The following is a 57,671-nucleotide window of genomic DNA, read 5'->3' as shown; positions in this document are numbered from 1 at the left end:
TTGCAGTTCGTCTACATAGTACCTTGCCACGTCCTCCATACCGTCACAGTCGGGGTAGAAGTAAATCTCGTCCTTGTGTTCTGCGACACTCTCCACGTCCCCATAATAGGAAATGAAGTCATCCAGACTGTCCACGACTTCCTTTGGAAGTTCCTCTATCAGTTCGTACAGCTTGTTCAGCTCGTCGATGGAGCTGTATTCTGACACTTCACAGGGGAAGTTGTCGGTATCGTGAATGGCATATTCTTCATATTCGCCGTTCAGTCCGATACGCTCTGCGATTTCTTCATAATCGAGAGGGAACGAGAACCAGTCGCCGACTAAATATCCCTCGTTGTACTTGCCGAGGTTGGCAATGTAGACACGCATATCATCTGCCATAGGCTGACACCTCTTTTCTTACCACGGTATCTCAAAAATGCCGTGGTCTGTTTCGATAAAACGCCCGTTTTCATCAAGGGATTGTCCGTAGGCTTCAAAATCAAAGTATCGCATACAATCTTCTGACAGAGTGTTGAACGCTGGGTCATCAGCCAGCATATGACGGGCAACATCTGTCATGGAGTTACAGTTGGCATAGTGAACAATGTCATGCCTGTAATTATGCAGCTCGTCCAGATTGGAATAATACGCCATGAACGCAGGCAGTTCTTCTCTTACTTCTGCTGGCAGGTTTTCATACATGGAATACAGGTCATTGAGGGTATCAATGGTGGTTGCTTCCGTCACATCATCTGTAAAGGGCAGTTCCATTTCCACAATGCGGTAATCCTCGCTGTCAGCTTCCACGCCGAGCAGTTCTTCAAACTCTGTTTCATCAATCGGCAAATCAAACCAAGCGGAGGGAAGTTCGCCGTACGTTGGTGTTGTTGCTTCAATATAAACTCTTAATTCTTCCATTCGTTTTCACGTCCTTTCTTTTGGCTGGGATTTTTTCTTGTACCATTCCTTACCCCCTTTCATTCCCCCTAAGCCCAGCTCCACTAGGGGGAAAGGTGGGTTTTGCCTGTCTGCAAAACCATTTATCTTATGCACCGATAATCTTATTAAACAGGTTCAGAAGTACATCTTTCACGCCGCCGGCGTTGAATACCAGACCTACCGCAATCAAGGCTACCACCAGAAAGCCGATAAGTTTTGAAAACTCACGCTTGAAGCCTAAGTAAACACCGATAACGGCAATCGCCATCAATACAAGGCTCTGTGCGTTCGATAAAAACCAGTTGTATAAGTTCTGTCCAAAATTCATGTTTTAGTCCTCCTTCTTCATTTCTTCCATTTGTTCGTCAGCCATTTTGCCGACCTTTAAAATACACATGAGCGTGACACCCATGCCCATGCCAAGTGATACCAGCAATAAATCTTTCAATAATTCCAGCATTTCCTATTCCTCCTTTGACTGAAAAACGACTTCCTCACTGGAAGCCGTCTGCTGTCTGATAATCTGTTCATGTTTTTCTGTGAGTTTTGCCGCTTCCCGTATACTTTTCAGATAGTCCGTGCCGTTTCCAGCATCTATCTTTTCCAGCATTTCAAGGGTAGGGGCGACCTGCCTTGCAATCCATTTGAGCGTCCGCTCCAGCGTGTACGGCTCTGGCTTTGTCGTCAGCTTCAAACGCTCACGTCCTGTACCGATAAACCATGCCCAGCGGTCATTGAGCTTCCAGTCGCTGTGACGCTTGTGTTCCTCCCTGTCCACAAAGCGGAGATAGTTGTTGATGATGTCGAACGCCGTCCGCTCTGCATCATAATAGGTCAGCAGGTCACGCACTGCATAATAAGCACGCTCATTTTTCAGCCGGATTTCAAAGCGGTTCTTGATGGGCGTATCGGAAAGTGGAATCCCCAGCTTTGCATACTGTTCCTGTGCCTTTTCGTAGATACAGAAATAGATTTCTGATTTCAGCGAACCGATATACAGCGTGTGTCCCATTCCTGCCTTGTCCTGCTCGTCATGCTTTATCAGCGCACCCGAAGCATAGGACTTGTAGGAACGGAACAGGCTGACACATTCCTCATGGCTGCATTTTCTGATAAGCTCTGGAATATCAAGGATGCCTGCCTTGTCGTTGATGGCAAGGTCAAGACGCTTCATCACGCCGCCGTCCACCAGAGCGTCCATGAGGAAGTCATACCATGACCGTTCCTGTGCCAGCAGGTAGCTTTCCATCTGCCGACACCCTTTGCCTTTGAGTTCCAGCAGGACACCTTTTTCCTCGTCAGCAGAGGTCAGCACGAAGATGTCACCGATATAGTAATGCTCCGTGTAGCTGTAAAAGCCGAAGTCCTCATGCAGCAGGTAGCTCATGTTGAGCTTTAGGATATCCTGTATGACGTGCTTCACGTCCATTGTGGGAAACCGAATCCGCACATAGTCAAACAGCATGGTAAGCGGATTGTCTGGATTGAATTTTTCCAGTGCGTCGTCAAGCTGGCTCTTGATTTCCTCTGTCAGCCTGACCTTGCCGTTTTCGATACGGCTTACCTGTTCACGGCTCATTCCTGCCATGACCGCAAGCTTTGTCTGCGATATGCTGTAGGCAGAGCGTCTGTCCTTAAATGCCGTTATCCAGTCGTTTTCATTCAGTTGTTATCCCTCCATTCATGGAATGTGACATTTGACCGCCCATGTCACACTCACGGCAATTTGACGAAAACCCTTGTACTTAGCGGAGTTTCCGTTACTTTTTTGACTGTTTCCTGTTGTATTGTACCCCTCTGTTAGATACCGAGGGGCTGTACTGGTGCAGGGCAAGCCCTGCACCACAAAACGTCGCTCCTGCGGTCTTGTTCGCTTCGCTGACCGCCCTCTCCGTTTTGTGGCTGGGCTTACCTGTTCATGCCAACATATATCATCACATAATCAACCTCTGGGGAAAGACAGGCTTCCAGTACGTCTTTATCCAATTCATTCTGACGGATGTTGTCTTTTTCAAGAAAGGCTCTGTCCAGCAATTCAAACACATAATCTATCTGGGAGTTACACACCGATTGCTTTTTATTCAGTCGGATGTAAAACAGGTCTGGCAAAAAATGCTCTTCCTCAATCGCTTTTGAAAGGACATTATCAGCCTTTAAGTCAAATTGATTTTTGGGATTGCATTTGAATTGTCTGTATCGTGGCAGTACAAATTCATGGCAGTCTGAAAGAAAGCTGTCATAGCCAGCGCAGATGCATTTCATCCCCTTTCCTGTGTGTTCGTTTAAAACTTCAATTACTTTATCATTCATTTGTTGAATCCTCCTTTATCGGTTCTTTTGGTATATCTTGCCTTGTCATGGCAAGCGTGCCTATAGTCTGTAAAAAATCGTGTTCTTTGGGGACAAGGGGAGTATAAAACTCACTGATAACACTTGTACCAACGTCACAATAACCCCGCCCCCTGATACGCTTCTGGAAAAACTTCTTGCTTGTGTCGCTTCCAAACATCATGCCGTAGCCAAGCTCACTCATGCGTCCCAAGGCAACACGGAAGTTGAAATTGTCACGTATGCCGTCGCTGAAATACTTTGCGTCTGGACGCTGACAAGCCAAGATAAGAAAGTAGCCAGCCTGCCGTCCCAGCATGACGATTTTCTTTAGCTGGCTTAACACGGCAATGCTTTCCTTTGTGGTAAGACATTCCATGAACGCCACGTATTCGTCAAAGATAAGGAAGTGGGGAGCAAGCCCCAGATAGGCATAGTTCTGTCCCGTCTTGTAGTTCGGCATGAGCTTCATTGTTTCGGAACGTGCCACCATGCCGTCATAGAACGCATTGACGCACTCTGTCATATCTTCCTTTTGGTAGTAGACATTTGGCATGACAGCCCCCAAGTCCGCAAGGTCGGCGTTCTTTGGGTCAAGCACATAGAGAACGGCATTTGTCCGCAGCAGAGCTTCAATGATGGTAAGGATAAAATACGTCTTACCGCCACCAGTCCCACCACAGATAAGGGCGTGAGGGAGTGCGTCATATTCCCAGACAAGATTCTTCATCAAGCGCAAGCCCCCGTTTTCTGCTTGTACTTCCTCTATGGAAATGCGGTTTGCTATCATATCATAGAGCATGGTGTATTCCACGTAGCCGTCATATAGCAGCTTGTCGGTCAGCTCGCAATACAATCCGCTTTCCAGCTTATCTTCAAGGCTCAAAAGCTGGTCTTGATATTTCCCCAGCGTGATTTCACACTGGATATGGAGCAAGCCTTTCTCCATGCGGTAATACATTTTGGGAAAGTAGCTGATTTTCTCTTTTGTCCTGCTGGACGCTAAATCAGTGAAAAAGCTGTTTCCCTGTGTCGTTTCCGCTTCATACCAGCCGTTTTCCAGTATCATGCGTGCCAGCTTTTGGCGGTGTATGAGCTGTTTCAGTCGGTCATAGCAGAAGCGGTGATACAGAAAAGCGACCAGTATACAGATACCAGCCGCTATAATAATGGTTATGAAGTTGTATGGGGAGAGCGAGAACGCCAGCCTGTCATTGCGGATAGGACGAAACGTGTCCCAGTCGGTACGCATGAGCTGTCCCACGTTCAGAAGCAGTATGAGCGCCATGAACAGGGACAGGAGCGTTCCGGCACAGAAGCGGTACAGTAGTGACTTGTCACTGGCTCTGATACGCTTTCCCTTATATTTGTAAAAGGGCATAGTTCCTCCTTGTCAGCCTATTTCTTGCCTTGTGTCTGGTTGTTATGGTTCTGTGGGTTTCCTGCTGGCTGTCCCTGTGGGCTTCCGGTCTGACCGCCTTTGTTCTTCAACACAATGTCATCTGCCTTGATGAACCAGTCCACGTCTGCCCCCTGAAAGGTCGCATTTGCCACTGTGTCCGCAACAGGGTTGACAAGCTCCACCTCTGCGTTGTAGTCAAATTCCCTTAACGGTACAGTGGCAGGAATGGACACCTGTATCATGCATCCCTGTCCACGGCATTTAAGGTCGTAGGTGCGTTCCTTGATTTCATCGCTGACTGTGCCGTCCTCATTCTGGATATGCACCTCACGTCTAAGGGCAGAGAATTTCAACTGCCCAAATGTCTTTTCTTTTTCAATCACGATTCCGTTTGCTAATCTCATTTTTTCAGTCCTCCTTATTTGCTCTCCGGCAGCATATCATCTGCCAGTAAGATATAGTTTGTAAATCCTCTTGTGCCGATTTTGTAACCCTCTGCACTAATGCGTGGGTTAATCAGCTTCACTTTCTGTTCTGGCTGGAAATGCTTTTCCCCAGCTTCAGCAGGAAGCACCACGATAATGTCATCGGCTCTCTGCACATCACTGTAAAGGTTGTAGCTTCGGGACACTGCCGTTACACGTCCGTTGATCCGACGCTGTACAACCTCGCTTTCTCCTGCAAATTCTAAATTGCCGAATGTCTTTTCCATGTTCGGCACTACAAATTTTAATTCCATAATTATTTTCCTCTTTTCTTTCTATATGAATTTTTGTTTTGTTGTTTCTCTTTCTTCTGCGTGACACAGAGTACCAGTATGCCTGTATCTTATCAAGGGCAAGCGTTGTGCTTTCAGCACCCTTGACAAGCTCCATTCATACTGAAAGGCGGTCACTAAGCAGAAGTAAGGGTGTTACCAGCCATGTGTTGGCTGTTCCTTTTAATTAAAACGGTGGGGAACGTGTGGTGTTCATATCCTCACCACCTGCTATTCAGCTTTTTTCTTCTTGCGGTACTGAATGAAGCTGATACCTGCTAAAGATATTCCAGACATTCCAAGCAGTAGCAGTAATGCGGTAGCGTTGCTTGTATCACCAGTTTTCGGACTGTCTGTTTTAGTAACTGGTGTTTCTGGTATCTTTTTATTGACGGCTGTTATCTCAATGATTTCACCGTCTTTTGATACACTGAACGCATATACAGCTTCTTTGTCAAATTCATAGCCTTTCACCGTTTCCAGCTCTTTTAGGTAGTAGTCGCCATACAACAAATCACTCATGCTGTATGTGCCATCTTTACCAGTGATAAACTCTACCAGTGGTGTGCCATCTGCCTTATATAAGCCAAACTTGACACCAGCTAAAGGCTTCTTGTCCTCGTCTGTTTTTAACAGATTGAAACCACCATGAATGAGCTTGTTTTCCATTTTGATTTCTGCTGTTTCATCATGTTTAATAGTAACGGTCTGGCTCTCTGGTGTGATATAACCGACTGTCAAATCGTCTACAACCTCTGATACTTCATAAGTGCCTACTAACAGATTTTTGATACTGATTTTACCGTCTTTATCTGTCTTGTAGATTTCTTCAAAGGTTGTACCGATTTCCGTTGTACCAGATACCTTGAAGCTGATACCCTCAACCTTTTTGTCCTCACTTGTTTTTGTGATTTCAAGATTGCCACGCATGAGCTTATTCATAATAGGCTTGCCGTCATTCACATGGATAGGAATGTAAGGCACTTCCTGCCCCATATATTTAAAATCAAAGTCGTAAGCTGTATCAGTAAGCAGGTAGCCTTTTCCTGTTGCTATCTCTTTGATGGTGTAGCTTCCTGCTGGCAGGTCGGTACTGATGTTTCCGTTTCCTAATTCGTCAAGGCTGATTGCTTCAATGAATGAGCCTTTTTTGATACCGATATCACCGCCATGTGTAAGGATATCTTCACGAGCATACAACCCGAATATGATTTCTGATAATGGGTTATATTCTTGATTTCCTGCTGTTTCATACTCTTTGAATAAGGAAACCTTAGCTTTTTGGCGTGTATTTTCAAGACACATGGAAGTTGTCACAAGCTCTGTGTCTTGGTCTTGATAGGTCAATTCAAATGGGTGTGCCGTACCGTCTAACACAAAGCCATCTAATGTACTTTTTTCTACGGCTTGATACTTTCCTAAGTACAGTGCTTTTGAAGTCGCTTTGCCGTCTTTTCCTGTGGTAATGGTATCAACAATTTCACCCTGTTCATAACGGATTGTACCGTCCTGTGTGGTGATATCCTCAACCGCCACGATATCAAAGGTCACACCCTCTAAATTCTTTAACTCATAGATGGGCGAGAACATGATACCTAATTCCGTACCGATATTGTCACTTGCGACAAAACGCTCACCTTGCTTCTCGATTGTGACCGTTCCTTTGACTGGCTTGTTTCTGCTTGTGACTTCCAGCATGGTAGATGGGTCACTGGCAGATACGGTAAAAGGGATAGGCTCTTTTGATACTGTGTAGCCGTATGGTGCTTTGACTTCATACAATCCATAATCACCAGCAGGCAAGGACTGTGGAAGTACCAGCGTTCCATCTTCGGCAGTGGAAAATGTGTCAATGGTCGTTGGTTTCGGGTAGTTGTATTTCTGTGTTACCCAATTACCAGCACTGTCCTTGATTTTGAACTGTGTACCAGCAAGCGGAATGACCTTGCCAGTTTCAGCGTCTTTCTTGATGATTTTTACCTCTGTTTCATAGACGGTATTTTCTAGGATATACTTGTAAATCTTACCGTTGCTGTCAATCCTGATGTCGAAAGGCTCAATTTTTCTGTAACCCTCTGCACCTTTGCTTTCCTCGATACGATAGACACCATAGGGCAGTAAAGGTGTGATAGCGTAGCCGTCTGCGTCAGTCGTAATCTTGCAGGCTTCAACACCTGTACTTTTCAAGGTCAACGTAAACTCGATACCCTCTAAAGGCTGTTTGATACCGCCGTCCTCACTGTTTCCAGTCAGTGGCTTGTCTGCAAACTTTGTGACTGCGACTTGACCTTTGATAACTCTATCGGTGATACCTGTGTCAGCTCGTCCGATTTCCACAGTCTGCCCCTCAAAGTCACCAGTGACAGTGATAGGCTGATTATTCAAGGTGTAGCCTGTTGGCGGTACGACTTCATAAATCTTGTATGTACCTAAGACCAGCAATTTACTTGTGGCAGTCTTGCCGTCAGCTTTCATATGGTCTACAAGGTCGCCTTGACTGTTGTAGATGTCATATTCTGCACCGTCAAGGGTTGCGTCACCCTGTTGGTCGCTACCTGTTTCCTCATCCGACTTTGTGACATGGATATTGAACTTTTTGAGAACATTGCTAAAGTCTACCGCTGTGGTTTCCGCAGGCTTGACTGTTACCACCTGTGTATGTGGCTGAACGTATTTGTTCGGTGTATCTACTTCGGTAATGACATAATCACCAGCAACAAGGTTTTGTATAGGGATATTGCCGTCTTTATCTGTGGTGTAGATACGGTCAATGCCGTTTCCTGTAATCTGAAAACGCAATCCACTTACAATACCATCTTCGGACGTTTTCTTTAATTTGATATGTCCGATTTTTTCTGTATGTAGCTTGAAATATGCTGGTACAGCTTCACGAGAGCCACTCACATTTAATGAAGTGAAATTCTGCTGTGTAGGGTTGTACCAAAATTCGGGCGTACCAGAAATCAAAGACGGTAAAGCGTCTTTTGGCAAGTTCTTGTTGGCTTTCAATGTGATGGTGTCGAACTGCTTTTCAGTTGGTGCAGATAATACCAGCTTGTTACCATTACGCTGTACACTCACACCAGAAGCGGAAAAGTCAAAGTATTTCAATGCGTTTCTGCTGTCCTCTAGTGTCAAGTCAAATTTGCCTGTATTCATGTTGTATTTCATTTCATAATCTTTTGCACTGCCAGCACTGGAAGTCGTAAAGCTGGGGATAGTGTCATAGCTTTCCATGTTGGCACGAATTTGATTGTAGATACTGCGTGCGGTTGGATTGTCTTGCAGAAGATTGTCTGCAATTCTGCTTTCCCATGACGTACCATATTGACCGCCTGTAATGACCCACACCATTGCTTGTGTTGCCATAGCATTGTCAAGCCATGAGCCACCATACAGGTTGCCTGTATTTTCATTGTAGCCAAAGACCAAGGCACGCTGTAATAGCTTCTGTTCCTTGGCGTTGATATCTGGATGTGTATTCTGATGGTTGTACTGGTCGCCTGTATTGCATGGAATACTGAACTGCATACAGTAGACAATCTTTTCCATTCCACTTGCATTTACATTCATGTGGAACGTCCACCAGCTTTGCCAGCCAGATTTATAGTTGAATGGTGCAGGATAGCTGTTGTCAAACTCATAGCTGTATTGCGGGTGCTTTTCCAAGCGGACAACACTGTTTGATGAAGCGTGTACCTGCGTAGCTGGTAATGAGGTAAAGAGGGTTGCCAGTGTCAGCGTAGCAGTCAGCAACCGTTTAAATATTTTCTTCATGTAATGCTCCTTTCGTTTGGGTAATAAAATAGCCGTCCATTTCTGAACGGCTGAAAATAGAAAAGGAACGCTTCTTTTTAGGCGTTCCGTAGTCTATATGCTTTATTCAATTTTGATGTTTCAATACGGATGTGCTGTACCATATCTTTGCATATCACAGAATATCAGCGTATCAAGGCTCATTCGTCAGTAGTAAATAAGTAGTAAAATGAATGGTTGCAATCCTTTGATAGTGCGATAGATACAGTGTTTTAGGGGATAATCAAGATTTTACTGTTTTTTTATGTCACAAATGATCATCAAAATAAGCGAAATCATGCAAGGTAACAGCATGCCTAAAACTTTAAGTGAAAGTGGAAAACTAGTGTTGATCAATGCCTGTTCTCTAACAGTATGAAAAATAACAAAGATCATATAACAAATCATTATGGTAGGAAGGATATAAAAAATTAGTTTATGTACCTTTTTCTTATAGAAAAAGAATTGAAGCAAGCTTAAAAGAATGGATATACAAATGATTTGACCCAACATGTGAAAACTTCCTTTCGTCTTCTTTATTATAATTCTTTTTGATTTTGGATTCTACCGAATGATACCTGAATTCTATGTGAAATTATGAGTGTGAATAGCATCATGGCGTTTTCGAAGCACATTCATTATGGCCAAAATCGCCAGAAAAAAGAAAAAGTGTGGAAAGAGTTGAAAAGGGGCGAATGCTGTTGTTTTAGGGATTTCAAAAAGGATGACACTTAGTAAGGAAAGAAGCATACAGGTGATGAGGGTCAATCCTGTAAAATAACAGTCTTTTTTTAGGGATGCATGAAGAAAACGTTCTATTAAATAAAGAAAAGTAGAAAGCATGAGGATGATAAAAACATCATAGATAAGCTGAATCAAGGTATCTAAAAAATCAATGCGTTGGATGATAGACTCTTCAATTTGATTATTAATCATCATTGTGGAATACATATAAGATCGTATCAAAATGGCACATAAATAGCTACAGATACATAAGATCCAACTGATACAACAGATACGTGTTATTTTATTCGTTTCTTTCATATAGATCACCTTCTATTGATATAACGTTCTTAAGGTCTAAAAAGTTTCATTCATCTTTCATTTTTTGAAAATTTATGCCTACTATGCATTCATATGCCCAATAGATAGGAATTATTCATCACTTATGATAAGGTAGTGCATCTTATTCTCCTGTATTGTAGGATACCTGGTTTTCCTTTCTTTTCTAAGAGGGGTAAGGTAAACTGTAGGTGAAAAGGAAAGAGATAGAAAAGCTAGTAAATTTAATGGCTATGAGGGGTGATAACTATGAAGTTGAAATTGATCGCAACAAAAGAAAATAAGGAACTTATCAAAACCGCAATCAATAAAAATGAAATTGAATATAGCGATGATGCACCATTTGTTTTATATGAGTTACATCATGAGCATAATGTGTTATTGGTCAAAGATCAAGAGGAATACTTTCGTATTTCTGTGAATGATATCATTTATATCGAAGCAAGTAATAACATCGTTTATGTTCATACAAAAGAAGGACGATATCAAATAAAAGAAACCATGTATCAGCTAGAAGCAAGCTTATATGAAAAGGGATTTTTAAGAATTCATAAAGCTTTTATTGTCAATAAAAAAGATATCCGTCGCATTAAGACAAGTCTGAATATGAAGTTTGTGCTTCTTTTGAGTAATGAAGAACAAATCGAAGTATCACGAAGTTATTATTATCATTTCAAAGAAGAAATGGGATTCTAGGAGGTGAAGGAAATGGAAAACCGTATTCAGATCGTTTTGATAGCGTTATTGATTTGTGTGATCGTCGGTATTTTGTTATATAAGGTCTATAGACGATATTATGAGAAAAAGATCAATCAAGTATTAGAAGGAAAACGTGTGAAGGCAATGGAACCTGATAAACTCATGAAGTTATATCTATTGTTAAGTACCATTGTTTTGATCATTGTCGCAATCATTACACCTTCTGATTCACAACCTCAAGAATGTAATCTACTTGATCGAGTTTCTTTTGCGACGTTGACGAAAGAGGATAAAAAGAAAATGTATGAGGACATGTTACCGGAAAAAGTCGGTGAAGCCTATTCTTTAGAAATCAAAAAGATAGAAGAGAATGTAACGGTTTATTATGCAAATGATGGAAAACATTATGGATTTATCTTAGAGTATAAGCTGAATCGAGAACCTCAAAAAAATGAAGTTTTTCATATCAGTGAAGGAGGGGCATCCAGTGATGTGTCTATGAATTCCATAGATGACGGCACACTTTCTATCTTCTTTGAAGGTACATGGGAACAACATTGTGATGCTATATATATGGACATTACGATTACCAATTTCTGTGAAGGTGAGAACCTGTATCCGGTAGAACTTCATAAGAAGATAAAAATAGAGAATGGAGGTATCATCTTATGAAAAAAATAGTGATTGCGATTCTGCTTGTATTACTGATTGGTGCAACCTATATTTATATGAAGCCGGTTACCTTTGAACGAAACAGCGTATATCTGGTAATGAGTGAACCGCAAGAACAGTTGGGTAGAAGCTTTCATGTGGCGATTACCTATCATGGAATCAAAACGATCAGTGTTGAGGGAATTGATGATGTGAAAACAACGAAACAAGTAGAACCGGCTTATCATTTGAATCTTATCGATGAAGTAACAGAAGGGAGATTTCTACAGAAAAAGCATACGAAGACAATGTTATGGAATGTCACAAAACAAAATGCGTCAGAATTTTCTAAAGTGCGTTATAAGGAATTCGGACAAGAAAAAACAGTTGATGTCGGTATGCATCATTATGAACTCGTTACTACTCCTAGTGTGAAGCTGATATCATTAGATCGTATCGAACATAATGATAGAGTCTATCGTATCATTGTGGATGTAGAAGAGAAAAGCATCATAAAAGCCGAATTTACGAATCCAAAGATACCGGCAAGTATTACTAAGGAAACAAAAGATGGGAAAGATAGCTTTGTGATTCAGGTAGAACAATTACCTAAGGATATCGATCGTTTTGAAACATCTATACGTTTTACAGTGATGGAAGATGGATCAAAAACGGTGTTATATGGTGATGGTAGAATTTCAATCACAAAAGATAGCATAGGATTAGATGGTACATCTGCTAGTTATGTGTTATCTAATTAATTGTATGAAATAAAATAAATGCGTAAAAAAGCAATGGATAGAGCAATCTATGGTATTTGCGTTTTCGGTTTTTTGAAAGGATACTCGATTTTTTAGAGTTGTATGGAAGGATGTAAAGAAATCAATCAATAAAATGCAGGATTACCTGATTTCACATTGTAAAAGTAAGAAAAATAAAGTAAAATAAATGTGGTAACAAACTTGTATAGCATCAGAATATGGCTGACTAGCGTCTCTACCTGCTGACCGTAAATCAGCGGACTACAAGTAAATCTTTTCAAGTACATGAAAGGTTTACTTTAACTTTTCATGTTTTTATTTTGAGTAGGAAAGGAAGCGGACAATGAAAGTATTGGTAATTGGTAAAGGTGGGCGAGAACATGCCCTTGTTCATGCAGTAAGCAGAAGTGCAAGAGTACATAAAATCTATGCAGCTCCGGGAAATCCGGGAATGAAAGATCTGGCAGAATGCGTCGATATTTCTGACAGTGATGTAAATGGTTTGGTGGCTTTCGCAAAAGAAAAGGAAATCGATTTGACGATTGTAGGACCTGAAAGCTCTTTGAGTTTAGGTGTGGTTGATGCATTCCAAAAGGAAGGTTTGAAGATTTTCGGACCAACAAAAGATGCGGCACAAGTAGAGTCCAGCAAAGATTTCGCAAAAGCCATTATGGCGAAATACGGAATACCGACAGCAGCTTATCAAACATTTGACAATAAAGAGGATGCCATTCATTATGTAGAAAGTGAAGGAGCACCTATCGTTATCAAAGAAGATGGATTGAAAGCAGGAAAAGGGGTAACGGTAGCATATACCTTAAAAGAGGCTTTGGATGCTTTGGATATCGCTTTTGATATTCCCGGAAACAAAGTTGTCATTGAAGAATGTTTAGTGGGATTTGAATTTTCTCTTATTTGTTTTGTCTGTGATGATATCGTATTGCCAATGCAAGTTGCGCAAGATCATAAATGTGCATTTGATGGAGATATGGGACCGAATACCGGTGGTATGGGTGTTTACTCTCCAGTACGTAAGATTACACCTGAAATCATTGAGGATGCAATGCATTCTATTATGATACCAATGGCAAAAGCAATGGTAAAAGAAGGTCATCCATTTACCGGATTCCTTTATGGTGGTTTGATGTTAACGGAAAACGGAATCAAAACAATTGAATTTAATGCACGTTTCGGAGATCCTGAGGCAGAAGTTATCCTACCTAGATTAAAGAGTGATTTCTGTGATGTGGTAGAAAATATCATGAACCATGCGAAGACAGAATTAGAATGGGATGATCGTGTAACACTTGGTGTTGTTATGGCAAGTGATGGATATCCTGCTTCAAGCACAAAAGATGCTGTTATCAAAGGTTTAGATGATGTAGATTCTATGATCTTCCATATGGGAACTGCAGAAAAAGATGGAGAGCTTGTGACAGCAGGTGGTCGTGTTTTGATTGTCGTATCACAAGAAGATACTTTACAACAGGCGTATGATAAAGCGTATGCTGATGTAGCAAAGGTTCAATGTGATCAATTGTTCTATCGTCATGATATCGGAAAGAAAGATATGTAGGAGGAATAAGAATATGTTTAAGACAGACTTAGAGATTGCACAAGAATGCAAAATGGAACATATCAAAGATGTTGCCGCAAAAATTGGTGTAGAAGAAAAAGATCTTGAATATTATGGAAACTATAAAGCAAAAGTTTCTTTGGATCTGTTACATAGAAATGAAGATAAAGAAGATGGTAAGCTGATATTGGTTACAGCGATCAACCCAACGAAGGCAGGCGAAGGAAAATCAACAACAACCGTTGGTTTAGGAGATGCACTGAATCGTATCGGGAAGAAAACGATGATTGCATTACGAGAACCAAGCCTCGGTCCGGTCTTCGGTTTAAAGGGTGGAGCTGCAGGTGGTGGCTATGCACAAGTTGTTCCAATGGAGGATATCAATTTGCATTTTACAGGGGACATGCATGCTATTACAACTGCAAATAATTTAATTAGTGCATGTTTAGACAATCATATTCATCAAGGAAATGAATTGGATATCGATATAACACATGTAACATGGAAACGTTGTATGGATATGAACGATAGAACCTTACGTAGAATAGAAATCGGACAAGGTCCAAAGGCAAATGGTGTAGAACGTGAAGATGGCTTTAATATTACAGTAGCAAGTGAAGTAATGGCAGTGTTATGTCTATCTACATCTTTGATGGATCTGAAAGAACGTTTGGGTAATATGCTAGTGGCATACAATACCAAAAATGAACCGATCTATGTCAAAGATTTAGGCATTGAAGGTGCATTGGCTATGGTGATGAAGGATGCAATCAAACCAAACATGGTACAGACCCTGGAGCATAATCCGGTTTTGATCCATGGTGGTCCTTTTGCGAATATCGCACATGGATGTAACTCTATTTTAGCAACTAAGACATGTTTGAAATTAGCAGATTATACTGTAACAGAAGCGGGTTTTGGGGCTGATCTAGGAGCAGAAAAATTCTTGGATATCAAATGTCGTTTTGGTGGATTAACACCAAATGCTGTTGTGATCGTGGCTACCATTCGTGCATTGAAGCAACATGGTAATGTGGCATTAGAAGATCTAAAAGAAGAAAATGTAGAAGCAATGCTAGCCGGATGTGAAAATTTAGCGAAACATATCGATACCATCAAACAATTCGGTTTACCTTATATCGTTGCGATCAATGAGTTTGCGACAGATACTCCTGCAGAAGTGGAAGCATTACAGAACTGGTGTAAGGAACATGGACATCCAATGAGCCTATCTCAAGTATGGGCAAAAGGTGGAGAAGGTGCCATTGATCTTGCGCAACAGCTTGTAGAGCTTTGTGATCAGCCAAATCACTATGCTCCTTTATATGATGTGGAAGAAACCATTGAAGAAAAGATCACAGCCATTGCGACAAAAGTTTATGGTGCAGCACAAGTAGAATTTACACCGGAAGCAAAAGAACAAATTGAGCTTTACAATCATTTAGGTTGGAATCACATGCCAATTTGTATGGCAAAAACGCAGATGTCTTTATCTGATGATGCTAAGGTATATGGTGCGCCAAAAGGCTTTACGATCACAGTACGTGAACTTAGACCAAGTCTTGGTGCTGGTTTCCTTGTCGCATTGACCGGAAAGATCTTGACCATGCCGGGTCTTCCTAAAACACCAGCCGCAAATCAAATGGATATCAATGAAGAAGGACATATCGTAGGTTTATTCTAATTCCTATAAGGACCACACATTGTTGTGGTCTTTTTTTCTACTTCAATGTTTCTGATAAAAAGATTTTTATAACTGATGGAACTTCTGGATCATTCTTTTAAGTGTAAAATGGGATAAAAACGGCTATTATTTATTCTGTAACGGAATAAATAATGCTGATTATCGAATTGATACCGTTTACATTTTAATTTAGAATACAAGTAGGAGGTAAGGAAATGGTAATAGATGCAAATATGTATTGGCTTCCAGAATCCATCTTTCAAGAAGAGGAAGCAGAAAAATTCTTGGCAGAAGTTCCTAAAGCATATGGTATGAATGCTCGCTTCATAAAAAATGAAGATTCAGGTATTCATCAAATCGCTATAGAGAAACCTACATCATACCACAACTTAAATTATATTCAAGGTGAATACATCTTAGAAAAACAACTTGCGGATATGGATGAAGCAAAGGTTGAAAAAGCAATTATGAAAATTCCGGGATGTCATGAGTGGATGAGCTTACACACATGTAAAAAATTTAATGACGGTATGTATGCGCATGCCAAAAAAAGTAAAGGGAGATGCATCCCAATGGCCGTAGTGCCACCTTATGCATCAAAAGCATGTTTTGAAGAATTAAATCGTTGTAAAGAAATGGGGTTTAAAGGTGTACAACTATGTGCACATTATGGTGATTACTATTTAGATGATGATCTCTTCAAAGAATTCTTTGAGAAGCTGAACGAAGAGAAAACAACTGTATACATCCACCATACACCGGTACCTGTACAATATGATAGTTTGTATGAGTACAATAATCTACGCCGTTCTTATGGTCGATGTGTTGACCAAACAACAGCGATTTGTAGAGAACTATTCAGTGGCTTTTTTGATAAATATCCAAATTTAACTTTTGTACATTCCATGCTTGGAGGAGGATTCTTTGCGTTAGAACATATGCTTTTTCCTCACAAAGAAAAAGAAGCCAGTGTGAATCGATTTGAATCTGCTGATGATATCAAAACGCAATTCAAAAAACATATTTATTTTGAAATGTCACATGCACAACCTTGGGGAAAACATCAGTTAGAATGTGCGATTGCCGTATTGGGGGCAGATCACATTATATTTGGATCAAGTTATCCGGTAAAAAAAGAATGGTTGACACAGGGTACAGCATTTGTGGAAAGTCTGGCAATTACAAGAGAAGAAAAAGATATGATTTTATATCAAAATGCATTACGAATCTACAATATTGAAGATAAATAACGTATATTTCGTATATAATGAACAAGTGAAGAGGTGAACAAAATGAAGGAAGGCATATATGCAGGTTTTGGAAAGGCAAAGATCCGGTTGCCTAAGGAATTATTTCCGATTGAAAAATTCCATGGTGTACAGGATGATCTACATGTACGTGTTGCCTATATTCATGGCAATATAGCATATGTTATCGTATCGATTGAATTAACATCACTTCGTGAGTATGAAATGAAAGTACTAAAGAAAATCATACAAACTTATCTCGGTGTAGAAGCACAATATGTTCTGCTATGTGTCACACATACCTTCTCTGCACCTCATCTTCGTTCTTTAGAAGCTTTACAAAAAGATGCAAATTTATATAAAAAAAATGAAATGTTGGCTCATGCAATAGAAGAAGCACTTCAACAAGCATGCGAGCAGGTAAAGAAAACCGTTCAACAAGTTCAAATAGGTTATGGAACAGGATATTGTGATTGTAATGTAAACCGTGATATGCCCACACCATTTGGTTATTGGCTGGGTAAAAATGAGGCAGGTATTTCAGATAAACAGGTTCCTGTCTTACAATTCACTTCACTAGATGGAATTACCCTTGCTTATCTATATAGCTATGATGCGCAACCATCTATTATGGAACATGGCGATGAATTTGTAAGTGGAGATTTGTATGGAGCTTCTTCCTCTTATATTGAACAACATAGTCAGGCGATAGCGTTATATTGTCTAGGAGCAGCAGGAGATCAGATGCCAAAAGAAAAAGCTTGTGCCATGGTGGTAGAAAATGGTCAGCTTATAGAAAAAAAAGATGCTGAAAAGGGCCGTAGGTATCTAAAACTTTATGGAGAACAATTAGGAAAAAGCGTTCTACAAACGAAGATAACAAAAGATTCGGCTTCTATGATGTATGATTCTCTCATCACTTTATCATGTAGAGGACAACAGCGAATAGAAGATATTCATTCTATGCAGCCGGTTTTGACTTATACATATATAGAAACAAAACAGCATACTACATCATTTGTTTGCATATGTTTTCACGATATTGCAATCGTGGCTATGAAACCGGAACTGTGCAGTTCTACAGCTATGCAAATAAAACAGGCGTCACCTTTTGCGCTTACCTTTGTCATAACGATGGTCGATGGTGGAGATAAATATATGCCAGATGCTACATCCTATGATAACTTCACTTATGAAGCGAGAAATTCACATTATTATAAAGGTTCTGCAGAACAAGCAAGAGATGAAATTATTCATCAATTATACAACATGAAAGATCGAATAGAAAGAAGGGAAAAAAGATGAAGATAGGACACGCACGACACTGTATTACACCACAAAATGAATTTTACTTGATTGGGTATCGTAGTGATAACCGCTATGAACCGGCTACCGGTGTTCATGATGATATTTATTGTAATGCTTTATTGTTTGAACAAGAGGATAAAGAAGTATTTGTTTTCTCAGCGGATGTACTTGAATTTGAAGAAGAAATGGCAGAAGATGTCAAAACTATGTTACATGATCAATTTGGTATTGAACGAGATCTTATCTTATTGTGTGCTACCCATGATCACTCTTCTATCGTTTCCTACCATAAAGGTTGGTATACGAAAAAATTCGATCAAGCATATTATGATTTTTTCCTTGAAACAATAGTAAAAAGTTATATGGAATGCAAAGAGAATAAACAAGAAGCAACCATGAAATATGGAAAAGAAACGATTGTCGGATATTATGGTAATCGCAATCATCCAGGAGAATTAGCAGACAATGAAGTCATCGTCGTGAAGTTCTATGACTTACAAGGAAATGCTTTTGCAGGTTTGATCAATTGGGCAGTACATTCTACTGTTATCAGTGCAGAAAACACGCAATTAACAAGTGAATTAGCAGGAGAAGTAAGTAAACATCTTTATCCATCTTTTGGATTCTATCCAGCAATGATCGTAGGAGCCGCCGGTGATTGTAGTAATCGTAATGAGCGACAAGGAAATGATTTCGCAGAGTTAGCACGGGTTTCCAATGCGCTTGCTCAGGAAATTGCCGCCATACCGGTAGAAACATCAACATCATTTAAAGATATACGATATCTTACAATATTTCATACGATACATCATCATATGGAATTTGTACATACACAAATAAATGAGCAGATACAAAACTTGAAACAAACCATTGCGAAACAAGAGGATGAACAGACACGCAATCAAATCAAAAAAAGAATACATAATCTGGAGAAAGAATTAGAAGTTACACAATTTCATTTAGATGCGAAATGTAGTGTAATCGATATGGGGGCAATGCAATTCTTCGTTTTCCCTGGAGAACTAGGATCTGCATTTGGAATTGCCTTAAAACAAGCATGTGCAAATCTTGGACTGATCTTTGGCTATACCAACGGGTATTATGAGTACTTTATGCCAAAAGAAGAATATGGATTATCCTTTGAAACAATTGGTTGTAAGGTACCAAAAGGAGAAGCGGAGAAATTAATAGAAAAATTGAAACAAGCATCAAGATTATTATCAAATTCATAAAGGATACGTAAATTATCTACGTAGCCAAGGAGGATGTATGAAACAAGAAGCATATTTAGTTGCTCCTGTAGATGGTACATGTGTAGATTTATCCAAGGTACCGGATGACATGTTTTCAGATAAGATTATGGGAGATGGAGTGGCTTTTCAATACCAGGGGGATACCTTATATGCTCCCTGTAATGCAACGATACAGGTGGTAGCGCAAACCAAACATGCCATCGGAATGATAAGCGATGAAGGTTTGGAAATATTATTACATGTAGGTGTAGAAACGGTAAATCTAAATGGCAAAGGATTCCAGACACTTGTAGAGGAAGGACAACATGTAGAAGTTGGGACACCACTTTTGAAGATCGATCGTACTTTCATGGAAAAAGAACAAATCGACTTAATTACTCCCATGATCATGACTAATCAAGCATCCTTTACCTATACGATAGAGGGACTTGGCAAAGCAGTAAAACATGGAGAAAGTAACATCATACGATACAAAGATGCAAACAAACAGAAAGAAGGGACTATCATGAAATATCAAACTTTATGTGAAGATATCATTCAACATATCGGAGGAAAAGATAATGTTATTAGCGTTACCCACTGTGTTACTCGTTTACGTTTTAAATTGAAAAATGAAGAAAAAGCAAATACCGAAGTATTGAGTAAGATGAAAGGTGTTATGAAAATCATCCAGACAGGAGGCCAATATCAAGTTGTTATTGGTACCCACGTGGAAGATGTGTATCGTGAATTAATCCAAATCGGTGGTTTCAAAAGTGAGCAACCACTAACGATCAATGAGGATGCAGATACGAAAAAGCAAGGATTACTATCACGTTTCTTAATTTTGATGAGTGGAATCTTCCAACCAATCTTAAGTATCTTAATGGCAAGTGGTATGATCAAAGCCTTATTGAAACTTGTAGTATTGGCTGGTTGGTTAAGTGATACCAGTGGAACCTATACCATCTTAAATTCCATGGGTGATGCACTATTCTATTTCTTTCCTATAGCAGTTGGTTATTCTGCTTCTAGGAAGTTCGGTATCAAAGAAATATATGGAATTACGTTAGGTGCTGTTTTATCTTATCCAGCAATTTCAGCGTTATCCTCACAGGATGTCTTATATACCGTATTCCAAGGAACTTTGTTTGAATCAAATGTATATGCTGAATTCTTAGGTATTCCTGTCTTATTACCAGGAGCAGGATATGCAGGTTCAGTGATTCCAATCATATTAATCGTATTTGTTGCAGCGAAAATATACAAAGCTTTAAATACACATTTACCAGCTATGATTCGTTCCTTCTTCGTGCCTTTCCTAACATTAATGATCACCGTACCTTTAGCATTTGTCATAATCGGACCAATTGCTATGTTCATACAAGGTCTATTAAGTGAAGCAATCCAACTTATCATCAACTTAAATGCAGGTATAGCAGGATTAGTGATCGGTTCTTTGTGGTCTGTTCTTGTAATGTTTGGATTACATATGCCTATCATTATGATGTTTAATGTAAATATCGCAACTTATGGTTATGATATTATCAATCCATTGATTTTCTCAGGTGCTTTAGCAAGTATGGGTGCGGTCTTAGGTGTGATCATACGTACCAAATCTGTACAAGAAAAAAATATTGCTGTACCAGCCTTATTCTCAACATTCTTTGGTGTAAATGAACCAGCTCTATATGGTGTATTGATCCCAAGAAAGAAAATTATGTTCTCATGTTTCCTTGCTGCCGGTATAGGATCTATGATTGCCGGTTTCTGCGGTGCAAAATTATATGCATTTGGAGCTTCAGGTCCGTTAGGTCTACCATGCTTTATCAATCCAAATGGTATTGATATGGGATTTATCGGTTTATGTATTGGAGCTGTTGTAAGTTTTATATTAGCATTAGCAGCTGCCCTTTTCATCGGAGATAAGAAAGATGAAAATGCAATAAAATTAGGAGAAGAGTAAATACAATGTTAAAAACAGGTGGTGATGAAGGTTAACCACCTGTTTTGTTTTAAGGAATGGAAGCAGATATGGTATAATACTAATGTATAAAAGCAGAAGGGAATGTGGTTTATGGAATTGAATTATATTCGTGAATTTGTTGTTTTAGCAGAAGTAGGGAACTTTCTGGAAGCATCAGAATCACTTTTTATTTCACAGTCCTCTTTATCTAAACATATCAAAGTATTAGAGCATGAGCTTGGTGTTACCTTATTTGATAGAACCACACGAAAAGTTCACCTAAATGAATACGGGCGCACATTTCTAACATATGCAAAAGAAATCGCACGTGTACAATATGAATATAAAACAGCCTTGATCAATAAGCAAGAAGATATCTATCAGACCATTACGCTTGGCTCCATTCCGGTAATGGCACCTTATCGTATTACAGATATCATCATCAAATTCAAACAAGAAAATAAGAAGTTCTCGGTTAATTTAATTGAAGGAGATTCTTTTGATTTAAAAATGATGCTGCGCCAAGATAAATGCGAGTTAGCCTTTATACGGGAAAGCAAAAGTGATGATGATGAATTTACTAAGATTGCTTTTACCAATGATACATTGTCTGTTGTTTTACCAGCTTATCATCCACTTGCGAAAGAAAAGAAAATACGAATTGAACAATTACGTGGCGAGGATTTTCTGTTATTGCAACCTAATACTATGTTATATCATATTTGTCTTGATGAATGTCAAAAAGCAGGCTTCATACCTAATATTGCTTTTACGGGACAAAGAGCTGAAAATATAGTTGATTTGATTGAGAAAGGCATGGGAATATCCTTGTTAATGAGAAAACCAATCGAATATTTATCAAGCGATAAAATTAAAATTGTTGATATTGAGCCAGCTATTACAACAGATATCAAACTGTATTATAAAAAAGAGAAAGAACTAACCATTGCCGCAAAACATTTTATTGAGTGTGTGCAGTTACAAAAGATGAAAACTGATCGTACGCAATAAATAGGTTTTATTCTAATTGTCTTCGTAGTGTGCTAATGTAGAAAAAAGCAAAGGGCCTTAGCTATTGCATTTGTTGAATGAAAGATTAGATAAAACACTGATTTTTTATGATATTTCTGCTTTACAAACTCTTTCTTGGACTACTTTATGTGATATTTCAAATATAGATTGCTTTTCCTTTATGAGCTGAGTATAATAGTATGGTAATTAAAAAATAAGGGAAAGTTTGATTGAGAGAAATCTTTATTGAGGTAGAAAATGATGAAATTTTTTAAAAAGCCCGGTGAGAAAAAAATACTGATTTATAGTCCGGTTAGAGGGAAACTTAAGGATTTATCAGAAATAGATGATGATAGTTTCCGTAGTGAAAAACTGGGAAAAACGGTTGCTATCGAACCATTGGAAAATACGATATATGCTCCTGTAAATGGTGTCATCAAAGGAATCTTTCCAACCTGTCAGTCAATTGCTATCAAAGCCGATAGCGGTGCGGATATTCTGTTACATATCGGTGTGAATACACATTTGTTAAATGGAACCGGATTTATTAGTCATATTCATAAGGATGACAAGATCACAATAGGAAAACGTATGCTTGAAATTGATCGAGAGATGATGCTTTCTAATCATTTTGATCCTACGATTTTATTAATTGTGACAAATACACCTGAGTTTGCTTCCATTAAATTATTAAAAGAGGATTCTGTACTTGTAAAAGATGAATTGTTACTTGCAATAAAGAAAGATATATAAGAATTGAGTTTTCTATAGGAGAACTCTTTTTAATATAAAAGACCATGCTTAGCATGATCTATTTCCAATACTTCTTTTTATCTTCATCAGTAATTGTACGAATAACTTTACAAGGATTTCCAGCTGCAATGACACCGGAAGGAATATCCTTATTTATAACACTACCTGCACCGATGACTGTATGATCGCCAATCGTAACACCTGCAAGGACGACAACATTTCCACCAATCCAAACATTATTTCCTACCGTAATCGGATAAGCATATTCCAATCCTTGATTTCTTTGTTCGACATCTAAAGGATGACCGGCACAATAGAAGCCACAATTCGGTGCGACAAAGACATCATGTCCGAAAGTAACCTTAGCGCAATCAAGGATCACGCCATTGTAGTTCATATAAAAATTATCGCCAACCTCGATGTTATAGCCATAATCACAATGAAACGGTTGTTCGATATGAATGCTACCCTCAACTTTACCAAAAATCTCTTTTAGAAGTTTTTTTCTTTTTTCCTTTTCACAAGGGTGTAACTGATTATATTCGTAACATTTCTCTAAACATGTTCCACGTTCTTCTTTTAAATGTTTGTCATAGTTTGCGTCATATAATAAACCAGCAGCTGCTTTTTCTTTTTCTGTCATCATAAGATCCTCTTCTTTCTTTAAAAATTATAATATGTACGGACATAAATGTCAATGCGGTTTTGTGGAATAGAAAAAAATAGACTTTTTAAATTCTAAAAGATCATCTTTTGTCTTCTGACATTTCGGTATCAGAGGCGAATTTCAAAATAGGGTAGTCATGATAATTTAATACGATGGTTGGTGTTATCAAATTAATGTATCTTTTATACAATCCTAACAAAGGTTCCCTGTGATTGTACCAAATAGAAGTACAATTCCAAATATGCCATTTGATGCTATAGTAGATGTACTAGCTTATATTGGTAAGAATGAACTTGAAATTATTGATCAAATCTACTTCCTTTGTTGCAAAATTGTTGAACGTTTCATTTAAGAAAGTTATGAAAAAGTTCTTCAAGCAATTACATTGAAAAAACTGCACCAAGTGAAAAAGTAACTAAAGAAGTTCTTGATGAAATGATTAAAGCTAACAAAGGTTTTGATCAGAATTAAAAATAAAAAAGTTCATTTTGATATTCGAAATGAACTTTTTTGTCTAAAGATAAAATAAAGATTTTCTTTTATTTAGTCATTATGAATGCAATATAGTCTAAAGAAAAAAATATAAATGCAAGAAAAATACCAATTAAACAAGCATTCTTAATTAAATAATGGTGAGCTTTTCTTTTCTCGCACCACAGTATTATAAAACCAATAATAGGAAAAAGATAGCTTATGATCAAAGTGAAAATCACAATTACTTTTTCTTTGATTGAGCTGTATCGAAAATCAGTCAATGATTGCAATTTCTTCACCTTCTTTGATGTCTTGGTTCCATTTCTTCATTACCTTAGGGACATGGCCATTCGTACATACTACCATGGTTGTTACATCGAAACCGTTTTCCTTTATTTTTTGAATGTTTACTTCAGCGATACGATCACCTTGATGGATGGTATCACCTTGTTGAACAAATATGTGGAACCCATCACCTTGAAGTTTAACAGTATCTATTCCAATATGAATGATAAGCTCAATATCATCATTTACGATACCCAATGCGTGACCTGTAGGAAAAACAACGGTAACAGTTCCAGAAATTGGTGATAAAAACGTATTTCCTGTTGGTTCAATGGCAAATCCTTCTCCCATTGCTTTACTAGCAAATGCATTATCATTTACCAAGGAAAGGTCAATGACCTTTCCTTTTACAGGTGATACAATTTTATTTCTCTTTGTTTGTTTGAATAAGTTCCACATAAGATGACTCCTTTACTTTAGTTCTGGCCAATATTCTTGATTGGCGTCTATCATTTCATCTAGTATTATTTTTGCTTGTGTTGAGGATTTCATCGTTTTATTTAAGGTAAACGCCTGTAAAACTTTCATATAAGAGTTCTCAATAGCTCCCTCTACTAGGCATTTTTCACAAGCGTATTGTTGTTCAATCATTCCTTTATGGAATGTTGGAATGTGACCAACTGAAATTTTTTCTATACCTCTTGGAGAAACATAACATGGAATTTCAACCATAGCATCATCAGGTAGATTGGCAATAGCACCTTCATTTTTCACGATAAGCAAATAGCGACCACCATTTTCTCTACATAATGACTCAGCTAAATCAACAATGAAAGTTCCATGTGCACCAACTACAAACATATTATCATCATAAGTTCCAGTTTCTTTATAACGACGAATTGCGTCGAATAATGTTTTTTCACGTCCATCCATTACTTCATTGGCTCTAGTATAAGAAGGATTAGCATCCTCTACAATGTCTTGACTTAATAAGTAATATTGTAAATATGTATTTGGAAGATAATCAGAAAATCTTTCCATAATTGGTTTCATATTTCCATATGTATGAATCCAAGAAGGTTCCCAATGTTGCTCATCTGGTGTCTCACATAAATAGCCATGTGCAATTGCATGCTGTCTCAATTCTTCAAATCTATTTACTCCATTCACCCAAATATCTGTAAACCACCCAAAGTGATTTAATCCAAAATAGTTAGCTTTAATTTCGTGAGGTTCGCAATGAAGTATGTCAGCAAAACCGTTGACTATTGCAACTGGCATATCACAAATATTGATAATTCTTGCATTTGGTCTTAATTTGTTTAAAGCAAGAGCTACAATAGCAGCAGGATTTGAATAATTTAAAATCCAATGATTAGGACTTGCATATTTTTCAACCATATCCAATATTTCAACCATAGGGTAAATTGTTCTTAATCCATATGCTAAACCTCCACACCCACATGTTTCTTGTCCAACAGCCCCATGACTTAAAGGAATTTTTTCATCTTGTTCACGCATAGCGTATTTACCAACTCTGATTTGTGCAAATATAAAGTCAGAATCTTTAAATGCAGTTTCTGGATCTGTTGTTGTGAAAAATTTACATTCTGGACAGTTTGCTTTCACAACCTCTTTTACAATAATTGCGACATCATTTTGTCTTTCTTCATCAATGTCATATGCACGAATTTCTTTTACCGGGAATGTTGATTTTTTTGATAATATAGCCTTTACTACTCCTGGGGTATAAGTGCTTCCCCCACCTACGATTGTAATTATTTTAGCTTCCATGTTATTCTCCTCCTAATATATATTGATTTGCTTCTAGGTAATCCTCTAAACTTTTTCTGAATTTATTTACATTAACTCCATAGATAATTTGAATTTCATTTCCTCTTTTAACAAGTCCTTTAGAACCTGTTTCTTTTAATAGATTTTCATTTACAAGCTCTAAGGAGTCTACAACGATACGTAATCTAGTAAAACAATTATCGATGTTTTTTATGTTTTGAATACCACCAACTGCTTCATAAATTTGTTTTCCTAAAGAATTTGATAATGATTTATCACTTGTTTGATCAGTTGAATTTTTTGATGCTTCATAATCTTTTTTTGTTACTAACTTTACATCTTCACTTTCATCTCTACCTGGAATTTTCACATCATATTTCAAAATAAACCATTTAAATACGAAGAAATAAACAGCCATTTGTACAAGACCTAATAAAATAAACCAAGGCCACCCAGTTTTAGCAACTCCTGCTGGAACATTATATAACAGTGTTTCAAAGATACCACCTGCAGAACAAACAGTAATTTGAAAGAAATATAATAGATAGAAAAAGATGCCAGTTAATACTGAATGAATGACGAATAAGATTGGACTTACAAATAAGAACGTAAATTCTAATGGTTCTGTTATAGCGGCAAGACAGCTTGTTAGTATTGCTGGAACATAAATCGCTCTCGCTTTATTTTTTAATTTCGGCTTTGCACAATATAACATCGCTAAGCCTGCTCCACTTAAACCAAAAACTTTAACTAAAGTAACATTGTTGAAAATTGTAGTTAAAGATAATCTTGCGGTATTCGGGTCTCCCAATTCGGCTAATGCAATTGCCCAAGCTCCAGAATATGTTTCTCCTGCAATTGTTGCTACTCCTCCTAAATCTGTATACCACAAAGCACTACCAATAAGGTGATGAAGTCCTGTAGGAATTAATAGACGTTCAAGGAATCCAAAAGTAAAGAATCCAATACCTCCTGATGTCGATATGAATGTAGCAACGTTAGTAATCATAGATTGAACAGGTGGCCATAAATAAGCGAAAGCAATTGCCATGATTAACATGATAGGAATCGAGATTAAGAATACAAATCTAGTACCACCATATACTGACAATACTTCACCAAGATCCTTGTCACAGTATTTATTATGTAAAGAACCAACAATAATACCGATGAGTATTCCAAGGAATACTCCCATATCTACTATTTGGAAACCTAACATCATATTTTGACCATTACCAGTCGATTCATGCAATGTTTCTGTAATCGTCAAAAATGAATTTTGCGCTGCACAGAAAATGAATAAACAAAGAAAGGCGACAAGTGCTGCATGTTCCTTCTTTTTCTTTGCTAAGCCGAATGCTACTCCAATTGCAAAAATAGGTCCAAGGTTATTAAATACAGACATAAGTCCGTTATACATAACTTTAAAGGTAATTTGAATTACGTCATTACCTAAAAAAGGTATAGAAGATACAATGTTTGGATTAATCATAAAGTTACAAATAACAAGTATTAATCCAACAGCAGGTAAATAAAGAACAGGTGCTACAATAGCTTTTGAGAACGATTGCATCGCTCCAATAAATTTCTCTTTCATAATTTCCTCCATTTCAAAAATAAAAGACCTAAAAACAACAGTGATAGAATGAAAATTCTAACCTGAGATTTTAGGTCTTGCCTGATCGAATCAGTAACAATCCTCTAATGTATTATCTTATAGATATGTATCATAAGATAAAGTAATTCTTTTTCTGAAAAATGATAGTTGAAGGTTTGAAAAATATAATCCTCAACAGCATGTACGCAACGAAGGATTTTTTTATTTTTCTTAGCAAGAAAAATTGCCATTTCTCTATCCTCAAAGCTTTCTTCTTCATGGGTGTCATTGAATATTCTTTGTGCCATAAATTTTAAATGTGTTGTTAAACGTACATAATCTAAACTTTCTTCATCAAAACATATATTCAAAGTATCACTAATTACTTGAATACATCCATCAATTAATTGCAAAGTTTCCATAGTGGAATGTGCGTTAGTATCGTTAGAACCATTAATAATATGCAAGGCAATATAGCCGGCCTCATCTTCTTGCAAATGAATATTAAGTTCTTGTTCAATCAAATCAATACTCCACAAGCCTATTTTAAATTCTTCCTTATATAGTGTTTTAATTTCTGTAAGAACTAAATTAGGGAGTTCAGTACCTGTTTCATAACGTTCAACAGCAAAGCATATATGATCTGTTAAAGCAACAATGGTTTGATCTTGAAAACTGATATCTAATCGTTTCATAGCTTCTTCCATAATCATTTGGGAAAGTTTGAAGTATTTTTCAGGTGTTCTCAAAAAAAGTTGATACATAGCATTCTTTTCTCCGCCTTCATAAAAGTAGCGTTTTTCTATTTTACTTTCATCTATCAAATCTCCTATTCTTTTTTGAAACCCAATACCTGAACCAGTTAAAATGAGATCATTTTTATCTTCAGAAATTGTGGCCACTGCGTTGTTATTGAAAATCTTAATAATTTTCATAAATACCTCCAATAAAATAATAAAGACCTAAGGATTACAAAAACTATAAAAATATAGTCTTGCATTCATTAGGTCTTGCCTGATCACATCAGTAACAATCCAAGTATTACAGACTCTATTTTAAACATTAATTTTAATTTGTCAATCATTTTCAGGCGAAAAAAACAAAAAATGGTAGCGTTTAACTAATATTTATCCATATGTATGAAACATCATTTCAAAATTTTGAAAATAACCATTCTAAATGAGATTTTGGTAAGGATTTCCTAAGGATTTCTAAAAAGCCAAGATTGTTTGAATTACATTTAAGTTTTTGTTATCCTTTAAGATAGAAACAGAGGGATTATATGAAAAAAATAACAAAAAAGAAAATGCTTATTTTTGTTATCGGAATCATTACAGGTATGTGTATATTAACAGGAATACAAAGATTTCAAACACAACCGAAGAAGGAAGAAACACAGGAACAGAAGCAAACATCTCAACAGAAAAAGAATGAAGATCAAGAAGAAACTACTTCTCAGTATCCAATATGGAATAAAGCAAACGTTTATGTTGGTGGAGATCAAGTTGTTTATCAAAACAAGATTTATAAAGCTAAATGGTGGACACAAGGAGAAACACCGGGAACAAGTGATGTATGGGAGGATACCTTAGCAACGGTAAATGATACACAAAATGAGAATAAGGAATCCACAAAGGAAATAAAACCTCATGTTGATACAGGGGATAAAAAGCTAGTTGGGTATTTCCCTTCTTGGAAACCTGGAAAAGCAGATATGATCCGATACGATCTCATGAGTGATGTGATTTATGCTTTCGCAATTCCTACTAAGGATGGAGATTTAAGGGCATTGGATGAGCCTGAAACAGCAAAGACAATCATAAAAAAAGCCCATGAGCAAAACGTGCGTGTATTGATTGCAATAGGTGGTTGGAGTTATCAAGATGTTCCATTAGAGGCAACTTTTATGGCTGCGACTGAAAACAAAGAAAAAATACATAAGTTTGCAGATGCTATCATCAAGCTTTGTGATGAATATGGATTTGATGGCGTGGATATGGATTGGGAACATCCACGTGTTGATGGAACGAGTGCGAAACAGTATGAGGAATTGATGTTATATTTAGCCGAAAAGCTTCATGCAAAAGATAAATTATTAACCAGTGCGGTGTTAAGTGGAGTAACTGCAGATGGCAATGTATATTATGATGCCGCAGCTCATAGCGATAAAGTATTGGATGTAGTCGATCGTATCCATGTCATGGCTTATGATGGAGGAGATGGAGAACGTCATTCAACGTATGAGTTTGCGATGAATTGTGGAACCTATTGGATCAAAACAAGAGGTGTAGACCCTAATAAAGTCATCCTCGGTGTACCGTTTTACGCAAGGCCAAGTTGGGCATCTTATGGAGATATTTTATCATCAGTGAAGAGTGCATCCGATAAAGACCATGTAAACTATCAAGGAATGGATGTTTATTATAATGGGATTTCCACGATGAAGAAAAAAGCACAATATGCGAAAGAAAATCTTGGAGGTATTATGGTGTGGGAACTGACACAAGATAGTAATGATGAAAAAACAAGTTTAATGAGTGCTATTAGTGAAGTATTAGAAAAATAATTTGATGATTTATATAAAAAGGAACGTTACTTACAGAGTTTGCGTTCTTTTTTTTATATAATTGCGTTTATGATCGTCTAAAACGATGTTGTTGTTGAGACAAAATTGCATTATAGAACTATTTGCGTTATCATAAGAGGTAAAAAAAGGAGGCAAATAGGGATGCTGAAAAGATTACATTTTTCAAAAGAAGCGGTTCATATGGAGATTAGAGAACACAAAAGTTCTTTTCTTGTATATATTACATTGCGTGCATTGGTTATATTAACCATGATCTTACAAATTTTAAATAAGAATTATGAAAATGTATTTTTATGTATATTAACTTTATTTTTGTTGATTATACCGAGTTTGATACAGGTGGAATTTAAAATAGAATTACCAACTACACTGGAAATTATTATATTGATGTTTATATTTTCTGCGGAGATATTAGGAGAAATTCAATCATTTTATATAATGATACCGGCATGGGATACGATTCTTCATACTCTGAATGGGTTCCTAGCGGCAGCAATAGGATTTTCTCTTGTGGATATTTTAAACAATGAAAAACGTTTGCAGTTTAAAATGTCACCATTATTTATGGCTTTGGTAGCATTTTGTTTTTCCATGACCATTGGGGTACTGTGGGAATTCTTTGAATTTGGTATGGATCATTTTATCGGTACGGATATGCAAAAGGATACCATTGTACAAAGTATTACCAGTGTGGCATTAGATCCAACAAACAGTAATCGTCCTATTACCATCAATGGAATTCAAGATGTCATCATCAATGGAGAAAGCTTGGGGTTGGGTGGATATCTTGATATTGGTTTGATCGATACCATGGAAGATTTATTCGTGAATTTTGTCGGTGCTGTTGTATTTTCTATCTTTGGATATTTCTATGTAAAGAAAAGAGGAAGTGGAAGTTTTGTGAAACGATTCATTCCGAAACCAAAGGAGCGTAAGAAAGATTATTTAAAGAATTTACAGGAAGAGGAAAAGAAAAAGCAATTGGAAAAAGATAACGCCAAGAACATTGGATCATGCAGATAGACAAAAAAAGATGAGAAAGCTTAGCATAGAAAAAAACGATTCACAGTGTGGAATCGTTTTTTAGTATCATTGAATATCCTATTAACGATGATATAATTTTTTCGTTTGATATTGATCTTCACAAGTAAGATTGACATTCAATTTTCTGAATGTATTAACATCTACTTGAGATAAAATAACGGTACTATGCGCTTCACAACATTTTAATTTATCCAATTGTTGTAACGCAAGATGTGAAACAGGGTTTGTTGTTGCGGAAATAGATAACGCAATTAAGACTTCGTCTGTATGTAATCTTGGATTATGATTTCCAAGAGAATTGATCTTTAATTTCTGAATTGGTTCAATGATGTTAGGGGATATCAAAGGTATTTCATCATTGATGTTTGCCAAAGCTTTTAAAGCATTTAAGAGTGCTGCACTGCCTGCGCCAAGCAATGAGCTTGTTTTTCCTGTGACGATTTGACCATCAGGTAGTTCAATAGCGAACGCTGGTGCATCTGTATCCTCTGCTTTTTGTAAAGCAGGAATGACACAACGACGATCTAATGGTGTTATATTCGCTTGAGACATAATGATCTCGATTTTTTTGATGGTATCATCAGATGTATGTCCGACTTTGTAATCCACCTTAGCTGCATAATAACGACGTAGTATTTCTTCACAGCTGGCTTTTCTTGCTGCTTCATCATTGAAAATACAATAGCCAACCATATTTACTCCCATGTCAGTTGGTGATTTATAAGGAGACTCACCGAGAATTCGTTCAAACATGGCATTCAATACAGGGAAGATTTCTACATCTCTATTATAATTGACCGTTGTTTCACCATAAGCCTCAAGGTGGAAAGGGTCAATCATATTGATGTCATTTAAATCAGCGGTTGCGGCCTCGTATGCCAAATTGACAGGATGTTTTAATGGTAAATTCCATATTGGAAAGGTTTCAAATTTTGCATAACCTGCTTTGATACCACGATTATGTTCATGATATAACTGGGAAAGACAAGTTGCCATTTTCCCGGATCCGGGACCTGGAGCTGTTACTACAACCAATGGCTTTGTTGTTTCTATATATTCATTTTTACCATAACCTTCTTCGGATACGATCAAAGGAATATTGTTTGGATATCCGGCAATGACATAATGCAAAAAAACCTTGATGCCTAAATGTTCAAGATGTGTTTTAAATGTATCTGCACTGGATTGGTTCGCATATTGCGTGATGACAACACTTCCTACATATAATCCTGTTCCACGGAAAGCATCGATCAAACGTAATACCTCGGCATCATATGTGATTCCGATATCACTACGTATTTTGTTTTTCGCAATATCATTTGCACTAACAGCAATAACAACCTCTACTTCATTTTTCAGATTCAATAGCATTTTTAGCTTAGAATCAGGAAGGAAGCCGGGTAATACTCTTGCGGCATGATGATCATCGAACAGCTTTCCACCAAACTCCAGGTATAGTTTATTGTCGAATTTATTGATTCTTTCTAAAATATGTTTTGATTGCAATTCAATATATAAGTCATTGTCAAAAGCCATTTCTTTCATCATTTCACTCCTTTTCAAAAAAACTCTCACTTTATGTATTATACCAAAAATATGAAGCATTTACTAACAGATTTCTTAATTTCAGATAGATTTATGAAGAAGATAACGAAAGCCTTGAAATGCAACCCCTTTACCGACAATGTAAAGAATCATTACGGTAATGAATGACATGTATAAAAGCCGCCAATAGGAAGTCTTTTTCTGATTTTTTTCAATTCTTAAGAAATCGTCATTTTCCTACTCTTTGTTTCCTTATCGTTTATGGGTATAATGTTATAGTGAAACGATGATATCACAGCACAAAGTCATTGGCATATAAGATATAGATAATTGTATCAATTCAAGGAATGGCTGCATATATAATAAGGTAAGAAAAAGCTGAACATGGTAATGTAAATTCGAATTCAGTGGGAATTGTTCAGAAAAAACAAAAAGGTGTAGAAAAAAATAGCTATCACTTCAAAAATGCTTTATAATAATAATGCACTTTTGTAGACTAACATGCAAATTCTAATGCGTGTATCAATAAAAACGGAATACGAAAAGGAGATTTTTCAATGGAAAATGTAATCAAAATTGAAGGTAAACATAAATTAAGTGGCAGTGTTCGCATAAGTGGATCAAAAAATGCTACTGTTGCGCTGATTCCAGCTGCAATCTTGGCCAATGGTCCTGTTACTGTCTGTGGAGTTCCCAATATCAGTGATGTAGAATCTTTGTCTATTTTATTACGTGAATTAGGGGTTATCGTAGATATAAAAAGTAGCGATCGCATCGTAATCGATCCTACAGATATGCAAAATAAACCAATGAACAGTGATGCTGTCAGTAAATTACGTGCTTCCTATTATTTTATGGGAGCTTTACTTGGTAAATATGGTCATGCGGAAATCAAGATGCCCGGAGGTTGTTATTTAGGGCCTCGTCCGATCGATCTACACCTAAAGGGTTTTGAAGCATTGGGGGCAACTGTGACTTATGATCATGGTTCTTATATCTTAGATGCGAAAGAGCTTGTCGGTACTAAGATCTTCTTAGATATTTCCAGTGTAGGGGCAACCATTAACATCATGATGGCGGCAGTACATGCCAAAGGAAGAACTACGATTGAAAATGCTGCGAAGGAACCGGAAATCATTGATGTCGCAACCTTATTGAATAAAATGGGTGCACATATTCGTGGTGTGGGTACCAATGTGATCACCATTGATGGTGTAGATGAGCTTGATGGATGTTTCCATGAAATTATTCCGGATCGTATCGAAGCCGCAACGTATATCGTTTTGGCAGCTGCAGCGGCTGATGATGTATGGATCGAAAATATCATTCCTCAACATTTGGAATCTTTATTGTCAAAGTTACAAGAAATCGGTATTAATATGGAAGTTGGAGTAGATAGCGTTCATGTAATGAAGCATGATGATCAAATCAAAGGTACGGATATCAAAACATTGCCATATCCTGGTTTTGCGACTGATATTCAACAGCCCTTAACTGCATTATTAACGCAAGCAAAAGGGCAATCTATTGTGACAGAAACTATTTATACTGAACGTTTTAAACATTGTTATGAGTTAAATAAGATGGGTGCTAATATCAATGTCATGATACCAAGCTCATTTGTGAATGGACCAACACCGTTATCCGGGGCAGAAGTACGTGCTACTGATCTTCGTTGTGGTGCTTGTTTGGTCATAGCGGGTTTGATTGCGGATGGTGTAACTACGATTCGTGATATTTACCATATTGATAGAGGCTATGAGGATTTAGATGGTAAATTGACTGCATTGGGAGCGAAAATTTGGAGAGAGACCATAGAATAAAATAGGCTATGAAATTATAAATATATAAAAAAATGCGAGGATTCGCATTTTTTTTGGTGTAGCTTTATCTAAAGTAAGATCGTATTATACGATCAATTCATCGTGATAAAGTGCATAATAAACCAGAATCAATTGATCAATGGTGTACATGACAGAAATCATGCCGAGATTGTTATCATAACTGCCATGGATATTTAAAAATAAATCATAGCGATCTTTATAGGCCGAGTGCTCATTTTGCGTAATCAATACCATGGTCGCATGGCTTTTATATAAATCAGGCACAAACCTAGATTGTACGTTACTGCTTCCTCTTGGAGAAATCAAAATAGCAAGATCATCTTCACTCACATGATGGATAGATTTTTTTTGTTGATTGATATCAGGACTTACATGTATAATTTTTTTAAACAACCCTAATCGTTCTTGAAGATACATAGCGATAAATTGATAACCTACATTACCGAAAATATAAATGTTTTCATGGTCATGGATCAACTCTGCAAGCTGAATTAATTGCTTTTTCTGAAGATGATCATTCATATCCTTGATAGATGATAAATATAGCTCTTTCATATAAGAAAGCCCATCATCTAAATGATCTTTGGCAAGTAAATAATGTTTATCATAATCGATTTCAAAGCCATAAGAGGTTTCCAAGGCCTCTTTAAAGGCATTAAAGTTTTTATAACCTAATTGACGACAAAATCTACTAAGTGTTGAGGTAGACACAAAGCAAAGATCTGCGATTTCGTAAATATTCAAGTTCTGTAACTCATCAATGTGTTTGATCAACTCTATCGCAAGATTACAATTGGTACTGCCTTGTTGAGATGTATTGATGGTAAGCATCAGCTTATGTAAGACCATATCCATAGCATATTCCTCCTTATTTACTAATATTGTAGCAACTAGTTTCAGAAATTGAAACTAATTTCTCATAATCTTATGAGTTTCTTGTTTAGAACGCTTACATCAATGAATTCACTGGTATACTGAATGTGTCGAAAGGAGGATAACAATGAAAATCAAAACGTTAGACACATTTCCTGAAACATTTTTATGGGGGGCAAGTACAAGTGCGTTTCAGGTAGAGGGAGCATCTACAGCAGATGGAAAAGGATTATCCACACAGGATGTTCGTCCGGTGACAAAGGGATTATCCGATACCAGTATTGCCGCAGATCATTATCATAGATATAAGGAAGACATTGCGTTGATGAAAGAAGCCGGTTTAAAATCTTATCGTTTCTCAATCGCATGGACAAGGATCTATCCTAATGGAGATGATGAAACACCAAATCAAAAGGGTATTGATTTCTATAATGATCTGATCAATGAATTGATAGCACAAGGCATTGAACCGATCGTAACATTATGGCACTTTGACTTACCACAACACTTAGAAGAAGCATATCAAGGCTGGCTGGGAAAAGAAACGATAGCGTTCTTTGCCAGATATGCGAAAACCGTATTTGAAGCTTTTGGTGATCGAGTGAAGTATTGGATCTCTATCAATGAACAAATGATGATGGTAATGAATAGTGCAATGCTATTGGGAAAAGGTGAAAAGATATCTCATAAGGAAAGTTTGAAATATAACCTTCAAGCTTGTATCCATATGTCTTTAGCCGAAAAGAAGGCATTTGCATTATGTCATGAAATTGTAAAAGATGGTATGATTGGTCCATCCAGTGCTTATCAGCTGTGTTATCCATTGACTTGTGATGCACAGGATGTAGAGGCAGCCATGGATGCAGAGGAATTTTTAAGCTATTTGGTATTAGATCTTAGTGTAAGAGGGGAAATACCTTCTACTGTGAAAGCTTATCTGAAACAACAGCAAGCATATCCACTCATCACAGAAGAAGAGGAAGCTTTATTGAAAAAGGAAAAACCGGATTTCATTGGTGTAAACTATTATGCTAGTGTAACCGTAAGAAAACCCGGTATCCCAGACCCTAAGGCAGATTTGGCATTCTTTAATACCGAAAATTATACGATCGTGAATAATCCTATTATGCCGACGACAACATGGCTAAGAGGGAGCTATGATCCACTTGGATTTAAATTGTCATTAAGGAAACTGAATGATCGATATCGTTTACCGTTGATGATTACAGAAAACGGATATCCACAATGTGAAGAGCCAATCAATGGAGAAATCAATGATATGGAAAGAATCCAATATGTAAAAGATCACTTACATGCGATCAAGGAAGCAATCAGTGAAGGTATTTGTGTGATTGGATACAATATCTGGTCTTTCATGGATCTGTTAAGTGGATCTCAAGGATATAAAAAGCGATATGGACTTGTTTATATCGATCATCAAGAAGGAAATACAGGTACGTTACAAAGAATCAAAAAACAATCATTTTACTGGTATCAAACACAAATAAAAGAAAAAGGAAGGAATTTATAATATGGAAAAAATACAAGGATGGCTGGAAAAAACATTAATTCCGGTTTCAACGAAATTATCAAGCAGTAAAACCATGAGCGCATTGAGCGGTGGTATGATGTCCGTCTTGCCGATCATGATGATTGGCGCAATCTTCTCTATTCTAACCAATTTGCCAATCGATGCATATAAAGCATTCATCGCTGATGTCGGTTTAGCTAACTTCTTCTCATTGGCTACTTCTATGACAACCGATTTGATTTCTATCTATATGACATTCTTTGTCGCAAAAAGCTTTGCGGATCAAAAGCATAAAGATCAATCTTCTACGATAGGTGTCTTAGCAGTAGCATGTTTCTTTATTCTATTACCTTTCGGTGTCAATGAAGGAGGCACAAAGTTCTTTGAATTTACTTATTTAGGTTCTATGGGAATGTTTGTTGGTATCGTAACCGGTATTCTAGTGTCTAAAATTTATGGTGTTGTATTGGATCGCAATATTACCATCAAATTACCGGATGGCGTTCCAGTCAATGTATCTAGATCATTTACAGGTATCATTCCGGCTGTTGTAGTTGCGGTTGTATTCTTGTTGATCAATTTCCTTTTAACCTTAACCCCATATGGAAATATCTTTGCTTGTCTATATTCTTTATTACAAGCACCTCTACAATCGCTTGCAGGTAACATGTTCTCTATGATCATCATTGTTGTACTTTGTCAATTATTATGGTTCTTTGGTATCCATGGATCTATGACAGTGCTTGGTGTTATCTTCCCATTATGGATCGCTATGTATGCGGAAAACAGTGCGTCTGTAGCTGCCGGTGGAGAAGTCTTAAATCCTATTAATATTACCTTCTTTGACTTTACGACCATTGGCGGATGTGGATGTACCTTGGGATTATCCATTCTACTATGTCTATTCTCAAAATCGAAACAAAACAAAACGTATGGTAAATTGTTCTTACCTTGTGGATTATTCAATATCAATGAACCTATGGTATTCTCTATGCCATTGATGTTAAATCCATTGTTCATCATTCCATTTATTTTAGCACCTGTATTGGCTGTTGTGATTGCTTGGTTGGCAATCGTAGTATTACAAATCGTACCGGCACCACTTGGTATTATGAATTTATCTTATGTTCCTGCATTATTCCGTGGTTTTATCAATTGCGGTTTCCAAGGTATCATATTAGAGCTTGTCATCATTTTAATGTCCATTGTTATCTACTATCCATTCTTTAAAATTGCAGATAAACAAGCACTTGCTAATGAAATAGAAACAAAATAAGTGTATAATAGAAATAGTTAAGAGCGTTTTGATCCTATAGGAAACGCTTTTCAAAAGGAGGAGAAGAATCATGAACTATTTGGTTTTTGATGTAGGTGGCAGTTCCATTAAGTTTGCAATTGTTAATGAAGAATACGAAATTTTGGAGAAAGGTAATGTCATTACACCTCTGAATTGTTTTAAACAGTTCAAAGAGGCTATACGTGCAATCTATATCCCGTATAGAGAAATCATTGACGGAGTCGCAATGTCATTGCCAGGAATGATCAACAAAAAGACACAGAAAGTCCAAATACCCGGATATCTTACTTATAATGAAGGAATGGATGTGCTGTCTGAGTTAAAGTCTGTGACAACAGATCGCTTTACCATTGAAAATGATGCGAAATGTGCAGCATTATGTGAAGCAACCATTGGAAATCTTAAGGATACAGAAGTAGGCGCTGTTTGTATCTTAGGAAGTGGTGTTGGTGGAGCAATCACCATGGGTGATCGTGTCTTGACCGGCGCTCATGGCTTTGCTGGAGAATTCAGCTATCTGAGTAGTGATTGGAAACAGAACGCAAAAGACTTTTCAGATAAATGGGGATTAACAGGTAGTGTATATACCTTAATTAAAAAGGTTGCTATGAAAAAAGGGTGCGATCCTGAAACAATGGATGGCGTACAAGTATTTGAATTATGTAATCAAGGTGATGAAGATGCTTTGATGATGTTATCTGAATATTGTGATATGATCGCTACCGGTCTTTATAATATTCAAGCAACCGTTGATCCTGACAAGATCGCAATCGGTGGTGGAATCAGTTATCAACCAATCCTTATGGAGTATTTACAGAAGTCTTTGGATAAGATTTATGAAGCAGTTCCTTTTGACATACCTAAGGTACAAATCGTAAATTGCAAGTACTACAATGATTCTAATATCTTAGGAGCTTTGGCAAATTTCTTTAAAACCTTTGCTTAATTTATGGCATTCATGGTGATTGACTATGAATGCTTTTTTTTACAAACTATAATGATATTTATGAAAAGGGCTTCGTATTCTATCTAATTCATGCTAAAATCTAAGTAGAAAGCTGGTGTCAAATGGAAGAATCGCAGTTGCCAAAGGAATCTGGATACTATGTATATCTGCTTCGCTGTGAAGATCAATCTTTATATTGTGGATGGACCACCGATTTAAAGAAAAGATATGAAAAGCATAAGGCCGGGAAAGGTGCAAAGTATACCAAGGCACATAAACCGATCGAGGTGTTTTATTTTGAAGAACATCCAGATGCCAGTAGCGCAAGAAAGCGTGAATATGAAATCAAACAGTTGAGTAGAAATGAAAAACTCAAGCTACAAGAAACACGCTCAGGGAGGTGGTATCATGTCACAAACAACGAAACGTGCTTTGGCGTCATCTTTGAAAAAACTACTGAAGGAAAAACCTTTAGATAAGATTACGATTGTGGATATCGTTGAGGATTGTGAAGTGAATCGACAAACCTTTTATTATCATTTTCAAGATATCTATGATTTAATCGAATGGATTTATACAAGCGAAGCACTAAAGGTTATTGGAGATAAAAAAACCTATGCAACATGGCAAGAGGGCTATCTTCATATCTTCGAATATGTTGAAAAAAACAAGGATTTTGTACTCAGTACCTATCATTCAGTATCCAGAGAACATTTAGAAAGTTTTTTGTATAAAGAAACTTATCAACTGCTATGGGATGTCGTAGAGGAGCTGGCAAAACAAAAATCGGTTAGAGCTGAAGACAAAGCTTTCATCGCAGATTTTTATAAATATGGATTTGTAGGATTGATCTTAGATTGGATCAGCAAAGGGATGAAAGAAGATCCCGTTCAGATCATCAATCGTTTAGACAGTGTCATTCATGGTGATATTGATAAAGCACTTCATGAGTTTGATGCGTTATCATAAGATAAAATGATGTTACTATAATAGGAAAGGACAGTGATATTATGAAATCCGGTTTAAAATCATATATGAAACTTCTATCTGTATTATTACTAATTCTTGTTTTCAGCATGTTATACCTTAAGCTTTCTAAGTATCAACCCAAAGTTGTTTATCATGAAATGAAGTCAGAGATATATAGTGATGTCCAATTAAAAGAAGCATCAGAATTAGCTGTTAGCAAGTTTAAAGAAAACCATGTGGTAATAGAAATCAGTTATGCGGGAGATGAGTATAGTGAAAAAAGTGCAAAAGAGGATGGATCCTATCCAGGAATGCTTTTTGAAGTCGTTGTAAAAAATAGAAAAGAAAAAGTCCCATATTATGGCTTTGTTGAAATGATGAATGGAGAATATCAGTTAAATCCACATTCAGTTGGACCAATACAAGCCTCGCTTGATTATGATAAGCTTTGATTCGTACATGCATTATAAAATGAACGGAACTTTAAGATATTGTAAAGTTATAGGAAAAGGATGGTGATCGGCATGTCTAAGGGCATCATAGGACAAAAAATTGTATGTGCCCATGCAAATCGAACATAACATATTATTTTGCATGGGAGGTAAAGACAAATGAAAGAAAATAAATATGATGATGAAGTGTTTTTTAAGAAGTATAGTGAGATGAATCGCTCAAAGGAAGGTCTGAATGGCGCAGGTGAATGGTCTGAACTACAGAAATTATTACCTGATTTTGAAGGAAAGCGTGTATTGGATTTAGGTTGTGGTTATGGATGGCATTGTCTTTATGCCGCAACTCATGGAGCCACAAGTGTATTAGGAATTGACATATCCGAAAAGATGCTTGCTACTGCACAGAAAATCAATCATCACGAACATATCCGTTATCAAAAGGAAGCAATGGAAGATCTTGTATTTAAGAAGGATTCCTTTGATGTAGTGATCAGCTCATTGGCATTTCATTATGTAAAAGATTTTGCTACACTCATAAAGCAAATGAGCACATGGATCGTTCCTAATGGTAGCTTTGTATTCTCAGTAGAACATCCGGTATTTACTGCATATGGAACACAGGATTGGTATTATGATGAAAATGGAAATATACTACACTTTCCAGTAGATAATTATTACTATGAAGGAAAAAGAGATGCCATTTTTCTAGGTGAAAAGGTGACCAAATACCATCGTACATTAACCACCTATTTGAATACCTTATTGGTCAATGATTTTGTAATTGAACATATCATAGAGCCTCAACCCCCAATTCATTTAATGGATCAACCAGGGATGAAAGATGAAATGAGACGTCCTATGATGCTTTTGGTTTCCGCTAGGAAGAAGGATATAGTATAGAAGCTTCATTTAAAGGGTAGATAGACAATCAATATCTATCCTTTTTTTATATTTCAACCATGATAGACCTTGGCTATCATACAGTAGGAAACTATAAATATACCGATGAGTGTCTTATTGTGAGCAGTATGTGTCAAAAAAATATATAAGAATTATCAAAATCAAATATTCAAATTATTGATTTTTAAAAAAAATACATTATAATATAGTTATAAGGATACGCACTATAGTTAATAAGGGGCAAGATTGATAATCTTATACACCATAAGATTATCTTAAAAAAACAAACAAGAAAAGAGGGAAATAATGAAAAATGCATTAAGAAAAGACTTATATATATTGCTACATAGAAAGTCATTTTTAATATTACTAATTATATTGACAGGTTTATTATCGTATATGTCTTTGAAAGATATTACTGCAGCATACAGCAGTGGGAAATCCTATCAACATTTTTTTATTATGATTACAGATTATTCAAAGCATTCATTTTTGCTGGCTCTTTTTTATGCTATTCCTTTAATTGCAGTATTTCCATTTGCGGATACATGGATGACTGAAACAGATATGTCGGATGTTCTATTTACAAGAATTAAAAAGAAGTACTATTTTCTATCTAAATATATCGTTAGCTTTTTATCAGGCTTTCTATTGTTATGCATACCATTGTTGATTGCTTTTTTTTCTGAGATATTAGCATTAGATTTTAATGACAATGCGATATCAATATTAAATTCATTTTTTGTTGATAACCAAGTGGAAGCTCTTTTACAAAATTATTCATTTTATGAATTTTATATTCAAAATCCATATCTTTTTATCATAGTTTTTATTTTTATGATTTCGATTTTCAGTGGATTATGTGCAATAACCTCTTTTTCAATTAGTTTATTAGTAAAACAGAAAGTGCTTACTTATATAGCGCTGTTTTTTGTATCTTTGATCTTGATCTTAATGTTTGGATATATGCCGGTTCCTTATTGCTATTATTTTATACAGAATATTATACAACCGGATACTATAGTAAGTGTAAAGAGTCATATCTATATTATTTGGCTCATTATATATGTCATAATAAATATTACATTTTATTATTTATATAAAAGGAGAGATCAATTTGAATAAGGATAAATTTATCAATTCTTCAAAAAGTAAGAATATCGTGTTTTTCTCAATTATGCTTTTAGTAGTTATATCTAGACTCATAATCGGAGTTGGAGGAGTCAATGTTGTTTGCTATTTTTTTGAAAGTATACAATTTATAATTCTTCCAGGGTTCATGTGTTATTTGCTTTATAGAATTAATTGTTATTATCAAAATATTTTCACTAGAATACGATATCAAGATGAAAAAGCATGGAGAGAAAGTTATTTGAAAGATTGCTTAAAACCAATTGTTATCGTGGTTACACTTTTTTATCTGAATATCATTATTTTTGGTTTTGAATCAGATGTTCGTTTCTTTATATATACAGTAATATTGTTTGTTTTTAGCATCTTAGTGTTTGTACCACTTATATATATCAATGTTTTTCTTTCTATGAGCTTTAGAAAGAAGAATACTATATATTGTCTTTTGGCAACATGGGGTATTTTTCTATATACACTTTTTAGAAATGTTCCTCAATTTTATTCTCCTGATAATGTCTTTTCAGGAGATAAGACTTTGATACTAGTTATGATATTTACTTTTGTGTTTGATGCTCTCGTTTACTTTATCTATAAATATAAAATAACAATAGAGAATTTGAATAAAATCAACTTAGTTTTTATCCTTTCGATGATGATATTCATCTTTCAAAATATGATATATCGAAACTATAATGTAAAATGTTCTTTTGGTTTTCCTGATATATATTTTATGTCAATCAATGATATTATCAGTCCTTTAATTATGTGGTTAATGCAAATTGCATTACTTGTTGGGATTATGTCTTACATCATGTTAACCAATTATCGATCTCATTTTCTGTTTTATGCAATAAGAATAAGAAATCGAACTAGTTGGTTTTTGAGTATATTAAAAAAAGGGGTTCTATATATTGCACTTGTTTTGATAATAAAATATGGTGTCGATATGTATTTCAATAGCCAAGAATTACCTATATATACTTATTTAACTGTTGGTATCCTATGGACTTCTGATATTGCATTATTGCTATTCTTAATTTATCAAGTTTTAAAAGAGGATAAATTATTTAGCTATAGTTTGATTGCATTTATATTATTGATTGTTATTTCTATAACTACAGGCGTTGGAGAATCCATTGTATTAATGAGATTATATGATGTTCGGATGATAGCATGTCTTGCCCTATTTGCGGGAATATTGGTTGTTGGAAATAGTTATGCATTAAAATATTTAGACTATTATTAAGGAGGAGTATTTATGGAAATCAAATTAGAAAATGTAGGTAAGACAATAAAAGGTCAATTAATTTTTCAAAATGTTAATGTTGAAATGAAATCAGGAAATATATATGGATTTGTAGGATATAACGGGTGTGGAAAAACGATGTTATTAAGAATTATCAGTAATCTGGTAAAGCCTACAGAGGGTGTAGTTATGCTAAATGAAAAGCCTCTTTTAACATTGAAAAGTATGCCTAAAATAGGCATTGTTTTAGAAAAACCAGAATTTTTTAATGAACTTACAGGATATGAAAATTTAGAAATGCTGTCTAAGATAAGAAATGAAATTCAAAAGGAAGACATTATGAATGCTATTAAAAAGGTGGGCCTTTTGACTCAAGATAATAAAAAAGTTGGAAAATATTCCCTTGGTATGCGACAACGTTTGGGTATTGCTCAAGCTATTATGGAAGAAAATGATATCCTTATTCTTGATGAAATAACAAGTGGTTTAGATGAAGACGGTGTAAAACTGATCTATGATATTTTGAAAAAAGAAAAAGAGAAAGGGAAAATAATTATCATAACCTCACATAATAAGATGGATATCGAAGAGCTGTGTGATGAAACTTTTAAGTTCAATAATGGTACGGTAACTGCACATGAAGACAATTAAAAAATTGATATGTATCTTTCTTCTTCTCGTGATAGGTGTATTTTTATACAGTTTTAATCTAGGAAAGAATTTACCGATAATAAAAGAGGCGAATTTAAAAGATGTTAAAAACATTGAAATGAATATCAATGATGCAGCTTTTGAGGGGAATGATGAGGGTACGGTAACCGTGAACAAAGTTTATGATTCTTCATTGGACACATATGAAAAGCTTTATCATAAAAGTAATCTTATTGCCTATATTACTTTACAGGACAGAGTACAAGAGAAAAATACGATTTGCAGTAAAGTAAAGGTTACGAAAATTATAAAAGGAGATAAAGAATTATTAGATCATGATATTTATATATATGAGCCATTTGGTTATAAGAATAAAGAAACAGTGAATCTTTATGGGGTTTATTTACCAATTAGAAAAGATCAAGTATATATGGTGTTTTTGAAAGAGGAGAAAAATCAAAAATACAATTTTGTTTCTTCACTTTATGGTAAATATAATCTTGAGGAAGATGATTATTTCACATTAAATGGGAATCAAATAACTACAGAAAATATGATATCAAATGATATGATAGATTTTAAGATCAATGAAATTGAAAAAAACAGTATACTAGACAATCTGAAGTCATCAGATTATGAGGAGCTTCAAAACAATAATATATCAAAAGGATTAGATCGATTAATAGAGCTAAAAGATAAAAGAGAAGAAATAAGAAAATCTATATCAAAATGATCTAAACTTCCAAATTTCGCATGAACTAATGCTTATCATATAAACTATCAATTTATACAGATAGAGCCTCGTGTCTAAAGTTTTGACAGGCTCTTTTGGATGTCTATGGTGAAGTGATGAAATTCGCATTATCCTATAGGTGTCAAATAAATGGAGGTAATTGATATGTATTATAGTAATGGTAATTATGAAGCTTTTGCTAGACCTTTAAAGCCTGAAGGTGTTGATCGTAAATCAGCGTATTTGGTAGGATCTGGTCTTGCGAGTTTATCCGCTGCATGTTTTCTTATTCGTGATGGACAGATGAAAGGAGAACATATTCATATTCTAGAAGAAATGAAGATTGCCGGTGGAGCTTGTGATGGTATCAAGGACCCAACCAAAGGTTTTATCATTCGTGGTGGAAGAGAAATGGAAAATCACTTTGAATGCTTATGGGATCTTTTCCGTTCTATTCCTTCCATTGAAACAGAAGGCGTATCTGTCTTAGATGAATATTATTGGTTGAATAAAGCCGATCCTAATTATTCCTTGATGAGGGCAACCGTCAATCGAGGAGAAGATGCACATACTGATGGAAAATTTGCGCTAAGTGATAAGGCAGCAATGGAAATTATGCATTTATTCTTCACAAAAGATGAAGATTTATATGATAAAACAATCGATGATGTATTTACCGAAGAGTTTTTCAAAAGTAATTTCTGGCTGTACTGGAGAACTATGTTTGCATTTGAACAATGGCACAGTGCATTAGAAATGAAACTTTATATTCAACGTTTTATTCATCATATTGGAGGACTTCCGGATTTTTCTGCTTTGAAGTTCACCAAATATAATCAATATGAATCTTTGATTCTTCCTATGATCAAATATTTAGAGGATCATCATGTACATTTCCAATATGATACTAAGGTCACAAATGTAATCTTTGATATTACAAAAGAGAAAAAAGTCGCAAAACAAATTATTTGTATCCATAATGGGAAAGAAGAAACCATTGATTTGATTGAAGATGATTTGGTATTTGTGACCAATGGAAGCTGTACTGAAAATTCAAGTCTTGGTGATCAAGATCAAGTTCCTGAATTTAATCGTGACGAAGGTGGATGTTGGAAATTATGGAGAAACATTGCTGCACAGGATGCTTGCTTTGGTCACCCAGATAAATTCTGTACAGATACAGATAAAACGTATTGGGAATCTGCGACCATAACGACCTTAGATGATAGGATTCCACCATATTTACAGAAGATATGTAAACGTGATCCATTTGCGGGAAAAGTAACCACAGGTGGTATCGTAACGGCAAAGGATTCTAATTGGTTATTAAGCTGGACAATCAATCGTCAACCTCATTTTAAAGATCAGCCAAAAGATCAATTGGTCGTATGGTTCTATGGTTTATTTGGTGATGTACCAGGGAATTATGTAAAAAAACCAATGAAGGAATGTACAGGGATCGAGATTACAGAAGAATGGCTTTATCATGTAGGTGTTCCAGAAGAAGAAATTCATGATATGGCAGTAAACTCTGCACGTTGCATTCCTTGTATGATGCCTTATATTACTGCCTTCTTTATGCCAAGAACCAAAGGAGATCGACCAAAGGTAGTACCTGATGGATGTGTGAACTTTGCCTTTATCGGTCAGTTTGCGGATACGTTAAGAGATACGGTATTTACTACAGAATATTCTGTAAGAACCGCTATGGAAGCTGTTTATACGTTACTTGATGTTGATCGAGGTGTACCTGAAGTATTTAATTCTTGTTATGATGTTCGAGTTTTATTAGATAGTACGTATAAAATGATGGATGGTAAGAAATTATCTGAAATCGAAGTACCATGGCTCATAAAATGGATAGAGAAAAAAGGTATGAAGAAGATTCAGGGAACCGTCATTGAAGAATTGTTAGAAACTTATCATTTAATATAGATCAAAGACCGCTAAGCGGTCTTTTGTTTTACACTTCTTTCTATGAATGGTAACGACTTTCTTTACGAATCAAACATAATCAGCAGTAAATGATATAATGGTTTATGTAAGTTAACGAAAGAAGGATTACGATGAACAAACATAAGATTATGATCCATCAAAATTGTGTCGGTTGTTCCCAATGCATCAAAGATTGTCCAACACACAATATAAAACTAACGAATGGCAAAGCACAAATGATTTCTCAGGATTGCATCTTCTGCGGACATTGTGAGGCTGTTTGTCCTAAATCAGCAATCATGATCAGTGGTTATGAAAGTGAGCCAATACATCAATCAACACTACCTGTTCTTGATCCTCATCAGATAGTAGAGGTCATTCGTTTCAGAAGAACGATTCGTCAATTCAAAAACCAAGACATTCCTGCATCTGTCATGAATCAAATACTTGAAGCCGGAAGATTAACGCATACAAGCAAGAATGCACAAGATGTATCTTTTGTTGTGTTAGATCAAAAAATACAAGAAATAGAAGCAATAGCTGTTCGTTTATTGCGCAGAATAAAACCAATGATCAATTGTTTTAGTGCTTTGGCAAGGCGCAATGAAATTACTGATGACTTCTTCTTTTTCCAAGCACGAAAGGTCATCATCATCTCGGCGAATGATGCAATCAATGCACATCTTGCGGCACAGAATATGGAATTTGTAGCGGAAGCAAATGGTCTGGGTGTTTTATTCAGTGGTTATTTCACAATGGTTTTAAAAATGTCCCATAAGTTAAGAAAAATGCTAGGTTTAAAAAGGAAACAGGTTGCTGTAACTTTAGTATTGGGTTATCCTAAAGTTACCTATCGACGTTCACCCAGACGTGAACCACTGAAAGTAAAAGTTTACTAGGAGGCTATGTTATGCAAGATAAAATAGATTGTTCTACTCGTCTTTTCATGATTACCGAAGGATTTAAAAACCATCGAAAAGCATTTACTGCAATCGGTGATGAAGTGCGTCAATTGATTATACTAGTGCTTTTGGAAAGTGATTTAAATGGGATACGAGTTGGTGAAATTGCGAAAAAAACACATTTAACAAGACCTTCGGTTTCACATCATTTACAGATCCTAAAAGAAGCCGGTATCGTCAATATGCGTAAAGAAGGAACGATGAATTTTTATTATATCAATGCGAATGAAACGCAGTGGAAAAGTCTTTTAAATTTAATGACACTGATTTATGAGGGTGTTCTACACATTGGTGATAACAAGAGAAAGGATGATAAAAGATGATTTTATATTTTTCAGGAACCGGTAATAGTGAGCATGCAGCACATCAAATAGCTCACAAAATAAATGATGACTGTTTCAATCTATTTCACAAGATACGCACTCAAGATACACAAGAACTAACTTCTCAAAGGCCATGGGTAATCGTTGTACCAACGTATGCATGGCGGATACCACGCATTGTTGAACAATGGTTACGTAAAACTACATTAAGTGGAAATCAGAAAGTTTATTTTGTGATGACATGCGGTGGTGCCATCGGAAATGCCCAAGCAAGCTTGCAGCGCTTATGTACTGATCTAGGATATGATTACCAAGGTTGTGCAGAGATCATGATGCCTGAAAATTATATTGCGCTTTATTCAGCACCAGATAAAAAAGAAGCACTAAAAATGATAGAAGTGGCAGATAGAAAACTAGCCAAAGTTGCGGAGTGGATCGATCATGGTAGTAGCATACCGATGCAACCGATCAGTCTCAAAAGCAAAATACAAAGCCGGGTGATCAATCCTTTATTTTACGCTTTATTGGTTAAGGCAGATAAGTTTTATGTAAAAGAGAATTGTGTGAGCTGTGGTCAATGTGAAAGTGTTTGTCCATTACACAACATAAAACTAGCGGATGGTAAACCAATATGGGGAAAGGATTGTACACATTGTATGGCTTGTATCTGTCGCTGCCCGGTTGAAGCTATTGAATATGGTAAGCATACGGTTGGCTTAAACCGGTATACATGTCCCAAAAACGAGTAATACAAACCAAGATGGTTTTCTTTTGTATGATTGTACGAAAGTTTCATCGGTTTGAATGATAGAATGATTGTATCTTCTTTTGAAATAGGTTACGATTACCCTGCAAGAAAAAGGAGGATGTTTTACGTGTTGGATGGTAAAGAAATCAAAGCAGTTATGTGCGATGTAGATGGTACGTTATTAACCAATCAAGGTGTTGTTTCACATAATACAGTGGAAGCGATAAAAAAATTAAGAGAAAAAGGAATTTTATTTGGTTTATGTACAGGTAGAGATGTACCAAGTGTTAAGGATCAACTCAAGGAATGGGGAATCGAAGGATTGGTAGATGCCATTGTGGGAAGCGGTGGATCAGAAGTTTATGATGGAACGCTTCAAGTGGATCGTTCCAATTATCCATTAGAAGGAAGATTTATCAAAGATATCATAAAACATTATGAGGATCTTGAGGTAAACTTTGCGATACCATATCAAGGATTGTTATTTGCGCCGAAAGAAGATGCATTGATTAAGATGTTATCGAAAGCAGATGGTATTCCATATCGTATCGTTGATTTTGACGAGTTTCTTGAAGAACCGAAACCTAAGGTGATGCTGGTATTTGAACCTGATTATATGGATACTGTATTAGAGCGTAGTAAAACATTCCATAATGAACATTATAAATCTGCGGGATTGATTACTGCGAGCGTGTTATATGAATATATGGATCCCAGAGTTTCTAAAACATTAGGATTAACAGAAATCATGGAATTGCATGGTTGGTCTATGGAAAACTTATGTACCTTTGGAGATGCCGATAATGACCATGATATGACACAAAATGCCGGAATTGGTGTGGTAATGGAAAATGGTAGTGAATTAACAAAAAGTGTTGCGGATTATATTACGGATGACAATGATCATGATGGAATTGCGACATTTATAACAACATATTTATTATAAACGATAGGCACTGTTTCTTTGATGAAAACGGTGCTTTTCTTATCTCTATATTAGATTATGATATAAAAGTGATAGGTTATGTTGACATTTCATGATTTACGCTACATACTATAAATAGATAAATCTATAACAAAGTAAAATATAAATCATATAATCATAGAATGATTTTATAATGATACCATGAGAGGAGGATGGGTCATGAAAAGAATAAAAAAGTTTTTATTATTAGCCGTTTGTTTTAGTTTGGTAGGATGTGTATCTAATAAGCAAAATGGTGATGAAGGACTCATAACGAAGTTGGTAGAAAATGATAAAATCAAAACAGGAGCGTTGGTAGAGGAAACCAAGAGTCCTGAAATGCCGATTGAAGTATGTAAAGAGCTTCCTAAATTCTCAAAAAAAGATAAGCCATGGAGTTCATGGGATCTAACGAATAAAGATATAAGTTCATTTGATTTATCAAACAACAACGATGTATTTGATTCCATGTTTGATTCCAATACAGTTTTTCCTAAAGAATTGCCAGAAGGATTTGATCCAATCGATCTTATGGAAAAGGGCAAGAATCCAGGATTAGGTATAAAAAAGCTTCATGAACAAGGTATTACAGGGAAAGGTGTAACGATTGCGATCATCGATCAACCATTACTTTTGACTCATGAGTCTATCAAAGATAATATGAAACTTTATGAATTAATCGATAGTCATAGTGGCATCGCTTCTATGAATGGAGTTGGAATGACTAGTATAGCTGTTGGGAAAGACAATGGTATAGCACCAGATGCGAAAGTATATTATATTTCCGTTTCCACTATGAAGATGAAAGATGGAAAAGTTTATTTAGATGATTCCTTTTTTATCGATGGAATAAAAAGAGTATTAGAGTATAATGAAGTTTTAGATGAAAATGATAAAATCAAGGTTATTTCTATTGGTTATCAGGTTACAGAAGATTCAGAAAACTATCAAGAAATCATTGAAACCATACAACAAGCAAAAGAAAAGGGCGTCTTTGTAATTACACCATATTTAGAAAAAGACTATGGTATCACATTATATGATTTAGATAGAGATATGAGCAAAGATCTGGATGATTATCGTAGTTATACGTTCGCTACAGGAATGCGTATGCATCCTTTTGATCAATCAGGTGAAAAGATCTTAAATATACCAACTAATCATGTGACTTATGCCGGATATTTATCAGACCATGATTATGTTTTCTCAGCGAATGGTGGTTCAGGAAGGATATATCCTTGGCTTACAGGAATGTATGCTTTATGTTTACAGGCAGATCCTGAATTAAGTGGAAAGGAATTTTTAAATCTTGCAATGGATACAGGATATCAATCAACGGTTCAATTTGATGGTAAAGAGTATACATTGTCCAAAATAATCAATCCTTCCGGTATGATCGAGGCATTGAAAGAAGCTGATTGATATAACTTTGATACGATTTTAGTAACATATCAAAAAACATCATTGATATAGATCGATGATGTTTTTCATAAACGCTTCATAGGATTTAGAGGCAACAAGGCATTCTAAGTTAGAATCATCACTACAGGTTCCTGCAAGAAAGGAGAATACATCGGAAAAGCTTGAGAAGTCACGCTGATTGATACAAAACATAAAAATAATTTTTACTGAGGAGGTACCCCAAGAAACAGGGCGTTTTAAAATAGCAATTTCTATTACAGTCTTTTTCGCATAATAATCAATGGGATGCGGAACTGCGAGCATTCCAAAGTTGGTAGAAGATATATTTTCACGATCAAATACCTTTTCTATAAATTCTTCACCGACAAAGCCTTTTGCGATTAGGCGATCGGCCATGGAGCGAATAGCATCTTCTTTATCGGAAAAGTTCGCATCTATCGTAAACAATCGTTTATCAATGAGCTTTTTCAATAAATCAATGGTTTTATCCTTTGCTTTTGATCGCTTAATGTGTTTGATCATAGTAGTGATACGCTCTTTATCTGTTTCGTTGAAGAAATTAGAGATAAAGACTGTATTATGGGTACAAGACAAAGGAATCGTAGATAATATGATATCGCATTTTGATGTATTGAAATCTACAGGATTTGTCACGATTGAGGATAACAACATATCATCATGGAAGTAGGTTTCTATTTTTTTGAACTGTTGATTGGCATAGGAATAATATTGTGGACATACAAGAACCGCTTTTAATTTATCTCTGGTGCTATTGATTTCCTCTATTCTGGCACCGATGTGTAATGCGATATAGGCTATTTCATCATCATACACTTCTACATGTTGCATTTTGTGAATGATATTGGAAATATGTACAGCAATGTCATAGATAAAAGGGGAAGTGGATTTGATATTGAACAGTAAAGGGTTATGAAGAGAAATTTGTTCTTTTAAACGAATGAGCATATTTTTAATATGAAGGGAAAAAGCAATGATAAATTCATTCGTGTTTAAATCAATATCATAGATACGATAGATTTCATCAATAATGTAATGTACAAGTGATAATATTTCATCACTGACAGAAAGTTTTGTACGATCGATACCTTCGATTTCTTTATTTCTGATGGCTCGAGTCATTAACAATAATGTAAATTGATAGCGATTGCTGGAAGTAAATTTGACATGGTATAAGGCTTCTAAACTTTCGCATACACCATCGATGATAGACACAAAATGATGGTTTAGATCAATGAATTCTTGACTCATATCTTCATGATGAAGGGTTTGTAGGGATTGTGATTGATCCATAGCAATTAAAATATGTAATAACAAATTGATCAATGAATATTCATCCATAAAGAAATGGACAGCATTCAGCTTTTGTAGAAGGATATCTCTGATTTTTTCTGCGTCATAATTTTGAAAGATATCGTTTAAGGTAGATAAACTGACCAAGGAATTTTCTGCTTCGCCATAAATTAGTTTGATCATAAGTGCTTTTTTATCCTTAATGGAGCCAACAATAAAGATATGATCATTTTTTGTTTTCATAGAAAGACCATACGTTTCAAGTGTTCTACGGATTTTTTTGATTTCATTTTGTAATGTGATTTCAGATATACATAAATCCTGAGCTAGTTGTTCTATGGCAATCGCCTGTTGGGAAACCAAAAGCTTTCTTAGTATATAAGATTTTCTTTCTTCAAAAGTCAAAGGAATCGTGTGATCTTCCTTTATTTCCATTTGTTTTACCACTTTGATCCCTTTTTGTCCTGTTTCCAAACAATCTTGAAATTCTTCTTTGATCTCCTTGAGATAATTTTGAATGGTTCTTTGAGTGACACTGAAATGGGATGCAATCTGTTTTGATGTGATAAGTTCTCCATTGGTATTGTTTAGATACTTAATGATATCTCTTTTTGTTACCATTCCTAGTGACCTCCTATTATAATATAAACTACATAATTCTTATGTTTTTTCATCTCTATTATACTAACACAGTCTAATGAAAAAAAGACTTGGAAATTCGTGGTACTATGAAATCACAGAACTATTTTTATCATAATTTCTCCGGCATAATGTAGCTGTAATCGGAAAGGAGGCAGACGATATGCCAAAATATAATATCTTATTATGCTGTGGCGCAGGGATGAGTTCTGGTTTTCTAGCACAACGGGCACAAAAGGCAGCAGACCAGAAGGCAGCAGATATGAACATTGATGCGAAAAGTCAAAGCGTTGTTGAAGATGTGATTGAAGAATATGAGCTGTTACTATTAGGTCCTCATTATGAATGTCATCTTGATGAATTTGAAGAAATCGCTGAGCCATATGACATTCCTGTCGCAGTCATACCACAAAGTATCTATGGCGCTCTTGATGGGGAAGGGCTTGTAGAGTTTGCATTAAAACAATTGGGTAAATAACATAATGAAAAAATAAGAGGAGTGAAAATTTATGAAAAAATTTATGAACTGGCTTCAAAATTCATTGACGCCAGCAGTACAAAGGTTTACGAACCGACCTTGGGTATCCGGGTTTTCCGCAGGTATCGTCAAATGTCTTCCATTTATCTTAACCGGCTGTGTCATTTTCTTCTATAATGTCATTCAGCCGTACTTTCCGAATTTCTTACCTGACTTGAGTAGTGTAACAATGTATACCTTCAATCTATTGGCGTTGTTAGTATCTTTTATGATGGTATATCAATTGATGGGTTCTTTAAAGCATCGTGGGTATCAAGTTGTAGGTGGTTTAACAGGGATTTGTGCGTATATCCTAACAATGAAAGGAACCGTAGTGGATGGTGTTTATTCTGTTACATGGAATCGATTTGGGCCAACCGGTATCGTTGTTTCTATTTGTGTTGGATTATATGTTGCATTTGTGTTTCATATGGTTGCGAAACTAAAGCTGTTTAAGAATAATAAAACGATTCCTGAGTTTGTACAGGAATGGATCAAAAATATTATTCCGATCTTTCTTACGATATTGACGATGAAAATTTTGATCATCGATTTTGATGTTGATTTATATCCTATCGTTTTATTGATCTTTGAACCGGTACAAGCGATTGCGCAAACATATCCTGGCTTCTTACTAGTCATTTTCATACCAGTTTTCTTCTATTCTTTAGGTATTTCCGGATGGACATGGTCAGGACCGAGAAATGCAATCTTTATTCCTGCGCAGGCTGCTAATGTTGCGATTGTTGCGGCAGGTGGTGTTGCGACAAATCTAACAACTTCAGAGGTTTGTAATGGGATTGCATTATGTGTGTTAGGTGGTATGGGATGTACGCTTGCATTTAATTTATTGTTACTGACTTCAAAAAGCAAACGTTTAAAAACGTTAGGGAAAGTATGTATCGGACCATCTATATTCAATATCAATGAACCGGTTTTATATGGAGCACCTATGGTGTTTAATCCAGTATTGATGTTACCGATGTATATTTGTACCTTTGTAAATGCGACCATTGTATGGATCGTTATGAAGCTTGGTTTATTGGCAATTCCTACCATTGAGCTTGCGATGGTTGCGACCATTCCTGCACCTATTTCAACTGTGATGTTTACAGGAGATATGATGGGTGTATTATGGTGGGCTGTAGTATTGGCATTGGATATTTTGATTTATTATCCATTCTTTAAAACGTTTGAAAAGGTCACGCTAGAAGAAGAAGCACAAGAAGAAGAAAAAAGACTTCGTATGGAAGCAAAAAAGGAACAAAAAGAAGTAGGTTACAAAACAGAACCAGTTGTACTTTCATAAGGGGGATCAAAACCACATGGACGAAAAAGTAATTAATGTAGCGATGGATATCATCTTACATGCAGGAGAAGCGAGAAATCTTGCGACGAAAGCAATGATGGCAGAACTGGATGGAGATAAGGAAAAAGCACAAGAGCTGTTGTTATCCGCAAAAGAGTATGTGAAAAAGGCGCATTTGGCGCAAACAAAAGTCATACAAGATGAGGCTCGGGGCAATAAAATTGAAATATGTTTATTGTTTATTCATGCACAAGATACCTTGATGACAATCGCTTCTGAGGTAAGTGTCATGGAACAGATGATGAAAATGAATCGAAGATTGGAGGAAAAAATAAATGGAATATGTAACTAGTTTCCCGGAAGGGTTTTTATGGGGCGCAGCAACAAGCGCATATCAATGTGAAGGTGCTGCATCAGAGGATGGAAAGAAGGATAATCAACAAGACGTCATCAATCGTGAAATACATGACGAGTATGGCTATGCAGATGCAAGTGTGACAAGTGATCATTATCATCACTATAAAGAAGATGTTGCCTTGATGGCAGAAATGGGATTTACTTCTTATCGCTTTTCTATCAACTGGTCAAGAGTATTGCCGGATGGTGTAGGAGAGCCAAATCCAAAAGGTGTTGCATTTTATCATAATCTCATTGATGAATTAAAAGCACATAACATTGAACCAATCGTCACGATGTGGCATTATGATCTACCTATGGCGTTGGTTGAACGATATGGCGGTTGGGCAAATCGTCAGATCATAGATGATTTTGAATATTATGCACGTTTTATTTTGAATGAATATAAAGATAAGGTACGCTATTGGTTAACCATCAATGAACAAAGTATTGTAGTAAACTATATCGATCGCAAAAATAAGATTTCCATGGAGGATAAATTCAATCCGAAATTCCGTTATCAAGCCAATCATTATATGAATCTAGCACATGCCAAAGCTGCGATTGCGGTACATGAAATCGTAAAAGATGGTCAATGTGGGGCAGCGTTGGATATGGCTCCTTATTATCCACATACTTGTGATCCAAAGGATGTTTTAGCCGCTAAAAATGCCAATGCCTTTAAAAATTATTTCTATATGGATGCATATTTCAAAGGTATTTATACCGACTCTATCATGGCTTATTTAAAACGCCAAGGATTAGAGTTTGAGATTCAAGAGGGTGATATGGAAATCATGAAACAAGGCGCAAAGTGCTTTGATTTCCTTGGTATCAATTATTATCAGAGTGCTTGTGTGAAGGCAGCTACTCCGGGTGCCGCAAGACGTTCTAAACAAAACAATAAGATTGGAAAGGGAGGACATGTTACCTATGAAATTCAGCCGGATTTATTTGAAGGCTGTGAAAATGAATTTATCGGTGCAACTGATTTCTCTATGCCAATCGATCCTATGGGATTACAATATGTGTTAGAGGATATCAACGATCGATATCATAAACCGATGATGATTTGTGAAAATGGCTTTGGTGCTTATGATGTATTGGAAAAGGATGGTAGTATTCATGATCCTTATCGTATCGCATATATTCGAGAGCATATTAAGGCTATGAAGGCAGCGATTGAAAACGGAGTACAAATGATTTCTTATAATCCATGGTCTGCATTTGATCTATTATCCACAAGCAATGGTATTGCCAAACGATATGGATTTATCTACGTAGATCGTAGTGATGATGATGTAAAAGAATGCAAACGTTATAGAAAAGATTCCTTTTATTGGTATAAAAATGTTATTGCGACCAATGGAAAAAACTTAGAATAAAGGTGATAGAGCATATTTCTGAAATGAGATATGCTTTTTTT

General features: G+C 36.1%; 55 protein-coding genes and 1 riboswitch (1 of these 56 running past the window's edge). Of the genes, 36 read left to right on the top strand and 19 right to left on the bottom strand.

Translation table 11 applies throughout. The annotated features are described in order from the left end of the window. From UGRO018_RS09520 to UGRO018_RS09470, 11 genes are all read right to left on the bottom strand, one after another. Positions 1–381, bottom strand: partial view of an antirestriction protein ArdA gene (locus UGRO018_RS09520; RefSeq protein WP_028043075.1) — the 5' portion only. The gene continues 123 nt to the left of window position 1, outside the view; the window shows 381 of its 504 coding nt (coding positions 1–381); its start codon is at positions 379–381; its stop codon lies beyond the left edge, outside the window. Positions 382–399: 18 nt separating this feature from the next. After that, entirely contained in the window at positions 400–900 is a 501-nt protein-coding gene (locus UGRO018_RS09515; protein ID WP_416326251.1) for an antirestriction protein ArdA, read from the bottom strand. A gap of 127 nt (positions 901–1,027) precedes the next feature. Then, positions 1,028–1,249 carry a hypothetical protein gene (locus UGRO018_RS09510; protein WP_028043077.1) on the bottom strand — a complete coding sequence of 74 codons (222 nt, stop codon included), beginning with the start codon at positions 1,247–1,249 and terminating at the stop codon, positions 1,028–1,030. A gap of 3 nt (positions 1,250–1,252) precedes the next feature. After that, complete coding sequence (locus UGRO018_RS09505) at positions 1,253–1,381, bottom strand: DUF3789 domain-containing protein (protein ID WP_028043078.1); 129 nt, start codon at positions 1,379–1,381, stop codon at positions 1,253–1,255. Positions 1,382–1,384: 3 nt separating this feature from the next. Further along, positions 1,385–2,587 carry a MobT family relaxase gene (mobT, locus tag UGRO018_RS09500; RefSeq protein ID WP_044600196.1) on the bottom strand — a complete coding sequence of 401 codons (1,203 nt, stop codon included), beginning with the start codon at positions 2,585–2,587 and terminating at the stop codon, positions 1,385–1,387. A 242-nt stretch (positions 2,588–2,829) separates the two neighbouring features. Continuing rightward, complete coding sequence (locus UGRO018_RS09495) at positions 2,830–3,231, bottom strand: hypothetical protein (RefSeq protein ID WP_416326250.1); 402 nt, start codon at positions 3,229–3,231, stop codon at positions 2,830–2,832. Then, positions 3,224–4,630, bottom strand: a complete 1,407-nt coding sequence (locus tag UGRO018_RS09490; RefSeq protein ID WP_416326249.1) for a P-loop NTPase family protein — start codon at positions 4,628–4,630, stop codon at positions 3,224–3,226. Before UGRO018_RS09490 ends, UGRO018_RS09495 begins: the two co-directional genes overlap by 8 nt. Before the next feature lie 17 nt (positions 4,631–4,647). Next, on the bottom strand, positions 4,648–5,055 hold the full coding sequence (locus UGRO018_RS09485; RefSeq protein WP_416326248.1) for a YdcP family protein: 408 nt from the start codon (positions 5,053–5,055) through the stop codon (positions 4,648–4,650). Between the two features lie 14 nt (positions 5,056–5,069). After that, positions 5,070–5,390: a YdcP family protein gene (locus tag UGRO018_RS09480; protein ID WP_028044816.1), complete on the bottom strand. Its 321-nt coding sequence runs from the start codon at positions 5,388–5,390 to the stop codon at positions 5,070–5,072. A gap of 249 nt (positions 5,391–5,639) precedes the next feature. Continuing rightward, positions 5,640–9,185 (bottom strand): SpaA isopeptide-forming pilin-related protein, encoded by a 3,546-nt coding sequence (locus UGRO018_RS09475; protein ID WP_416326247.1) that lies wholly within the window; start codon positions 9,183–9,185, stop codon positions 5,640–5,642. A 603-nt stretch (positions 9,186–9,788) separates the two neighbouring features. Beyond that, entirely contained in the window at positions 9,789–10,247 is a 459-nt protein-coding gene (locus UGRO018_RS09470) for a hypothetical protein (RefSeq protein ID WP_416326246.1), read from the bottom strand. Between the two features lie 267 nt (positions 10,248–10,514). Between UGRO018_RS09470 and UGRO018_RS09465 the strand changes: the two genes are divergently transcribed. The 11 genes from UGRO018_RS09465 (at position 10,515) to UGRO018_RS09415 (ending at position 23,153) form a co-directional block, all read left to right on the top strand. Next, entirely contained in the window at positions 10,515–10,961 is a 447-nt protein-coding gene (locus UGRO018_RS09465; protein WP_416326245.1) for a LytR/AlgR family response regulator transcription factor, read from the top strand. Between the two features lie 12 nt (positions 10,962–10,973). Further along, positions 10,974–11,636 carry a hypothetical protein gene (locus tag UGRO018_RS09460; protein ID WP_416326244.1) on the top strand — a complete coding sequence of 221 codons (663 nt, stop codon included), beginning with the start codon at positions 10,974–10,976 and terminating at the stop codon, positions 11,634–11,636. Next, positions 11,633–12,376, top strand: coding sequence for a hypothetical protein (locus UGRO018_RS09455; RefSeq protein ID WP_416326243.1), 744 nt, complete (start codon positions 11,633–11,635; stop codon positions 12,374–12,376). The genes UGRO018_RS09460 and UGRO018_RS09455 overlap by 4 nt, the downstream gene beginning before the upstream one ends. Positions 12,377–12,557: 181 nt before the next feature. Then, a riboswitch (purine riboswitch) is annotated at positions 12,558–12,660 on the top strand. A 59-nt stretch (positions 12,661–12,719) separates the two neighbouring features. Continuing rightward, positions 12,720–13,952, top strand: a complete 1,233-nt coding sequence (gene purD / locus UGRO018_RS09450; RefSeq protein ID WP_416326242.1) for a phosphoribosylamine--glycine ligase — start codon at positions 12,720–12,722, stop codon at positions 13,950–13,952. Between the two features lie 13 nt (positions 13,953–13,965). Beyond that, on the top strand, positions 13,966–15,636 hold the full coding sequence (locus tag UGRO018_RS09445; RefSeq protein WP_416326241.1) for a formate--tetrahydrofolate ligase: 1,671 nt from the start codon (positions 13,966–13,968) through the stop codon (positions 15,634–15,636). Between the two features lie 215 nt (positions 15,637–15,851). Beyond that, a complete protein-coding gene (locus UGRO018_RS09440; RefSeq protein ID WP_416326240.1) occupies positions 15,852–16,886 on the top strand; it encodes an amidohydrolase family protein in 1,035 nt (344 codons plus the stop codon). 42 nt (positions 16,887–16,928) lie between these two features. Further along, a complete protein-coding gene (locus tag UGRO018_RS09435; RefSeq protein ID WP_416326239.1) occupies positions 16,929–18,188 on the top strand; it encodes a hypothetical protein in 1,260 nt (419 codons plus the stop codon). Further along, positions 18,185–19,423 carry a neutral/alkaline non-lysosomal ceramidase N-terminal domain-containing protein gene (locus UGRO018_RS09430; RefSeq protein WP_416326238.1) on the top strand — a complete coding sequence of 413 codons (1,239 nt, stop codon included), beginning with the start codon at positions 18,185–18,187 and terminating at the stop codon, positions 19,421–19,423. Before UGRO018_RS09435 ends, UGRO018_RS09430 begins: the two co-directional genes overlap by 4 nt. Before the next feature lie 37 nt (positions 19,424–19,460). Then, a complete protein-coding gene (locus UGRO018_RS09425; protein ID WP_416326237.1) occupies positions 19,461–21,389 on the top strand; it encodes a glucose PTS transporter subunit IIA in 1,929 nt (642 codons plus the stop codon). 111 nt (positions 21,390–21,500) lie between these two features. Then, positions 21,501–22,400, top strand: coding sequence for a LysR family transcriptional regulator (locus tag UGRO018_RS09420; RefSeq protein ID WP_416326236.1), 900 nt, complete (start codon positions 21,501–21,503; stop codon positions 22,398–22,400). A gap of 261 nt (positions 22,401–22,661) precedes the next feature. Continuing rightward, a complete protein-coding gene (locus UGRO018_RS09415) occupies positions 22,662–23,153 on the top strand; it encodes a PTS sugar transporter subunit IIA (protein ID WP_416326235.1) in 492 nt (163 codons plus the stop codon). 58 nt (positions 23,154–23,211) lie between these two features. On the opposite strand, the gene UGRO018_RS09410 is transcribed toward UGRO018_RS09415, so the two are convergent. Further along, on the bottom strand, positions 23,212–23,799 hold the full coding sequence (locus tag UGRO018_RS09410; RefSeq protein WP_416326234.1) for a sugar O-acetyltransferase: 588 nt from the start codon (positions 23,797–23,799) through the stop codon (positions 23,212–23,214). A 229-nt stretch (positions 23,800–24,028) separates the two neighbouring features. Here UGRO018_RS09410 and UGRO018_RS09405 point away from each other — a divergent pair, with 229 nt between their 5' ends. After that, entirely contained in the window at positions 24,029–24,172 is a 144-nt protein-coding gene (locus tag UGRO018_RS09405; protein ID WP_416326233.1) for a hypothetical protein, read from the top strand. Between the two features lie 395 nt (positions 24,173–24,567). On the opposite strand, the gene UGRO018_RS09400 is transcribed toward UGRO018_RS09405, so the two are convergent. The 4 genes from UGRO018_RS09400 to UGRO018_RS09385 form a co-directional block, all read right to left on the bottom strand. After that, on the bottom strand, positions 24,568–25,038 hold the full coding sequence (locus tag UGRO018_RS09400; RefSeq protein WP_416326232.1) for a PTS sugar transporter subunit IIA: 471 nt from the start codon (positions 25,036–25,038) through the stop codon (positions 24,568–24,570). A gap of 12 nt (positions 25,039–25,050) precedes the next feature. Then, a complete protein-coding gene (locus UGRO018_RS09395) occupies positions 25,051–26,373 on the bottom strand; it encodes a 6-phospho-alpha-glucosidase (protein WP_416326231.1) in 1,323 nt (440 codons plus the stop codon). 1 nt (position 26,374) lies between these two features. Then, positions 26,375–27,970 carry a PTS transporter subunit EIIC gene (locus tag UGRO018_RS09390; RefSeq protein WP_416326230.1) on the bottom strand — a complete coding sequence of 532 codons (1,596 nt, stop codon included), beginning with the start codon at positions 27,968–27,970 and terminating at the stop codon, positions 26,375–26,377. 104 nt (positions 27,971–28,074) lie between these two features. Then, positions 28,075–28,905, bottom strand: a complete 831-nt coding sequence (locus UGRO018_RS09385; RefSeq protein WP_416326229.1) for a PRD domain-containing protein — start codon at positions 28,903–28,905, stop codon at positions 28,075–28,077. A gap of 347 nt (positions 28,906–29,252) precedes the next feature. Between UGRO018_RS09385 and UGRO018_RS09380 the strand changes: the two genes are divergently transcribed. Together UGRO018_RS09380 and UGRO018_RS09375 are read left to right on the top strand one after the other, a co-directional pair. Further along, positions 29,253–30,536 carry a glycosyl hydrolase family 18 protein gene (locus UGRO018_RS09380; protein ID WP_416326228.1) on the top strand — a complete coding sequence of 428 codons (1,284 nt, stop codon included), beginning with the start codon at positions 29,253–29,255 and terminating at the stop codon, positions 30,534–30,536. A 162-nt stretch (positions 30,537–30,698) separates the two neighbouring features. Then, the gene (locus tag UGRO018_RS09375) at positions 30,699–31,580 is read left to right on the top strand and encodes a hypothetical protein (protein ID WP_416326227.1); all 882 of its coding nucleotides are present in this window, start codon (positions 30,699–30,701) and stop codon (positions 31,578–31,580) included. Positions 31,581–31,661: 81 nt separating this feature from the next. Here UGRO018_RS09375 and UGRO018_RS09370 read toward each other — a convergent pair whose 3' ends face one another. Next, positions 31,662–33,146: a DUF1846 domain-containing protein gene (locus tag UGRO018_RS09370; protein ID WP_416326226.1), complete on the bottom strand. Its 1,485-nt coding sequence runs from the start codon at positions 33,144–33,146 to the stop codon at positions 31,662–31,664. Between the two features lie 557 nt (positions 33,147–33,703). Between UGRO018_RS09370 and UGRO018_RS09365 the strand changes: the two genes are divergently transcribed. Beyond that, a complete protein-coding gene (locus UGRO018_RS09365; RefSeq protein ID WP_416326225.1) occupies positions 33,704–34,969 on the top strand; it encodes a UDP-N-acetylglucosamine 1-carboxyvinyltransferase in 1,266 nt (421 codons plus the stop codon). Between the two features lie 84 nt (positions 34,970–35,053). On the opposite strand, the gene UGRO018_RS09360 is transcribed toward UGRO018_RS09365, so the two are convergent. Beyond that, a complete protein-coding gene (locus UGRO018_RS09360; RefSeq protein ID WP_416326224.1) occupies positions 35,054–35,845 on the bottom strand; it encodes a MurR/RpiR family transcriptional regulator in 792 nt (263 codons plus the stop codon). A 145-nt stretch (positions 35,846–35,990) separates the two neighbouring features. Between UGRO018_RS09360 and UGRO018_RS09355 the strand changes: the two genes are divergently transcribed. From UGRO018_RS09355 to UGRO018_RS09275, 17 genes are all read left to right on the top strand, one after another. Next, positions 35,991–37,394, top strand: a complete 1,404-nt coding sequence (locus UGRO018_RS09355) for a glycoside hydrolase family 1 protein (RefSeq protein ID WP_416326223.1) — start codon at positions 35,991–35,993, stop codon at positions 37,392–37,394. 1 nt (position 37,395) lies between these two features. Then, complete coding sequence (locus tag UGRO018_RS09350; RefSeq protein WP_416326222.1) at positions 37,396–38,670, top strand: PTS sugar transporter subunit IIC; 1,275 nt, start codon at positions 37,396–37,398, stop codon at positions 38,668–38,670. Between the two features lie 70 nt (positions 38,671–38,740). Further along, positions 38,741–39,637, top strand: a complete 897-nt coding sequence (locus UGRO018_RS09345; RefSeq protein WP_416326221.1) for an ROK family protein — start codon at positions 38,741–38,743, stop codon at positions 39,635–39,637. Positions 39,638–39,759: 122 nt separating this feature from the next. Continuing rightward, positions 39,760–40,116 carry a GIY-YIG nuclease family protein gene (locus UGRO018_RS09340; protein ID WP_416326220.1) on the top strand — a complete coding sequence of 119 codons (357 nt, stop codon included), beginning with the start codon at positions 39,760–39,762 and terminating at the stop codon, positions 40,114–40,116. Beyond that, on the top strand, positions 40,046–40,606 hold the full coding sequence (locus tag UGRO018_RS09335) for a TetR-like C-terminal domain-containing protein (RefSeq protein ID WP_416326219.1): 561 nt from the start codon (positions 40,046–40,048) through the stop codon (positions 40,604–40,606). Before UGRO018_RS09340 ends, UGRO018_RS09335 begins: the two co-directional genes overlap by 71 nt. 41 nt (positions 40,607–40,647) lie before the next feature. Further along, entirely contained in the window at positions 40,648–41,058 is a 411-nt protein-coding gene (locus tag UGRO018_RS09330; protein ID WP_416326218.1) for a hypothetical protein, read from the top strand. Positions 41,059–41,217: 159 nt separating this feature from the next. After that, positions 41,218–41,958: a class I SAM-dependent methyltransferase gene (locus UGRO018_RS09325; protein ID WP_416326217.1), complete on the top strand. Its 741-nt coding sequence runs from the start codon at positions 41,218–41,220 to the stop codon at positions 41,956–41,958. Between the two features lie 306 nt (positions 41,959–42,264). Further along, entirely contained in the window at positions 42,265–43,083 is an 819-nt protein-coding gene (locus UGRO018_RS09320) for a hypothetical protein (RefSeq protein WP_416326216.1), read from the top strand. Further along, positions 43,076–44,335, top strand: coding sequence for a hypothetical protein (locus UGRO018_RS09315; RefSeq protein WP_416326215.1), 1,260 nt, complete (start codon positions 43,076–43,078; stop codon positions 44,333–44,335). Before UGRO018_RS09320 ends, UGRO018_RS09315 begins: the two co-directional genes overlap by 8 nt. A gap of 12 nt (positions 44,336–44,347) precedes the next feature. Then, on the top strand, positions 44,348–44,986 hold the full coding sequence (locus UGRO018_RS09310; RefSeq protein ID WP_416326214.1) for an ATP-binding cassette domain-containing protein: 639 nt from the start codon (positions 44,348–44,350) through the stop codon (positions 44,984–44,986). After that, positions 44,973–45,719, top strand: a complete 747-nt coding sequence (locus tag UGRO018_RS09305; protein WP_416326213.1) for a hypothetical protein — start codon at positions 44,973–44,975, stop codon at positions 45,717–45,719. Before UGRO018_RS09310 ends, UGRO018_RS09305 begins: the two co-directional genes overlap by 14 nt. 150 nt (positions 45,720–45,869) lie before the next feature. Beyond that, on the top strand, positions 45,870–47,654 hold the full coding sequence (locus tag UGRO018_RS09300; protein ID WP_416326212.1) for an oleate hydratase: 1,785 nt from the start codon (positions 45,870–45,872) through the stop codon (positions 47,652–47,654). A gap of 131 nt (positions 47,655–47,785) precedes the next feature. Further along, on the top strand, positions 47,786–48,553 hold the full coding sequence (locus tag UGRO018_RS09295; protein ID WP_416326211.1) for a nitroreductase family protein: 768 nt from the start codon (positions 47,786–47,788) through the stop codon (positions 48,551–48,553). Positions 48,554–48,564: 11 nt separating this feature from the next. Next, a complete protein-coding gene (locus tag UGRO018_RS09290) occupies positions 48,565–48,939 on the top strand; it encodes an ArsR/SmtB family transcription factor (protein ID WP_416326210.1) in 375 nt (124 codons plus the stop codon). Beyond that, a complete protein-coding gene (locus tag UGRO018_RS09285) occupies positions 48,936–49,688 on the top strand; it encodes an EFR1 family ferrodoxin (RefSeq protein ID WP_416326209.1) in 753 nt (250 codons plus the stop codon). Before UGRO018_RS09290 ends, UGRO018_RS09285 begins: the two co-directional genes overlap by 4 nt. A gap of 126 nt (positions 49,689–49,814) precedes the next feature. Beyond that, on the top strand, positions 49,815–50,633 hold the full coding sequence (locus tag UGRO018_RS09280; RefSeq protein WP_416326208.1) for a Cof-type HAD-IIB family hydrolase: 819 nt from the start codon (positions 49,815–49,817) through the stop codon (positions 50,631–50,633). Between the two features lie 198 nt (positions 50,634–50,831). Further along, complete coding sequence (locus UGRO018_RS09275) at positions 50,832–52,073, top strand: S8 family serine peptidase (RefSeq protein ID WP_416326207.1); 1,242 nt, start codon at positions 50,832–50,834, stop codon at positions 52,071–52,073. 39 nt (positions 52,074–52,112) lie between these two features. Here the strand turns inward: UGRO018_RS09275 and UGRO018_RS09270 are convergent, their stop codons facing one another. Beyond that, positions 52,113–54,005, bottom strand: coding sequence for a BglG family transcription antiterminator (locus UGRO018_RS09270; protein WP_416326206.1), 1,893 nt, complete (start codon positions 54,003–54,005; stop codon positions 52,113–52,115). A gap of 181 nt (positions 54,006–54,186) precedes the next feature. On the opposite strand from UGRO018_RS09270, the gene UGRO018_RS09265 reads away from it, so the two are divergent. The 4 genes from UGRO018_RS09265 to UGRO018_RS09250 are packed head-to-tail and all read left to right on the top strand — an operon-like array spanning position 54,187 to position 57,630. Further along, complete coding sequence (locus tag UGRO018_RS09265; protein WP_416326205.1) at positions 54,187–54,501, top strand: PTS sugar transporter subunit IIB; 315 nt, start codon at positions 54,187–54,189, stop codon at positions 54,499–54,501. 31 nt (positions 54,502–54,532) lie between these two features. After that, positions 54,533–55,849 (top strand): PTS sugar transporter subunit IIC, encoded by a 1,317-nt coding sequence (locus UGRO018_RS09260; RefSeq protein ID WP_416326204.1) that lies wholly within the window; start codon positions 54,533–54,535, stop codon positions 55,847–55,849. Positions 55,850–55,865: 16 nt separating this feature from the next. Continuing rightward, entirely contained in the window at positions 55,866–56,201 is a 336-nt protein-coding gene (locus tag UGRO018_RS09255) for a PTS lactose/cellobiose transporter subunit IIA (protein ID WP_416326203.1), read from the top strand. Continuing rightward, positions 56,185–57,630 (top strand): glycoside hydrolase family 1 protein, encoded by a 1,446-nt coding sequence (locus UGRO018_RS09250; RefSeq protein ID WP_416326202.1) that lies wholly within the window; start codon positions 56,185–56,187, stop codon positions 57,628–57,630. The genes UGRO018_RS09255 and UGRO018_RS09250 overlap by 17 nt, the downstream gene beginning before the upstream one ends. The last annotated feature ends 41 nt before the right edge of the window (positions 57,631–57,671 follow it).

The sequence above is a fragment of the Hoskinsella mucinilytica genome (genome assembly GCF_045223415.1).
GTDB lineage: Bacteria > Bacillota_I > Bacilli_A > Erysipelotrichales > Erysipelotrichaceae > Hoskinsella > Hoskinsella mucinilytica.
The sequence above is the reverse complement of the archived record's forward strand: the minus strand, read 5'-3'. Positions and strand labels throughout refer to the sequence as shown.

Excerpts from the sequence above, each read along its gene's own strand:
- UGRO018_RS09390 (WP_416326230.1), bottom strand. The coding sequence starts at position 27,970 with ATGAAAGAGAAATTTATTGGAGCGATGCAATCGTTCTCAAAAGCTATT.
- UGRO018_RS09445 (WP_416326241.1), top strand. The coding sequence starts at position 13,966 with ATGTTTAAGACAGACTTAGAGATTGCACAAGAATGCAAAATGGAACAT.
- UGRO018_RS09255 (WP_416326203.1), top strand. The coding sequence starts at position 55,866 with ATGGACGAAAAAGTAATTAATGTAGCGATGGATATCATCTTACATGCA.
- UGRO018_RS09460 (WP_416326244.1), top strand. The coding sequence starts at position 10,974 with ATGGAAAACCGTATTCAGATCGTTTTGATAGCGTTATTGATTTGTGTG.
- UGRO018_RS09415 (WP_416326235.1), top strand. The coding sequence starts at position 22,662 with ATGAAATTTTTTAAAAAGCCCGGTGAGAAAAAAATACTGATTTATAGT.
- UGRO018_RS09270 (WP_416326206.1), bottom strand. The coding sequence starts at position 54,005 with ATGGTAACAAAAAGAGATATCATTAAGTATCTAAACAATACCAATGGA.
- UGRO018_RS09295 (WP_416326211.1), top strand. The coding sequence starts at position 47,786 with ATGAACAAACATAAGATTATGATCCATCAAAATTGTGTCGGTTGTTCC.
- UGRO018_RS09340 (WP_416326220.1), top strand. The coding sequence starts at position 39,760 with ATGGAAGAATCGCAGTTGCCAAAGGAATCTGGATACTATGTATATCTG.
- UGRO018_RS09395 (WP_416326231.1), bottom strand. The coding sequence starts at position 26,373 with ATGGAAGCTAAAATAATTACAATCGTAGGTGGGGGAAGCACTTATACC.
- UGRO018_RS09490 (WP_416326249.1), bottom strand. The coding sequence starts at position 4,630 with ATGCCCTTTTACAAATATAAGGGAAAGCGTATCAGAGCCAGTGACAAG.
- UGRO018_RS09355 (WP_416326223.1), top strand. The coding sequence starts at position 35,991 with ATGAAAATCAAAACGTTAGACACATTTCCTGAAACATTTTTATGGGGG.
- UGRO018_RS09275 (WP_416326207.1), top strand. The coding sequence starts at position 50,832 with ATGAAAAGAATAAAAAAGTTTTTATTATTAGCCGTTTGTTTTAGTTTG.
- UGRO018_RS09265 (WP_416326205.1), top strand. The coding sequence starts at position 54,187 with ATGCCAAAATATAATATCTTATTATGCTGTGGCGCAGGGATGAGTTCT.
- UGRO018_RS09285 (WP_416326209.1), top strand. The coding sequence starts at position 48,936 with ATGATTTTATATTTTTCAGGAACCGGTAATAGTGAGCATGCAGCACAT.
- UGRO018_RS09365 (WP_416326225.1), top strand. The coding sequence starts at position 33,704 with ATGGAAAATGTAATCAAAATTGAAGGTAAACATAAATTAAGTGGCAGT.
- UGRO018_RS09515 (WP_416326251.1), bottom strand. The coding sequence starts at position 900 with ATGGAAGAATTAAGAGTTTATATTGAAGCAACAACACCAACGTACGGC.
- UGRO018_RS09335 (WP_416326219.1), top strand. The coding sequence starts at position 40,046 with ATGTCACAAACAACGAAACGTGCTTTGGCGTCATCTTTGAAAAAACTA.
- UGRO018_RS09495 (WP_416326250.1), bottom strand. The coding sequence starts at position 3,231 with ATGAATGATAAAGTAATTGAAGTTTTAAACGAACACACAGGAAAGGGG.
- UGRO018_RS09430 (WP_416326238.1), top strand. The coding sequence starts at position 18,185 with ATGAAGATAGGACACGCACGACACTGTATTACACCACAAAATGAATTT.
- UGRO018_RS09465 (WP_416326245.1), top strand. The coding sequence starts at position 10,515 with ATGAAGTTGAAATTGATCGCAACAAAAGAAAATAAGGAACTTATCAAA.
- UGRO018_RS09380 (WP_416326228.1), top strand. The coding sequence starts at position 29,253 with ATGAAAAAAATAACAAAAAAGAAAATGCTTATTTTTGTTATCGGAATC.
- UGRO018_RS09330 (WP_416326218.1), top strand. The coding sequence starts at position 40,648 with ATGAAATCCGGTTTAAAATCATATATGAAACTTCTATCTGTATTATTA.
- UGRO018_RS09375 (WP_416326227.1), top strand. The coding sequence starts at position 30,699 with ATGCTGAAAAGATTACATTTTTCAAAAGAAGCGGTTCATATGGAGATT.
- UGRO018_RS09485 (WP_416326248.1), bottom strand. The coding sequence starts at position 5,055 with ATGAGATTAGCAAACGGAATCGTGATTGAAAAAGAAAAGACATTTGGG.
- UGRO018_RS09510 (WP_028043077.1), bottom strand. The coding sequence starts at position 1,249 with ATGAATTTTGGACAGAACTTATACAACTGGTTTTTATCGAACGCACAG.
- UGRO018_RS09345 (WP_416326221.1), top strand. The coding sequence starts at position 38,741 with ATGAACTATTTGGTTTTTGATGTAGGTGGCAGTTCCATTAAGTTTGCA.
- UGRO018_RS09440 (WP_416326240.1), top strand. The coding sequence starts at position 15,852 with ATGGTAATAGATGCAAATATGTATTGGCTTCCAGAATCCATCTTTCAA.
- UGRO018_RS09435 (WP_416326239.1), top strand. The coding sequence starts at position 16,929 with ATGAAGGAAGGCATATATGCAGGTTTTGGAAAGGCAAAGATCCGGTTG.
- UGRO018_RS09480 (WP_028044816.1), bottom strand. The coding sequence starts at position 5,390 with ATGGAATTAAAATTTGTAGTGCCGAACATGGAAAAGACATTCGGCAAT.
- UGRO018_RS09300 (WP_416326212.1), top strand. The coding sequence starts at position 45,870 with ATGGAGGTAATTGATATGTATTATAGTAATGGTAATTATGAAGCTTTT.
- UGRO018_RS09350 (WP_416326222.1), top strand. The coding sequence starts at position 37,396 with ATGGAAAAAATACAAGGATGGCTGGAAAAAACATTAATTCCGGTTTCA.
- UGRO018_RS09420 (WP_416326236.1), top strand. The coding sequence starts at position 21,501 with ATGGAATTGAATTATATTCGTGAATTTGTTGTTTTAGCAGAAGTAGGG.
- UGRO018_RS09370 (WP_416326226.1), bottom strand. The coding sequence starts at position 33,146 with ATGAAAGAAATGGCTTTTGACAATGACTTATATATTGAATTGCAATCA.
- UGRO018_RS09425 (WP_416326237.1), top strand. The coding sequence starts at position 19,461 with ATGAAACAAGAAGCATATTTAGTTGCTCCTGTAGATGGTACATGTGTA.
- UGRO018_RS09320 (WP_416326216.1), top strand. The coding sequence starts at position 42,265 with ATGAAAAATGCATTAAGAAAAGACTTATATATATTGCTACATAGAAAG.
- UGRO018_RS09325 (WP_416326217.1), top strand. The coding sequence starts at position 41,218 with ATGAAAGAAAATAAATATGATGATGAAGTGTTTTTTAAGAAGTATAGT.
- UGRO018_RS09290 (WP_416326210.1), top strand. The coding sequence starts at position 48,565 with ATGCAAGATAAAATAGATTGTTCTACTCGTCTTTTCATGATTACCGAA.
- UGRO018_RS09400 (WP_416326232.1), bottom strand. The coding sequence starts at position 25,038 with ATGTGGAACTTATTCAAACAAACAAAGAGAAATAAAATTGTATCACCT.
- UGRO018_RS09475 (WP_416326247.1), bottom strand. The coding sequence starts at position 9,185 with ATGAAGAAAATATTTAAACGGTTGCTGACTGCTACGCTGACACTGGCA.
- UGRO018_RS09310 (WP_416326214.1), top strand. The coding sequence starts at position 44,348 with ATGGAAATCAAATTAGAAAATGTAGGTAAGACAATAAAAGGTCAATTA.
- UGRO018_RS09455 (WP_416326243.1), top strand. The coding sequence starts at position 11,633 with ATGAAAAAAATAGTGATTGCGATTCTGCTTGTATTACTGATTGGTGCA.
- UGRO018_RS09385 (WP_416326229.1), bottom strand. The coding sequence starts at position 28,905 with ATGAAAATTATTAAGATTTTCAATAACAACGCAGTGGCCACAATTTCT.
- UGRO018_RS09305 (WP_416326213.1), top strand. The coding sequence starts at position 44,973 with ATGAAGACAATTAAAAAATTGATATGTATCTTTCTTCTTCTCGTGATA.
- UGRO018_RS09505 (WP_028043078.1), bottom strand. The coding sequence starts at position 1,381 with ATGCTGGAATTATTGAAAGATTTATTGCTGGTATCACTTGGCATGGGC.
- UGRO018_RS09470 (WP_416326246.1), bottom strand. The coding sequence starts at position 10,247 with ATGAAAGAAACGAATAAAATAACACGTATCTGTTGTATCAGTTGGATC.
- UGRO018_RS09360 (WP_416326224.1), bottom strand. The coding sequence starts at position 35,845 with ATGGATATGGTCTTACATAAGCTGATGCTTACCATCAATACATCTCAA.
- purD (WP_416326242.1), top strand. The coding sequence starts at position 12,720 with ATGAAAGTATTGGTAATTGGTAAAGGTGGGCGAGAACATGCCCTTGTT.
- UGRO018_RS09250 (WP_416326202.1), top strand. The coding sequence starts at position 56,185 with ATGGAATATGTAACTAGTTTCCCGGAAGGGTTTTTATGGGGCGCAGCA.
- UGRO018_RS09260 (WP_416326204.1), top strand. The coding sequence starts at position 54,533 with ATGAAAAAATTTATGAACTGGCTTCAAAATTCATTGACGCCAGCAGTA.
- UGRO018_RS09410 (WP_416326234.1), bottom strand. The coding sequence starts at position 23,799 with ATGATGACAGAAAAAGAAAAAGCAGCTGCTGGTTTATTATATGACGCA.